This is a genomic window from Micromonospora sp. WMMC264 (assembly GCF_027497275.1).
Lineage (GTDB): Bacteria > Actinomycetota > Actinomycetes > Mycobacteriales > Micromonosporaceae > Micromonospora > Micromonospora chalcea.
This window is the reverse complement of the sequence record NZ_CP114907.1, coordinates 4041806-4099476: the sequence shown is the minus strand read 5'-3', so window position 1 is coordinate 4099476 and position 57671 is coordinate 4041806. Positions and strand designations below refer to the sequence as shown.

The 57671-nt window shown below is 73.4% G+C and carries 48 protein-coding genes and 5 tRNA genes (2 of these 53 running past the window's edge); 31 read left to right on the top strand and 22 right to left on the bottom strand.

Annotation, left to right across the window (positions count from 1 at the left end):
- The 4 genes from O7542_RS17665 to O7542_RS17650 all read right to left on the bottom strand — a co-directional run.
- Window positions 1–1388: the 5' portion of an SMC family ATPase gene (locus O7542_RS17665; RefSeq protein WP_166455437.1), read on the bottom strand. 1087 nt of this gene lie to the left of the window's left edge; 1388 of the gene's 2475 nt are visible here — the first part of the coding sequence; its start codon is at window positions 1386–1388; the stop codon falls past the left edge of the window.
- On the bottom strand, window positions 1388–2536 hold the full coding sequence (locus O7542_RS17660) for an exonuclease SbcCD subunit D (RefSeq protein WP_166455436.1): 1149 nt from the start codon (window positions 2534–2536) through the stop codon (window positions 1388–1390). Before O7542_RS17660 ends, O7542_RS17665 begins: the two co-directional genes overlap by 1 nt.
- Window positions 2537–2547: 11 nt before the next feature.
- Complete coding sequence (locus tag O7542_RS17655; RefSeq protein ID WP_043325613.1) at window positions 2548–4296, bottom strand: ATP-binding protein; 1749 nt, start codon at window positions 4294–4296, stop codon at window positions 2548–2550.
- Window positions 4297–4726: 430 nt separating this feature from the next.
- Complete coding sequence (locus O7542_RS17650) at window positions 4727–5566, bottom strand: pyrimidine reductase family protein (protein WP_281604908.1); 840 nt, start codon at window positions 5564–5566, stop codon at window positions 4727–4729.
- 150 nt (window positions 5567–5716) lie between these two features.
- Between O7542_RS17650 and O7542_RS17645 the strand changes: the two genes are divergently transcribed.
- From O7542_RS17645 to O7542_RS17620, 6 genes are all read left to right on the top strand, one after another.
- A complete protein-coding gene (locus O7542_RS17645; RefSeq protein WP_043325609.1) occupies window positions 5717–6262 on the top strand; it encodes a plasmid pRiA4b ORF-3 family protein in 546 nt (181 codons plus the stop codon).
- A 233-nt stretch (window positions 6263–6495) separates the two neighbouring features.
- A complete protein-coding gene (locus O7542_RS17640; RefSeq protein WP_043325608.1) occupies window positions 6496–7815 on the top strand; it encodes an extracellular solute-binding protein in 1320 nt (439 codons plus the stop codon).
- A 119-nt stretch (window positions 7816–7934) separates the two neighbouring features.
- The gene (locus tag O7542_RS17635; protein ID WP_043325606.1) at window positions 7935–8915 is read left to right on the top strand and encodes a sugar ABC transporter permease; all 981 of its coding nucleotides are present in this window, start codon (window positions 7935–7937) and stop codon (window positions 8913–8915) included.
- Between the two features lie 105 nt (window positions 8916–9020).
- Window positions 9021–9821 carry a carbohydrate ABC transporter permease gene (locus tag O7542_RS17630; protein ID WP_205795793.1) on the top strand — a complete coding sequence of 267 codons (801 nt, stop codon included), beginning with the start codon at window positions 9021–9023 and terminating at the stop codon, window positions 9819–9821.
- Window positions 9818–11251: a GH1 family beta-glucosidase gene (locus O7542_RS17625; RefSeq protein ID WP_064447182.1), complete on the top strand. Its 1434-nt coding sequence runs from the start codon at window positions 9818–9820 to the stop codon at window positions 11249–11251. The genes O7542_RS17630 and O7542_RS17625 overlap by 4 nt, the downstream gene beginning before the upstream one ends.
- An 84-nt stretch (window positions 11252–11335) precedes the next feature.
- Entirely contained in the window at window positions 11336–12382 is a 1047-nt protein-coding gene (locus O7542_RS17620; protein ID WP_043325601.1) for a LacI family DNA-binding transcriptional regulator, read from the top strand.
- 20 nt (window positions 12383–12402) lie between these two features.
- Here the strand turns inward: O7542_RS17620 and O7542_RS17615 are convergent, their stop codons facing one another.
- Window positions 12403–13614: an acyl-CoA dehydrogenase family protein gene (locus O7542_RS17615; protein ID WP_166455433.1), complete on the bottom strand. Its 1212-nt coding sequence runs from the start codon at window positions 13612–13614 to the stop codon at window positions 12403–12405.
- A complete protein-coding gene (locus O7542_RS17610; protein WP_166455432.1) occupies window positions 13615–14685 on the bottom strand; it encodes a phosphotransferase family protein in 1071 nt (356 codons plus the stop codon).
- Between the two features lie 151 nt (window positions 14686–14836).
- Here O7542_RS17610 and O7542_RS17605 point away from each other — a divergent pair, with 151 nt between their 5' ends.
- Complete coding sequence (locus tag O7542_RS17605; RefSeq protein WP_043325595.1) at window positions 14837–15541, top strand: amino acid-binding protein; 705 nt, start codon at window positions 14837–14839, stop codon at window positions 15539–15541.
- Window positions 15542–15621: 80 nt separating this feature from the next.
- Window positions 15622–16797 carry a GNAT family N-acetyltransferase gene (locus tag O7542_RS17600; RefSeq protein ID WP_240925447.1) on the top strand — a complete coding sequence of 392 codons (1176 nt, stop codon included), beginning with the start codon at window positions 15622–15624 and terminating at the stop codon, window positions 16795–16797.
- A gap of 177 nt (window positions 16798–16974) precedes the next feature.
- Here O7542_RS17600 and O7542_RS17595 read toward each other — a convergent pair whose 3' ends face one another.
- Window positions 16975–18540, bottom strand: a complete 1566-nt coding sequence (locus O7542_RS17595) for an aldehyde dehydrogenase family protein (protein WP_043325594.1) — start codon at window positions 18538–18540, stop codon at window positions 16975–16977.
- Window positions 18541–18968: 428 nt separating this feature from the next.
- Here O7542_RS17595 and O7542_RS17590 point away from each other — a divergent pair, with 428 nt between their 5' ends.
- Window positions 18969–21848, top strand: coding sequence for a glycoside hydrolase family 9 protein (locus O7542_RS17590; protein ID WP_281604907.1), 2880 nt, complete (start codon window positions 18969–18971; stop codon window positions 21846–21848).
- 209 nt (window positions 21849–22057) lie between these two features.
- A complete protein-coding gene (locus O7542_RS17585) occupies window positions 22058–24511 on the top strand; it encodes a non-reducing end alpha-L-arabinofuranosidase family hydrolase (protein WP_281604906.1) in 2454 nt (817 codons plus the stop codon).
- A gap of 68 nt (window positions 24512–24579) precedes the next feature.
- Here O7542_RS17585 and O7542_RS17580 read toward each other — a convergent pair whose 3' ends face one another.
- The 3 genes from O7542_RS17580 to bioB are packed head-to-tail and all read right to left on the bottom strand — an operon-like array spanning window position 24580 to window position 26308.
- The gene (locus O7542_RS17580; RefSeq protein WP_043325589.1) at window positions 24580–25086 is read right to left on the bottom strand and encodes a GNAT family protein; all 507 of its coding nucleotides are present in this window, start codon (window positions 25084–25086) and stop codon (window positions 24580–24582) included.
- Window positions 25087–25089: 3 nt separating this feature from the next.
- Entirely contained in the window at window positions 25090–25305 is a 216-nt protein-coding gene (locus tag O7542_RS17575) for a hypothetical protein (protein ID WP_113973396.1), read from the bottom strand.
- A 7-nt stretch (window positions 25306–25312) separates the two neighbouring features.
- Window positions 25313–26308, bottom strand: a complete 996-nt coding sequence (gene bioB, locus O7542_RS17570; protein WP_281604905.1) for a biotin synthase BioB — start codon at window positions 26306–26308, stop codon at window positions 25313–25315.
- A 156-nt stretch (window positions 26309–26464) separates the two neighbouring features.
- On the opposite strand from bioB, the gene O7542_RS17565 reads away from it, so the two are divergent.
- The gene (locus tag O7542_RS17565) at window positions 26465–27601 is read left to right on the top strand and encodes an 8-amino-7-oxononanoate synthase (RefSeq protein ID WP_281604904.1); all 1137 of its coding nucleotides are present in this window, start codon (window positions 26465–26467) and stop codon (window positions 27599–27601) included.
- Window positions 27598–28326, top strand: a complete 729-nt coding sequence (gene bioD / locus O7542_RS17560) for a dethiobiotin synthase (RefSeq protein ID WP_069089410.1) — start codon at window positions 27598–27600, stop codon at window positions 28324–28326. Before O7542_RS17565 ends, bioD begins: the two co-directional genes overlap by 4 nt.
- 61 nt (window positions 28327–28387) lie before the next feature.
- Here the strand turns inward: bioD and O7542_RS17555 are convergent, their stop codons facing one another.
- A complete protein-coding gene (locus O7542_RS17555; RefSeq protein ID WP_187694071.1) occupies window positions 28388–29551 on the bottom strand; it encodes a cytochrome P450 in 1164 nt (387 codons plus the stop codon).
- Window positions 29552–29560: 9 nt separating this feature from the next.
- Window positions 29561–30229, bottom strand: a complete 669-nt coding sequence (locus tag O7542_RS17550) for a 50S ribosomal protein L11 methyltransferase (protein WP_043325583.1) — start codon at window positions 30227–30229, stop codon at window positions 29561–29563.
- A 189-nt stretch (window positions 30230–30418) separates the two neighbouring features.
- Between O7542_RS17550 and O7542_RS17545 the strand changes: the two genes are divergently transcribed.
- Window positions 30419–31246, top strand: coding sequence for a hypothetical protein (locus O7542_RS17545; RefSeq protein WP_064447271.1), 828 nt, complete (start codon window positions 30419–30421; stop codon window positions 31244–31246).
- A gap of 39 nt (window positions 31247–31285) precedes the next feature.
- On the opposite strand, the gene O7542_RS17540 is transcribed toward O7542_RS17545, so the two are convergent.
- On the bottom strand, window positions 31286–31888 hold the full coding sequence (locus tag O7542_RS17540; protein ID WP_069089527.1) for a TetR/AcrR family transcriptional regulator: 603 nt from the start codon (window positions 31886–31888) through the stop codon (window positions 31286–31288).
- 275 nt (window positions 31889–32163) lie between these two features.
- Between O7542_RS17540 and O7542_RS17535 the strand changes: the two genes are divergently transcribed.
- The 6 genes from O7542_RS17535 (at window position 32164) to O7542_RS17510 (ending at window position 35648) form a co-directional block, all read left to right on the top strand.
- Window positions 32164–32236: transfer RNA gene (locus O7542_RS17535), tRNA-Gly, on the top strand.
- Between the two features lie 34 nt (window positions 32237–32270).
- Window positions 32271–32341 (top strand) — tRNA-Cys (locus tag O7542_RS17530).
- A 12-nt stretch (window positions 32342–32353) separates the two neighbouring features.
- Window positions 32354–32428: transfer RNA gene (locus O7542_RS17525), tRNA-Val, on the top strand.
- 111 nt (window positions 32429–32539) lie between these two features.
- Complete coding sequence (locus tag O7542_RS17520) at window positions 32540–33358, top strand: isocitrate lyase/phosphoenolpyruvate mutase family protein (protein ID WP_064447195.1); 819 nt, start codon at window positions 32540–32542, stop codon at window positions 33356–33358.
- A 124-nt stretch (window positions 33359–33482) separates the two neighbouring features.
- Entirely contained in the window at window positions 33483–34868 is a 1386-nt protein-coding gene (locus O7542_RS17515) for a helix-turn-helix transcriptional regulator (RefSeq protein ID WP_205798030.1), read from the top strand.
- Window positions 34869–34964: 96 nt separating this feature from the next.
- On the top strand, window positions 34965–35648 hold the full coding sequence (locus O7542_RS17510) for a hypothetical protein (protein ID WP_166457079.1): 684 nt from the start codon (window positions 34965–34967) through the stop codon (window positions 35646–35648).
- Window positions 35649–35724: 76 nt separating this feature from the next.
- Here the strand turns inward: O7542_RS17510 and O7542_RS17505 are convergent, their stop codons facing one another.
- Window positions 35725–35970, bottom strand: a complete 246-nt coding sequence (locus O7542_RS17505; RefSeq protein ID WP_158559994.1) for a DUF6458 family protein — start codon at window positions 35968–35970, stop codon at window positions 35725–35727.
- 159 nt (window positions 35971–36129) lie between these two features.
- On the opposite strand from O7542_RS17505, the gene O7542_RS17500 reads away from it, so the two are divergent.
- From O7542_RS17500 to O7542_RS17490, 3 genes are all read left to right on the top strand, one after another.
- A tRNA-Gly gene (locus O7542_RS17500) sits at window positions 36130–36202 on the top strand.
- Window positions 36203–36213: 11 nt separating this feature from the next.
- Window positions 36214–36285 (top strand) — tRNA-Val (locus tag O7542_RS17495).
- Window positions 36286–36489: 204 nt separating this feature from the next.
- Window positions 36490–38088, top strand: coding sequence for a PKD domain-containing protein (locus O7542_RS17490; RefSeq protein WP_281604903.1), 1599 nt, complete (start codon window positions 36490–36492; stop codon window positions 38086–38088).
- 64 nt (window positions 38089–38152) lie between these two features.
- On the opposite strand, the gene O7542_RS17485 is transcribed toward O7542_RS17490, so the two are convergent.
- Window positions 38153–38728 (bottom strand): hypothetical protein, encoded by a 576-nt coding sequence (locus tag O7542_RS17485; RefSeq protein ID WP_281604902.1) that lies wholly within the window; start codon window positions 38726–38728, stop codon window positions 38153–38155.
- A 1029-nt stretch (window positions 38729–39757) separates the two neighbouring features.
- Here O7542_RS17485 and O7542_RS17480 point away from each other — a divergent pair.
- Entirely contained in the window at window positions 39758–40759 is a 1002-nt protein-coding gene (locus O7542_RS17480) for an NAD-dependent epimerase/dehydratase family protein (protein ID WP_064447201.1), read from the top strand.
- Window positions 40760–40810: 51 nt separating this feature from the next.
- Here the strand turns inward: O7542_RS17480 and O7542_RS17475 are convergent, their stop codons facing one another.
- Window positions 40811–41785, bottom strand: a complete 975-nt coding sequence (locus O7542_RS17475; RefSeq protein ID WP_030501785.1) for a nitroreductase — start codon at window positions 41783–41785, stop codon at window positions 40811–40813.
- A gap of 186 nt (window positions 41786–41971) precedes the next feature.
- Here O7542_RS17475 and O7542_RS17470 point away from each other — a divergent pair, with 186 nt between their 5' ends.
- Window positions 41972–42610, top strand: coding sequence for a response regulator transcription factor (locus tag O7542_RS17470; protein WP_013284884.1), 639 nt, complete (start codon window positions 41972–41974; stop codon window positions 42608–42610).
- A gap of 7 nt (window positions 42611–42617) precedes the next feature.
- Here O7542_RS17470 and O7542_RS17465 read toward each other — a convergent pair whose 3' ends face one another.
- Window positions 42618–44285: a GAF domain-containing sensor histidine kinase gene (locus O7542_RS17465; protein WP_176722880.1), complete on the bottom strand. Its 1668-nt coding sequence runs from the start codon at window positions 44283–44285 to the stop codon at window positions 42618–42620.
- 93 nt (window positions 44286–44378) lie between these two features.
- Entirely contained in the window at window positions 44379–45389 is a 1011-nt protein-coding gene (locus O7542_RS17460) for a hypothetical protein (RefSeq protein WP_064447203.1), read from the bottom strand.
- Window positions 45390–45507: 118 nt separating this feature from the next.
- Between O7542_RS17460 and O7542_RS17455 the strand changes: the two genes are divergently transcribed.
- Window positions 45508–47856 carry a heavy metal translocating P-type ATPase gene (locus tag O7542_RS17455; protein WP_348651581.1) on the top strand — a complete coding sequence of 783 codons (2349 nt, stop codon included), beginning with the start codon at window positions 45508–45510 and terminating at the stop codon, window positions 47854–47856.
- Between the two features lie 48 nt (window positions 47857–47904).
- Here O7542_RS17455 and O7542_RS17445 read toward each other — a convergent pair whose 3' ends face one another.
- From O7542_RS17445 to O7542_RS17430, 4 genes are all read right to left on the bottom strand, one after another.
- The gene (locus O7542_RS17445) at window positions 47905–48768 is read right to left on the bottom strand and encodes a universal stress protein (protein WP_274477701.1); all 864 of its coding nucleotides are present in this window, start codon (window positions 48766–48768) and stop codon (window positions 47905–47907) included.
- A complete protein-coding gene (locus O7542_RS17440; RefSeq protein WP_281604901.1) occupies window positions 48765–51167 on the bottom strand; it encodes a phosphoketolase family protein in 2403 nt (800 codons plus the stop codon). The genes O7542_RS17445 and O7542_RS17440 overlap by 4 nt, the downstream gene beginning before the upstream one ends.
- Before the next feature lie 128 nt (window positions 51168–51295).
- Window positions 51296–52126, bottom strand: a complete 831-nt coding sequence (locus O7542_RS17435; RefSeq protein WP_043325566.1) for a universal stress protein — start codon at window positions 52124–52126, stop codon at window positions 51296–51298.
- A gap of 83 nt (window positions 52127–52209) precedes the next feature.
- Window positions 52210–53010, bottom strand: coding sequence for a PP2C family serine/threonine-protein phosphatase (locus O7542_RS17430; RefSeq protein ID WP_281604900.1), 801 nt, complete (start codon window positions 53008–53010; stop codon window positions 52210–52212).
- 97 nt (window positions 53011–53107) lie between these two features.
- Between O7542_RS17430 and O7542_RS17425 the strand changes: the two genes are divergently transcribed.
- The 6 genes from O7542_RS17425 to O7542_RS17400 all read left to right on the top strand — a co-directional run.
- Entirely contained in the window at window positions 53108–53344 is a 237-nt protein-coding gene (locus O7542_RS17425) for an HTH domain-containing protein (protein ID WP_043325563.1), read from the top strand.
- Complete coding sequence (locus O7542_RS17420; RefSeq protein ID WP_064447209.1) at window positions 53344–53919, top strand: Clp protease N-terminal domain-containing protein; 576 nt, start codon at window positions 53344–53346, stop codon at window positions 53917–53919. The genes O7542_RS17425 and O7542_RS17420 overlap by 1 nt, the downstream gene beginning before the upstream one ends.
- Before the next feature lie 91 nt (window positions 53920–54010).
- Window positions 54011–55018: a diacylglycerol kinase family protein gene (locus O7542_RS17415; protein ID WP_043325560.1), complete on the top strand. Its 1008-nt coding sequence runs from the start codon at window positions 54011–54013 to the stop codon at window positions 55016–55018.
- Window positions 55011–56012, top strand: coding sequence for a YihY/virulence factor BrkB family protein (locus O7542_RS17410; protein ID WP_043325557.1), 1002 nt, complete (start codon window positions 55011–55013; stop codon window positions 56010–56012). Before O7542_RS17415 ends, O7542_RS17410 begins: the two co-directional genes overlap by 8 nt.
- Before the next feature lie 77 nt (window positions 56013–56089).
- The gene (locus tag O7542_RS17405; protein WP_281604899.1) at window positions 56090–57580 is read left to right on the top strand and encodes a phosphatase PAP2 family protein; all 1491 of its coding nucleotides are present in this window, start codon (window positions 56090–56092) and stop codon (window positions 57578–57580) included.
- 4 nt (window positions 57581–57584) lie between these two features.
- A protein-coding gene (locus O7542_RS17400; protein ID WP_281604898.1) for an endonuclease/exonuclease/phosphatase family protein crosses the window boundary here: on the top strand, window positions 57585–57671 show its 5' end (the start). Its footprint extends 711 nt past the window's final position; the window shows 87 of its 798 coding nt (coding positions 1–87); the start codon lies at window positions 57585–57587; the stop codon falls past the right edge of the window.

Below are 57671 nucleotides of genomic sequence, written 5' to 3'. Positions count from 1 at the left end.
CGCAGCAGCACCCGGTCCAGTTCGCGGGCCGCGGCGTCGCGTTCCTGCACCACCCGCTTCGCCGCCTCGCTCGCCGCCCGCGCTGCCTTGCCCGCCTCGATCGCCCGGCTCACCGCCGAACCCTTCGGCACCGCCGGCACGGTGGTGACCGTCTGCTCGCACACCGGGCAGGGCGCGCCGTCGACCAGGTGCGCCCGCAGCGCCGCCGCCTGGTCGGCGGCCTTCGCGTCCTCGTGCGCGCGGAACGCCGACTCCAGCTCCGTCTCGGCCCGCTGCGCGTCCGCCCGCGCCGCCGCCAGCGCCGCCACCGCCGCGTCGTGCTCGCCGCGCGCCGCGTCCACCGCCGCGCGCGCAGTCGCCGCCTCCGCGGTCAGCCGGTCCCGGTCCGCGTACGCCTTCAGGTGCAACCGCAACGCGCTCTCGTCACCGGCGGCGGTCAGCTCCCCGCGCAGCTTCTCCTCGCGCTCCTCGGCCAGCCCGACCGCGCCCGCCGCCTCGTCGGCGGCCACCCGGGCCGCCGCCACCGCCCGCGCCAGCTCGGCGGTGCCGTCCGGCGGCCGCACCCCGGCCAGCACACCCAGCTCCGCGTCGAGCGCGGCCAGCGCCGCGGCCCGCTCACCCGCCGTCGCCCGGGCCCGCTCCCATTCGGGTACGGCGGCAGCGACCGCTGCGGCCAGCTCCCGCATCGCGTCCACCCGCTCCCGGGCGGCGGCCAGACTCTCGTCGTCGACGTCGGTGAGCCCGCCGAGCAGCTTGTCGACGGTCTCCAGCTTCGCCTCGGCCTGCCCGGCCCGCTCGACCGCCTTCTTCTGCACGTTCTCGTAGACGCCCAGCCCGAGCAGGTTCACCAGGATCTGCTGCCGGGTGGCCGGCTTGGCGTGCAGGAAGTCGGCGAACTGCCCCTGCGGCAGCACCACGCAGGAGGTGAACTGCTCGTACGGCAGCCCGACCGCGTCCAGCACCGCCTGTTCCATCTCGGCCGGGGTGCCCGCCACCACCTCGCCCAGATCCTCCGGGCTGAGCCCGGTGTCGAGCTTGGTGACGTCGAAGCCCGGCGGCATGAGCTGCAGCCCGGCGTTGGCCGTCTTCACGGTGCCCCGGCCGTCCCGGCGCACCACCCGGGTCGCCACGTAGCGGTCCCCGGCGGACTCGAACACCAGCCGGACCCGCGCCTCGGTGGCCGACGGCGCCAGCGCGTTCGCCAGCCCCCGGGCGCCGCCCCAGCGCGGCACCGTGCCGTAGAGCGCGAAACAGATCGCGTCGAGCACCGTCGACTTGCCCGAACCGGTCGGCCCGACCAGCGCGAAGAAGTCCGCGTCGGTGAAGTCGACAGTGGTCTCGTCGCGGAACACCGTGAACCCGGCCATGTCCAGCCGCATCGGCCGCATCAGTGCTCCACCTCCTCGAGCAGCTCGTCGAAGAGTTCCCGGACACCCTCGTCGGCGTGCCCGCGGCTGTCCAGGTAGTCGCCGAACAACTCGCCCGGCGACCGCCCGGCCCGCTGGGCGGTCCGGGTCCCGCTGCCCGGCGCGGGCACCAGCTCCGGGTCGATCCGGATCTCCAGCGCCCGGGGCAGCAGCTCCTGCACCTCCTCGCGCAGCCCGGCCCGGGGCTGCTCCCGGACGTAGACGCGCAGCCAGCCCTCCGGCGCCTCGATCTCGGCGAGCTGCGCGAGCGTGCCGCGTACCGTGCGCAGCGGCACCGCGCCCGGCACCGGCACCTCCCGGATGCGGGCGGCCGTGGTGGCGGTGACCTCCACGATCGTCACCGAGCTGACGTTCTCCTGCTCGCCGAAGTCGACGGCGAGGGGGCTGCCGCTGTAGCGGATCGGGCACGGGCCGATGACCCGCTGCGAGCGGTGCAGGTGACCCAGCGCCACGTAGTGCGCGTTGCCGGGGAAGACGGTAGCCGGGACCGCGTATCCGAGCACCGTGTGCGCGTCCCGCTCGCCGCCGCCGGTGCTCGCCCCGACCACGGTCAGGTGCGCGGTCACCAGGTGCACCCGGTCCGGCTCGGCGAACCCCTCGGCGAGCCGGTCCAGCACCCGGCCCAGGTGGTCGGCGTACGTCTGGTTCGCCTCGGCCGGGGTGAGCGTGTACATCTCCACCGCGCGCACCGCGTACCGCTGGGACAGGAACGGCAGCGCGGCCAGCCGCCAGCGTTCCCCACCGGCGGTGACCCCGTCGACGACGTGCTCGTCCGGGTTCTCCCGGACGCTGCCGCGCAGCGTGATCCCGGCCGCCTCGGCCCACGGGCGCAGCGCGTCCAGCGCCGCGCCGTTGTCGTGGTTGCCGCCGATCGCCACCACGTCCGCGCCGGTACGCCGCAGCGCGGTGAGCGCCCGGGTCACCAGCCGCGTCGCCTCCGGGGTGGGCGCGGCGGTGTCGTACAGGTCACCGGCGACGATGACCAGGTCCGGCCGCTCACGCTGGGCGATCTCGATGACCTGGGCGAGGACCTGCTTGTGCTCCTCGGCCCGGGACTGCCCCTTGAGGACCTTGCCGACGTGCCAGTCGGAGGTGTGCAGGATCTTCATCTGGGTGCCGCCTAGAACGGGATGTCGTCGTCGGAGGAGCCGGAGCCGACCACCGCGAACGGATCGGCGGCCTGCGTGATCGACCGTAGCGTCTCCGAGGGCGCGCGGCCCGCCTCCGAGACCCGGGTGGCCCACGCCGGGAACGGGAACTCCAGGCAGAGCGGCACCGGGATGTCCGGCTGGTTGACGAACATCGTGCCCGGCTTGGCCAGCAGCGCCCGCTGCCGTTGGGCAGGCGGCAGGAAGCCGTACTCCGGGCGGGACGCCTCGGCCGGGTCGAGCCGGCCGACCACCCGGATCGCCGAGTTGGTGACGATCCGCCGTTCCACCTCGCTGGCGGTCTGCTGCGCGCCGACCAGGATCACGCCCAGCGAGCGGCCCCGCTCGGCGATGTCGAGCAGCACCTCCTTGATCGGCGACGAGCCCTCCCGCGGCGCGTACTTGTTCAGCTCGTCCAGCACGACGAACAGCAGCGGCTTGGCGGTGCCCGCCTTCTCCTTGCGCTCGAACTCGCTCTTGAGCGTCACACCGACCACGAACCGCTGCGCGCGATCGGGCAGGTTGTGCAGGTCGACCACTGTCACCTGCGCGCTCTCCGCCGTGTTGATCGAGTGCGGGCGGCGGGTCGCCAGGTCACCACGGATCAACCGGCCCAGGTCCTTCTTGCTGCCGATCAGCCGCCGGGCGAACGCGTTCACGGTGCCCAGCCCGACCGCGCTACCGGCCCACTCGCCGCGCGTCTCGTCGTCGTTGAGCTGCTCGACCACGTGGTCGACCAGATCCGCGTACGAGCCGAGCCGCACCCCGTCGATGCTCACCCCGCCGTCGGCCGGCTGGGCGTAACGGGCCAGGTGCGCGGCCACCGAGTGGACCACCATCGTGTACTGCTGGCGCTCGTCGTCCGCGTCGGCGAACACGTACGGCAGGAGCCGGTCGGCGCAGAACTCGGACAGCGTCCAGTAGAAGCTGTCCACCCCGGTGAGCCGGCTGCTCACATCCGGCGTGCCGGAGGAGTCGCCGACCCGCGGCGGGGCGTACACCCGCACGTCCGGGAACGCGCCGGCATCAAGGCCCAGCTTCGCGTACGCCGCCCGGGTCGGATCGTCGAGCCGGCTGTTCGGGTGGTCGAGGAAGAGCAGGTCCTCGCCCTTCACGTTGAAGATCAGCGCCTTCGCGTTGACCGCGTCGCCGCCCAGCACGCCGGAGCGGAACACCGAGTAGAGCAGGAACGTGGCGAAACTCGTCTTGGTCGCGACGCCGGAGATGCCGGAGATCGACACGTGCGCGCCCCGGGTGCCGTCGAGGAAGTCGGCGTTGAGGTAGACCGGCACCCCGTCGCGGCCCATCCCCATCGGGATCCGCCGCTCCATCCGGTCGAAGTGCAGCGCCCGCGCCCGCGCGTCACCCTCGGCCCGGTGCACCACGGCGCCCGGCGTCGGCGGCACGTAGAACTCCGGGTCGACCCGCGTGGTCGTCACCTCGGCCGCCTCCTGCACCTGCGCCGGCAGCGTGCCGTCGGCGATGGCGAAGACGTCGGAGTCGAACTGCGCCCCCTCGTGCCGGGCACGCACCTGGGTAACCACCCCGGCGATCGTCACCGGCTCCCGGTCGGGCAGGTCGCGGCGGGTCACCACCACGTCGTCCAGCTGCAGGTAGCTGCCCGGCGCGACAGCCGTCCAGAAGGTGAGCGGGGTGGCGTCGGCGGTGCCGAGCACCCGGCCGACACCCTCGCCGGGCCCGTCGAGCTGGTCGTCGGTCATCGGCGGTCTCCGGTCGGCTGGTCGTACCGTTGGCGGTGCACGTCGTGCATCCTGCCCGAGGGATGCGACAGGTTGCCACGCGACGCGGCGGACGCCACGCCGAGCGTGCGCCGAACGGTAGCCACCCGGATCCGCCCGGCCACGGTGCGTACGTTTCTGCCCGCTCCGGCGCTGTCTCCGGCCCCCGGCCCGGCCGGCTCGGTGGAACGCCATGGGTGTCTCCGCGAGCTTTTGACACCCATGACGTTCCACTCGCCCCGCGAACCCCGGGTTGCTTGGCGCGCGAGAGCCGCCCCCAATGTCGAGACCCACGTCCCGCTCTCCGGGACGCTCGGAGATCTTGGTACGAGAGCGCCCTCATAGGGGCCGGTTGGTACCAAGATCTCGGGAGCCGGGAGCCGGGAGCCGGGAGCCGGGAGCCGGGAGCTGGTCAGGCGGCGGGGGCGGATCCGGCGGGTGTGGGGTCAGCGGGGTCGCGGGCGTACCGCAACATGAGCACTCCGTCGGCGGCGGCCAGCACGTGGCGCAGCGGCAGGTGCCGGGGCGGGCTGGCGTCCCCGGCGGTGATCCGGCCCGGGCCGGCGCCGGCGAGCAGCGGCGCCACGGTCAGGCACAGCTCGTCGACCAGGTCGGCGGCGGTGAGCGCGCCGAACAGGTGCGGGCCGCCCTCGCAGAGCAACTGGTCCAGCCCTCGGCGGCGCAGCTCCGCCAGGCCCACGGCCAAGTCGACCCGGCCGCTGCCGTCGACCCGGCCGCTGCCGTCGACCCGGTCGGTGCTGGTGACCGGGGCGGGGCCGCAGCGGACCAGGTCGGCGACGTCGGTGAGGCCGGGCGGCGGTACGGCGTCGGCGTGGGTGAGCACGATCGGCCGGACCGGGGCGTCGGCGAATGCAGCCTGGGCCGGGTCGAGGTCGAGTGAGCCGGAGACGACCACGAGCGTCGGGAACTCGGCCAGCCCGCGTTCGCGGCGCCAGGCCCGGCGTTCCGGGCTCAGCCGGACCGCCCGGTAGCCCTCGTGCCGCAGCGTGCCGGCGGCCACCACGAGAGCGTCGCAGAGCATCCGCAGCAGCCCGAAGACCCGCTTGTCCGGCTCGCCGGAGAGCCCGGCGGAGTAGCCGTCCAGAGTGACCGCCCCGTCGGCGCTGGCGACGAAGTTGACCCGCAGGTGCGGGCGGGCCGCCCGGCCGTAGAGCGCGGTGAGTTCCGGATCGGTCAGCGCGCCGGTGACGGGTGCGGGCCAGATCCGTTCGATCGGGGTTCCGACGCTCATTCGCCGGCCGGACCGGTGACCGGAGGGGTGGGTTCGGGGGTACGGTGCTGGCAGTCGCACCACTTCCGGCCAGGACAGTCGTCGTGCCGCCGTTCCCGGCAGGCTCGGCAGATCATGCAGGCAGCCTATGCCGAGGAAGGATGGGACGTCGTGTCGCGTCAGATCTTCCAGCTCATGGTGTCGCTGGCCGGGGTCCGGCCGCGGGTGTGGCGGCGGGTGCTGGTGCCCGGCGGCTACACGCTGGACCGGCTGCACCGGGTGATCCAGCACGCGATGGGCTGGCGCGACTGCCACCTGCACTCGTTCGACGTGGACGGCCGGCAGTACGGCGAACCCGACCCGGACGGCGAGCTGGCGCTGCGCGACGAGCTGGACGTCCGGCTGGACACGGTAGTGGGCAAGGGCGACCGGTTCCGCTACACCTACGACTTCGGGGACTGGTGGGAGCACGACCTGGTGGTGGAGGACTGCTGCGCCGCCGACCCGGACGAGCGTTACCCGGTCTGCCTGGACGGGGAGCGGGCCTGCCCGCCGGAGGACGTGGGCGGCCCGGCCGGGTACGCGGTCCTGCTCGCGGCGCTCGCCGACCCGGCGCACCCGGAACACGTGACGATGCGCGAGTGGGCCGGCCCGGCGTTCGATCCGGCCGCGTTCGACGCCGGCCGCGCCACCGTCCTGCTGCGCCGCTGCTGCTGATCGCGCCGCCCGCGCGCCGCTGATCGCGGGCTCCGAGGAGGGGTCGCCAGCGGCGCGGTAACGAAATGGGAACGCTCCCAACGGTCTATTGACACCCCTGTCACCTCCCGGCAACCTCATGGGAGCGCTCCCGAGAGTGGTGCGGATCTCCCTCCTGCCCCGCTCCGGCCCGCGCGAAACGCACCCCCCACCACACAGCAGATATCGCCTCACCACCGAAAGAGGGGTCTCGGATGAGCGTCCCAATCCGTCGTCGGCGGTTCGCGGCCATCGCGCTCGCGTCCGTCGTCGTGCTCGGCACCACCGCCGCCTGCGGCGACGACTCGGACAGCGGCGACAGCGGCAGCGGCGACGGCCCGATCACGCTGGTCGTCGACGTCTTCGGCGACCAGGGCTTCGGCTACGAAGAGCTGTACAAGCAGTACGAAGCGGAGCACACGAACGTCAAGATCCAGGAGCGGGGCAAGGGTCTCGGCCTCGGTGACTACAACACCCGTCTGACCCAGCAGATCACCGCGGGCTCGGGCGCCGGTGACGTGGTGGCCCTGGAAGAGGGCACCATCGTCCAGTTCTACGCCCAGGCCGACAAGTTCGTGAACCTCGCCGACCACGGCGCGAACGACCTCAAGGGCAACTTCCTGCCGTGGAAGTGGGAGCAGGGCACCACCCCCGACGGCAAGGTGCTGGGCCTCGGCACCGACGTCGGCTCGATGGCGCTGTGCTACCGCAGCGACCTGTTCAAGGCCGCCGGGCTGCCCACCGACCGCGAGCAGGTCGGCGCGCTCTGGCCGACCTGGGACGAGTTCATCGCCACCGGCCAGAAGTTCGCCGCCGCCGACAAGAAGCACAAGTTCGTCGACTCGGCGACCAACTTCTACAACGTGGTGCTGATGCAGGTCGCGGGCCAGGGCAGCGGCTACACGTACTACGACAAGAGCAACAAGATGGTCATCGACCAGAACCCGGACGTGAAGACGGCGTACGACCTCACCACCAAGATGATCGCCGCCGGGCTGTCCAACAACCTCCAGTCGTTCTCCAACGAGTGGAACGCCGGCTTCAAGAACGGCACCTTCGCCACCATCGCCTGCCCCGCCTGGATGACCGGTGTCATCAAGGGCCAGGCCGGTGACGCGGCGGCCGGCAAGTGGGACATCGCCAAGGCGCCGGGCGCCGGTGGCAACTGGGGCGGTTCCTTCCTGGGCGTGCCGAAGTCGAGCAAGCACCAGAAGGAGGCCGCGGAGCTGGCCAAGTTCCTGACCAGCGCCAAGGGTCAGATCGGCGCGTACAAGGCGGTCGGCAACCTGCCGTCGAACCCGCAGGCGCTCACCGACCCGGCCGTCGCCGACTCGACCAACGACTACTTCAGCAAGGCCCCGGTCGGCAAGATCTTCGCCGCCGGCGCGACCGAGCTGAAGCCGGTCTACCTCGGCCCGAAGAACAACGCGGTCCGCACCGCCGTGGAGAACACGCTGCGCGCCGTGGAGCAGGGCAAGTCGGCCGGCGAGCAGTGGCAGGCGGCCCTGAAGAACGGTGCGGCCGCCGGTAAGTGACCGGTTGAGCCGCCCGCGGGTGGCGTCGGCAGCCCATGCTGCCGGCGCCACCCGCGGTGCCCGCAGAGTCCGGCGTCGCCCGTGTGGCGGGTGACGCCGGCCGAGGAGAAGGACTCCCCATGAGCCTCGACCTGCACGCCGCGGCGCCGCCCGAGCCCGGCGCGCCGCGCTCCGCACGTCACACACGCCGCCGCGCCGCCTCGATGACCCGGCTGGACCTGAAGTACTCGCCCTACCTGTACGTCCTGCCGTTCTTCGTGATCTTCGCCGTGTTCGGCGTGTACCCGATCGCGTACACGGTCTGGATCGCGCTGACCGACCGGTCGCCGCTGAACCCGACGATCTCCTTCGTCGGGATGGACAACTTCGTCGAACTGATCACCGAGGACCCGCAGTTCTGGAACGCGGTGGTCAACACGTTCGGCATGTTCGCGCTCTCCACAGTGCCCCAGTTGCTGCTGGCGCTGATGCTCGCCAACGCGCTGAACCGGAAGCTGCGCGCGCAGACGTTCTTCCGGATGGCCATCGCGATGCCGATCATCACCTCGACCGCCGTGGTCGCGCTGATCTTCTCGATGCTCTACGCCAAGGACTTCGGCCTGGTCAACTGGCTGCTCGACAGCATCGGCCTGGACCCGATCGACTGGCGGGCGAACCGCTTCGCCTCATGGTTCGCCATCTCCACCATGGTCGACTGGCGGTGGGTCGGCTACAACGCGCTGATCTACCTCGCCGCCATGCAGTCGATCAGCAAGGACATGTACGAGGCCGCGGCGTTGGACGGCGCCTCCCGGCGGCGGCAGTTCTGGTCGATCACGGTCCCGCAGCTGCGCCCCACGATCATCTTCACGCTGATCATCTCCACCATCGGCGGCCTTCAGCTGTTCACCGAGCCCCTGCTGTTCACCAGCGGCTCGGGCGGTCTCTCCGGTGGTTCGGAGGGGCAGTTCCAGACCATCACGATGTACCTGCTCGACGTGATGAACCAGCGCTTCCGGTGGGGGTACGCCGGAGCGGTCGCGCTCGTGCTCTTCGTGCTCATCGCGTTGATGTCGGCGATCAACTACCTGCTCGCCCGCCGCATCAGCTCCGACAAGTGAGGTGACGAGATGACGACCACCGCGGTCCGCCCGCCCACCCGGCACAGCGCGCCGGTGAAGACCACCCACCGGGCCGAGCGGCTCTGGAAGGCCAGCCCGCTCACCATGATCGGCCTGATCTTCGGCGTGCTGCTCTCCCTGTTCCCGTTCTACTGGATGATCGTGATCGCCAGCCGGACGAACGACGCGGCCAACTCCTGGCCGCCGCCGTTCCTGCCCGGCGGCAGGCTCGGCGAGAACATCGAGCGGGTGCTCGCCAACAGCGACGCCAACATCCTCAAGGGCCTGATGAACTCGTTCCTGGTCGCCGGGACGATCACCGTCGCGACGGTGTTCTTCGGCTCGCTGGCCGGCTTCGCGTTCGCCAAGCTGCGCTTCCGGGGCAAGAACGCGCTGCTGCTGATCATCCTCACCTCGATGATGGTGCCGATCCAGCTCGGCGTGCTGCCGCTGTACATCCTGATGGCCAAGCTCGACTGGCTGAACACCATGCCGTCGGTGACCGTTCCGTTCCTGATCGGCGGCTTCGGCATCTTCATGATGCGCCAGTACGCCGAGCAGGCGGTACCGAACGAGTTGATCGAGGCGGCCCGGGTGGACGGCTGTTCCACCTGGCGGGTGTACTGGCACGTGGTGGCGCCCGCGCTGCGTCCGGCCGCCGCGGTGCTGGGTCTGCTGACCTTCATGGAGCAGTGGAACCAGTTCTTCTGGCCGTTCGTGGTGCTGGCGGACCCGTCCAACCCGACCGTCCAGATCTCGCTGCGCAGCCTCAACACCGCCTACTTCGCCGACAACTCGCAGATCTTCGCCGGTACGTTGATCGCGACCCTGCCCCTGTTCGTCGTGTTCGTTCTGTTCGGCCGCCAGATCATCGGCGGCATCATGGAAGGCGCCGTCAAGTCGTGAGCAATCCAGCAAGCCCGCCCGCCGTCGGTCTCCTCGACGCCGGTCCGGCCCTGACCTTCCCGCCGGACTTCCTCTGGGGCGCGGCCACCGCCGCGTACCAGATCGAGGGCGCGGCGGCGGAGGGTGGCCGTGCGCCGTCGATCTGGGACACCTTCAGCCACACCGAGGGGCGGACGGTGGCCGGGCACACCGGCGACGTGGCGTGCGACCACTACCACCGGATGCCGGACGACGTGCGGTTGATGGCCGACCTGGGGCTGCGGTCGTACCGCTTCTCGGTGAGCTGGCCGCGGGTGCAGCCGGGCGGCACGGGCGGCGTCAACCAGGAGGGCATGGACTTCTACCGCCGCCTGATCGACGAGCTGCTCGGCCACGGCATCGAGCCCTGGCTGACGCTCTACCACTGGGACCTGCCGCAGCCGCTGGAGGACGCGGGCGGCTGGCCGGCACGGGACACCGCCGGCCGGTTCGCCGAGTACGCGCATCTGGTCGCCGACGCGCTCGGCGACCGCGTGAAGTACTTCACCACGCTGAACGAGCCGTGGTGCTCGGCGTTCCTCGGCTACGGCTCCGGCGTGCACGCGCCGGGCCGCCGCGACGGCGCGGACGCGCTGCGGGCCGGGCACCACCTGATGCTCGGTCACGGCCTGGCCGTGCAGGCGGTCCGCGCGGCCCGCCCGGACGCGCAGCTCGGGATCACCGTCAACCTGTACCCGGTCACCCCGGCGACCGACTCGGCGGCGGACGCCGACGCGGCCCGCCGGATCGACGCGCTGGCGAACCGGTTCTTCCTCGACCCGGTGCTGCGCGGGGCGTACCCGGCGGACCTGGTCGCCGACGTGCGCCAGATCACCGACATGGGGCACGTGCGCGACGGTGACCTGGCGACCATCGCCACGCCGCTGGACATGGTCGGGATCAACTACTACAGCCGGCACGTGGTCGCCGCGCCGGTCGAGGGCGCGGAGCCGGAGCCCTACTGGCGGGCGCCGTCCTGCTGGCCGGGCAGCGAGGACGTCCGGTTCGTCACCCGGGGTGTCCCGGTGACGGACATGGACTGGGAGATCGACGCCCCGGGCCTGGTGGAGACGCTGGAGCGGGTCCACCGGGAGTACACCGACCTGCCGCTCTACGTCACCGAGAACGGCTCGGCGTTCGTCGACGAGCTGGTCGACGGCCGGGTGGACGACCCGGACCGGCTGGCCTACTTCGCCGCGCACCTGCGGGCGGCGCACGCCGCGATCGAGGCCGGCGTGCCGCTCAAGGGCTACTTCGCCTGGTCGCTGATGGACAACTTCGAGTGGGCCTGGGGCTACACGAAGCGGTTCGGCATGGTCTATGTCGACTACGACAGCCAGGCCCGGATCGCGAAGTCCAGCGCCAGGTGGTACGCCGACGTGATCCGACGCAACGGACTGCCCGCACAATAAGCTGGGCCAGCCAGTAACGGGCGGCCCGGCGCCGACGCCTCAATCGGTGCCGGGCCCGCCCGACCGTCGGAGGAGCAACAGACGATGACAACGCAGCGCACCCGCTCGCTCGGGCGTCCGACCCTCGACGCGGTCGCGGCCCGCGCCGGCGTCGGGCGCGGCACTGTCTCCCGCGTGGTCAACGGCTCGCCGCAGGTCAGCCCGGAGGCCCGGGCCGCCGTCCAGCAGGCCATCGCCGAGCTGGGGTACGTGCCGAACCGCGCCGCCCGTGCGCTGGTCACCCAGCGGACCGACTCGGTGGCCCTGGTCGTCTCCGAGTCGGGGGAGCGGGTCTTCACCGAGCCGTTCTTCGCGGCCATCGTGCGGGGCGTCAGCTCCGGGCTGGTCGAGACGCCGATGCAGCTCTGGCTGGCCATGGTGCAGTCGCCGATCGAGCGGGAACGGGTCGAGCACCACCTGACCAACCAGCACGTCGACGGCGTGCTCCTGCTCTCGCTGCACGACGCCGACCCGCTGCCCACGCTGCTGGAGGAGCGCGGCCTGCCGACTGTACTCGGCGGCCGCCCGGCGCGGATGCTGCACCCGAACGCCCAGCCGGCGTGGTTCGTCGACATGGACAACGTCGGCGGCGCGCGGCAGGCGGTGGAGCACCTGTTCCGCCAGGGCCGCCGGCGGGTCGCCACCATCGCCGGCCCGCAGGACATGGGCGCCGGCCTGGCCCGGCTCTCCGGCTACCAGGAGGCCGTCCGGGCGTCCGGCGGCCGGATCGACCCGGGCCTGATCGCGTACGGGGACTTCAGCGAGGGCAGCGGCACCGCCGCGATGCGCCGGCTGCTGGACGTCTGCCCGGAACTGGACGCCGTGTTCGTCGCCTCCGACCTGATGGCGTTCGGCGCGTTGCGCGCGCTGCGCGAGGCGGGCCGCCGGGTGCCCGAGGACGTCGCGGTGATCGGCTTCGACGACGCCCCGATCGCGCGTCAGGCCGAGCCGCCGCTGACCACCGTGTTCCAGCCGGTCGAGGAGATGGGCCGGCAGATGGCCCGGCTGCTGGTCTCCCGCATCCGCGGCGAGGAGGTTCCCTCGCCGCACGTGCTGCTGGACACCGAGCTGATCCACCGCGCCTCCGCCTGACCACGCCCGGCGGGAGCCGGTCAGGAATAGCGGCGCAGCTCCCGGCGGGCCAGCGAGGCGCGGTGCACCTCGTCGGGGCCGTCGGCCAGGCGCAGCGTGCGGGCCGCCGCCCACAGCTCGGCCAGTGGGGTGTCCTGGCTGACCCCGGCTCCGCCGTGCGCCTGGATCGCCTTGTCGATCACCCACTCGGCCATCAGCGGCGTGGCGATCTTGATGGCCTGGATCTCGGTGTGCGCGCCCTTGTTGCCGACGGTGTCCATCAGCCACGCGGTCTTGAGCACCAGCAGGCGGGCCTGCTCGATCCGGACCCGCGACTCGGCGATCCACTCGCGTACCACGCCCTGTTCGGCGAGCGGGCGGCCGAACGCGACCCGGTCGAGCACGCGCCGGCAGAGCAGCTCCAGGGCCCGCTCGGCCATGCCGATCAGGCGCATGCAGTGGTGGATCCGGCCGGGGCCGAGCCGGGCCTGGGCGATGGCGAACCCGGTGCCCTCCTCGCCGACCAGGTTCTCGACCGGCACCCGTACGTCGGAGAAGTCGATCTCGGCGTGCCCGCCGTGCGGGGCGTCGCTGTAGCCGAAGACCCGCATCCCGCGGCGTACCGTCACGCCGGGGGTGTCCCGGGGCACCAGGATCATGCTCTGCTGGCGGTGCCGGTCGGCGTCCGGGTCGGTCTTGCCCATCACGATGAAGATCTCGCAGCGCGGGTCCATCGCCCCGGACGACCACCACTTGCGGCCGTTGATCACGTAGTGGTCGCCGTCGCGGATGATCCGGGTGCCGATGTTCGTCGCGTCGGAGGAGGCCACCTCCGGCTCGGTCATGCAGAACGCGGACCGGATCTCCCCGGCGAGCAGCGGCATGAGCCACTGCTTGCGCTGCTCCTCGGAGCCGAACTCGGCGAGCAGCTCCATGTTGCCGGTGTCCGGCGCGGCGCAGTTGAGCGCCTCCGGGGCCAGGTGCGGGCTGCGGCCGGTCAGCTCGGCCAGGGGCGCGTACTGCAGGTTGGTCAGGCCGGCGCCGTAGCGGGCGTCGGGCAGGAACAGGTTCCACAGCCCGCGCTCGCGCGCCTGCGCCTTCAGTTCCGCCATCACCGGCGGGCGGGCCCACGGGTCGCCGGCCGCGAGCACCTGCTCGTGGTGCACCGGCTCGGCCGGGTACACGCACTCGGTGAGGAACGCCTCCAGCCGCTGCCGCAGCTCGGCCGTCCGGTCGTCGTACGCGAACTCCATCTAGCTCTCCCTCACCGCGTGCAGCCCGTGTGCCACGAGCGGCGCCACCATGTCGCCGATCCGGTCGAAGCCCTCGCCCAGGGTCTGGCCGAGCGTGTGCCGGTAGTGGATGCCCTCGCAGATCACCGCGAGCTTGAAACAGCCGAGCGCCACGTGCCAGTGCAGCGGGCCGACGTCGACGTCGCTGCGCCCGGCGTACCGCTCGATCAGCTCGGCCCCGGTGGGGAACCCGGCGCGCGGCCCGATGCCGTCGGCCACCGGGTTGCCCTCGCCGTGGTCGCTGTCGCCGAGCACGTCCCAGTACGTCAGCAGCAGCCCGAGGTCGGCCAGCGGGTCGCCGAGCGTGGCCATCTCCCAGTCGAGCACCGCCCGCACCGCCGGCGGGTCGACGGTGGCGAGCAGGTTGTCCAGCCGGTAGTCGCCGTGCACGATCCGGCCCGCGTTCGCGCCCTCGGGCACGCTGGCGGCCAGCGCGTCGCGCAGCTCGTCGATGCCGGGCAGCGGCCGGCTGCGGGACCGGTCGAGCTGGCCGGCCCAGCGGCGTACCTGCCGGGCCAGGTAGCCCTCCGGACGGCCGAAGTCGGCCAGCCCGACCTCGGCCGGCTCGACCCGGTGCAGCGTGGCGAGCGTGTCCATCATCGCCATGGCGAGGTCGCGCCGCTGGGCGGCGGTGAGCGTGTCGGTCTGCTCGCGCCGCCGGTAGACCTCGCCGTCGACCTTCGCCATCAGGTAGAACGGCGCGCCGATGACGCTCTCGTCGGCGCAGAGCGCCAGCGCCTCCGGCACCGGTACGCCGGTCGGCGCGAGCGCCGAGATCACCCGGTGCTCCCGGGCCATGTCGTGCGCGGTGGCCAGCACGTGCCCCAGCGGTGGCCGGCGCAGCACCACCTCGCGGTCACCGGCGCGCAGCAGGTAGGTGAGGTTGGACTTGCCGCCGGCGATCAGCCGCGCCGACAGGGGGCCGGTCAGGTCCGGCCGGTGCGCGGCCAGGTAGGTGGCGAGCCGGTCGAGGTCGAGCCCGCGGGGTGCCGAGCCGGCCGAGAGCCGGGCAGCGGCGGCCGGATCGGTCATCCGATTAGTTGATGGCAGCTCAGCTTTGTTGTCAAGGTCGGGGTTTTCCCGGCGGGACATGCCGCTGCAACAGGGGCGAAATGGTCAACCGGCAGGCTGGGCCCCAGCCTGCCGGCCGCTCGGCCGGCCCGCCGAGCGGAGGGGATCAGACATGCTGCTGAGAGTTCGGGTGACCCTGCCGGACCGTCCGGGCACGCTCGGCCAGGTGGCCCGGACACTCGGCGTCTCCGGCGCCGACATCGTGCAGGTGGTGGTCCTGGAACGGCTCGGCGGCCGGGCGGTGGACGACTTCACTGTGGTGTGGCCGGGCGCGGCGCGGGTGGAGCGGATGCTCGCCGGGCTGGCCGCGATCCCCGGCGTGCGGGTGGACGGCGTGTGGCGGGCGATCGGCGCGCCCACCACCACCGGGCAGGACGCGGAACTGCTCGCCCAGGTGGCCGCCAACCCGGCCGACGGGGTGGCCACGCTCGTCGACGCGGCACCCGGGCTGCTCGCCGCCGACTGGGCGGTGGCCGCCGTCGTACCCCTGGACTGGGCCTCGCGCAGCGGCGAGGCGGGCGTCGCCGCGATCGGGCACGCGAGCTGGCGGGCCCCGGCGCCGCCCCGGCTGCCGGAGGTGACCCCGCTGCGGGCGCGGGCCATGACCAGCCCGGAGGGGCACCACTACGCGGTCGCGCCGTTCGGCCGGGCCGGCCTGGTGCTGGTGGTCGCCCGCGACCACAGCGAGCCACTGGCCGCGGCCGGGTTCCACTCCACCGAGGTGGACCGGCTCGCCCAGATCGTCCGCGCCGGCGCGGTGATCCTTGGCGACCGGTTGGACCTGGTCGGCACGCCACCCGTGATCACCGTCACCTGACCGGACGGGCCGCGTCACCCCGGGGCAACGGGCCCGCAACAGGGGCACGGCATGGTCGGTGCCGAGGAAGGGAGACAACCATGGCGCTGTGGCGGATCCGAGCCACCGTGGACGACCGGCCGGGTTACCTGTCGGTGCTCACGGCGAGCCTCGCGTTGCGCGGGGTCAACATCCTCAGCGTGCAGGTGCACACCACCGAGGCCGGCGCGGTCGACGACTTCCTGGTCGACGCGCCCGAGCAGGTCACCGAGGCGGAGCTGCGGGCCGCCGTGGAGCGTGGCCGGGGCCGGGACTGCTGGGTCGCGCGCAGCGAGGCGCGCGGGCTGGCCGACGAGCCGACCCGGGTGCTCGGGCTCGCCGGACGGCTGGCCCGTGACCCGGAGGCGACCGGCGCGGCGCTGCGCACGCTGCTCGGCGCCGACACCGTGACCTGGCGTCCGACTCCGGCCACCGCACCGGGCGGGGTGGGCGGCACGACCATGGCGCTCGCGGACCCGTCGGGCGGGGCGTACGAGCTGTGCCGCCGGGAGCCGAGCTTCACCCCGGCCGAGTACGCCCGGGCGCAGGCAGTGGTCGAGCTGGCGGCCATGCTGGCCCGCCGGGACACCGAACGGGTCACGCTGGTGCTGCCCGACGGCGGGGAGGTGTCGGTGCGCGCGGCGACGGCCGAGGACGTGCCCGGCGTACGCGAGCTGCACGCGGCCTGCTCGCCGCGCAGCCGGCAGCGGCGTTACCTGAGCGGGGCGGCCGACCCGGCGCCGGCGCGGCTGCGCCGGCTGCTGGAGCCGGTCCGGGGCGTGACCCTGCTCGCGACGGCGGGCTCCGGCGGGGCGGCGGAGCCGGTCGTGGCGATGGCGAACCTGCTCGGGGAGGGCGACGAGGCCGAGGCGGCGCTGCTGGTGCGCGACGACTGGCAGCGCCGGGGCCTGGGCTCGGCGCTGCTGCGCCGCCTGCTCGGCCACGCCGACCGGGCCGGTTACGCCGCGGTGCTGCTGCACGTGCAGGCCGAGAACACCCCGATGCTGCGGACGCTGCGCCGCCTGGACCGGCCGGTGGCGTTGGAACGCGACGGCGCGGTGCTGACCGCGACGCTTCCGCTGGTTCCCGCGCCGCCGACGGGCGAGCCGGCCTCCGGCGGCGACGCGGTGACCGGCGCACCAGCGGTGACCGGCGCACCAGCGGTGACCGGCGCACCGGCGGTGGCCGGTAGCGGCGCGCGTGCCGGCGCGGTCGTGCCGGCGCAGCGGCCGGGATGAGCTGACGGCCGTCCGGCCGGACCCCGGAGGTGAGCCGCAACGGCGCGGCACGCCCGAGGGGTCCGGCCGGAGGGCCGCAACCGGCGCGTTCGCGCGCCACCCGGACCGACCTCCGATGCGGGGGACGGTGACACGGCGGGGCCCCCGATGCGGGGGCCCCGTCCGTGTTCGCGGGGATCAGGTGGCGGGGTAGCTGCTGTAGTCGGGGAAGTTGCCGTAGAGCCGGCCGTCTCCGCCCACCGTCACCGCCTGCACCAGCAGGTCGCCGCCGACGAACGCGCCCTTCCAGGAGGCGCCCCGGCCGCCGAAGGGCTCGTCCCGGTCGCCCCGGGAACGGGGCTTGTTGATGCCCACCTTGAACGCCTGCAGGTCCACCGCCAGCTTGCCGGCCAGCTCCTCGTCGTCGCAGGCCAGCGACGCCACGAGCGCGCCGTTGGAGGCGTTCATCGCGGCCAGCAGCTCGTCGGTGGTGTCCACCACCACGATGGTGTCCACCGGGCCGAACGGCTCGGCGTGCATCAGCCGGGACCGGCCGGGCGGGGCCAGCAGCACGGCGGGCGCGACGTACGCGGACGTGTCCTGCCCGTCGAGGAACGGTGCGCCGTCGAGCTTGCCCCGGTGCAGCGGTACGGCGCCGCCGCGTACCGCCTCCTCGACCTTGCGGCGCAGCTCCTCGGCCTTGGCGGCGCTGATCAGCGGACCGAAGTCCAGCTCCGGCAGCGGGTCGCCGGCCCGCCACGTCTCGTCGACCGCGAGCGGGTGGCCGAAGCGGATCGAGCGGACCACGGGCAGGTACATGTCGAGGAACTCGTCGACGAGGTCGCGCTGGACCACGAACCGGGGGTACGCGGTGCAGCGCTGCTTGCCGTACTCGAAGCCCTTGCGCAGGTGCGCGGCGAGCGAGTCCCACTGGGAGAAGTTCCAGATGCCCCAGGCGTTGAGGCCCTCCTGCTCGATGAAGTGCCGCTTGTCGCAGTCGAGCAGCGCGGCGGCGACCTTGCCGCCGTTGGAGCGCCCGCCGACGAAGGCCACCGCGCCGATCTCCGGCGCGCGGACGAGCACCTCGGACAGTTCCTCGCCGCTGCCGGACAGCAGGGTGGCGGGCAGTCCGGCGCGGCGCATCAGCGCGTGGGCGACGGTGAGGCAGACCGCGCCGCCCTGGGACGGCGTCTTGGCGATCACCGCGTTGCCGGCCAGCAACTGCACCAGCTCGGCGTGCACCAGCACGCTCATCGGGTAGTTCCAGGAGGCGATGTTGCTGACCGGGCCGGGCAGCGGCTCCCGGCCGTCGGCGAGCATCCGCTCGATCTCGTCCACGTACCAGCGCACGCCGTCCAGCGCCCGGTCCACGTCGGCGCAGGCCAGCCGCCACGGCTTGCCGATCTCCCAGACCAGCAGCAGGGCGAGCAGGTCGCGGTGCCCGGTGAGCGCGTCCAGCGCGTCGGTGACGCGGGCGACGCGCTCGGCCAGCGGGGTCTGCGCCCACTCCCGGTGCGCCGCCGCGGCGTGGGCGACCGCGCCGCGCGCGGCCTCGGCGTCGAGCCGGGCCAGGTGGATGAGGACGGTGTTGTCGACAGGGGTACGGACCGGCGCCGGTGTGCCGAGCGCGCGCCACTGCCCCTGGACGAGATTGTGGAGCGTGGGCACGCCGTCGGAGGTGGTGTCGAAGGCCTCGGGGGTGGCGGCCACCGCCCGGGCGAGCGTGTCGGACCAGGAGGTGCCCTCGGCGAGTCGTAGAGCCATCGCGATCTCCTCAGGGTTGTCCGGGGAGCGGCGGCGTCGATGGCACCGCAGGTGAGGCGTACTGTCGCGCGGTGCCGAGCGGGCGGGCAACCGTACGCTCGTATGCCAGGACGGCGGCGGCCCGGACGGGGTCGTCCGCGGCGCGTTCGTCGTCACCGCGATGCCGCTGAGCTGGGAACGAGTCGGCTCGATATCGAACTGCATCGATGGTGTGATCCAGCTCCCGTTTGTTACCCGTCGGTACGGCGAGCGGGCCCCGCCGACGGTGGCCTTCCCAACATGTTGCCCGCGCATTACATTGTCGCTTATCCATGGGAGCGCTCCCGAGGCTCCTGCGGTCACCCCACCACCACTGCCTCGCGGCAGCCGGAGCCCCGAGCGCCGTCCCCGCTCCGGCTGCCGCGCGGCGCCAGCCACAGGAGCTCGCCATGCCCCGTCCGATACCGCCGCCCGGAGGCCGGTCGCGGCTGCGCCGGTTGCTCGCCGCCGGCGCCGCGCTGGCCGTCGGCCTGGCCACGGCCGTCGCCGCCGCGCCGCCCGCGTCGGCCGTCGAGGTGCCCGCCGCGCAGGCCGCGGCCACGTTCAACTACGCCGAGGCGTTGCAGAAGTCGCTGTTCTTCTACGAGGCGCAGCAGTCCGGCCCCAAGCCCTCGTGGAACCGCGTCTCCTGGCGCGGCGACTCGGCGCTCACCGACGGCGCCGACGTAGGCGTCGACCTCACCGGCGGCTGGTACGACGCCGGTGACCACGTGAAGTTCGGCTTCCCGATGGCGTTCAGCGCCACCATGCTGGCCTGGGGCGCGGTCGAGTACCGCGACGGCTACGTCGCCTCCGGGCAGCTCACCCACCTGCTGAACAACCTGCGCTTCGTCAACGACTACTTCGTCAAGGCGCACCCCGCGCCGAACGTCCTCTACGGACAGGTCGGCAAGGGCGACGACGACCACAAGTGGTGGGGCCCGGCCGAGGTGATGCCGATGGCGCGGCCCGCGTACAAGATCGACGCGAGCTGCGGCGGCGCGGACCTGGCGGGGGAGACGGCGGCCGCTATGGCCGCCTCGTCCATGGTGTTCCGCCCCACCGACGCGACCTACGCGGACAAGCTGCTCGGCCACGCCAAGCAGCTCTACACGTTCGCCGACACGGTGCGGAAGAGCTACCACGAGTGCATCACCGACGCGACGAGCTTCTACAAGTCGTGGAGCGGCTACCAGGACGAGCTGGTCTGGGGCGCGATCTGGCTGTACCGGGCCACCGGCGACGCCACCTACCTGGCCAAGGCCGAGAGCGAGTACGACAAGCTCGGCACCGAGCCGCAGTCCACCACCCGCTCCTACAAGTGGACCATCGCCTGGGACAACAAGCAGTTCGGCGCGTACGTGCTGCTGGCCAACCTGACCGGCAAGCAGAAGTACGCCGACGACGCCAACCGGTGGCTGGACTACTGGACGGTGGGCGTCAACGGGCAGCGGGTGCCGTACTCGCCCGGCGGGATGGCGGTGCTCGACTCCTGGGGCGCGCTGCGGTACGCCTCGAACACCGCGTTCGCCGCGCTGGTCTACAGCGACAAGACCACCGACACCACGCGCAAGGCGCGCTACCACGACTTCGCCGTCCGGCAGATCAACTACGCGCTCGGCGACAACCCGCGCAACTCCAGCTACCAGATCGGCTTCGGCACGAACTCGCCGCGCAACCCGCACCACCGCACCGCGCACGGCTCCTGGTGGGACAGCCAGACCGTGCCCACCGAGACCCGGCACGTGCTCTACGGCGCGCTGGTCGGCGGCCCGTCATCGGCAAACGACGCGTACACCGACAGCCGGTCCGACTACGTGATGAACGAGGTGGCCACCGACTACAACGCCGGCTTCACCTCCGCGCTGGCCCGGCTCGCCAACGAGTACGGCGGCAGCCCGCGCGCCGGGTTCCCGTCCGCCGAGACGCCCGACATGGACGAGATGACCGTGGAGACCACAGTCATGCAGGCCGAGCCGCGCGCCACCGGACTGAAGGCGATCATCTACAACAAGTCGGCGTTCCCGGCCCGGGCGCTGACCACCGGTAAGTTCCGGTACTTCTTCCGGCCCGACGGCACCGGACCGGTCACCGTCACCCCCGGCTACACCCAGGGCTGCCCGTCGCCGTCGACGGCGAAGCAGTTCTCCGGCGACATCTGGTACGTCGAAGTCGACTGCACCGGCTACACCATCGCGCCCGCCGGGCAGTCCCAGCACCGGATGGAGGTGCAGTTCAAGATCGGCGTGCCGGAGGGCGGCACCTGGGACCCGACCAACGACCCGTCGTACCAGGCCACCGCCGGGCCCAACCGCAAGGTGCCGCTCTACTCCGGCGGCGTACGGGTCTGGGGCGAGGAGCCCGGGCCGGTCACCCCGGACACCACCGCGCCCACAGTGCCCGGCACCCCGGTCGCGTCCGCCGTCACGTCGAGCGGGCTCACGCTGACCTGGGCCGCGTCCACCGACACCGGTGGCAGCGGGCTGGCCGGGTACGAGGTGACCCGTACCTCGGCCGGCGCCGACCCGGTCGTCACCGCCTCGACCGGCACCACCCTCACCGTGACCGGGTTGGCACCCGAGCGGACGTACCAGTTCACCGTGCGGGCGCTCGACGGCGCCGGCAACCGATCCGCGTCGTCGGCTGCGGTCAGCGTCACCACGCCGGCCGGCCCGGCGCCCGACACCACCCCGCCGACCGCGCCGGGCACTCCCACCGCCTCCGCGATCGGCCCGACCGGACTGACGCTGACCTGGGGTCCGTCCACCGACGCGGTGGGCGTCACCGGGTACCGCGTCTACCGGGGCGGGAACGTCCTGGTCGGCACCGCCACCGGCACCACGCTGGCGGTGACCGGGCTGACCGCCTCCACCACGTACACCTTCACGGTGGTGGCGGTGGACGCGGCCGGGAACGTCTCACCCGCCTCGCCCGGCGTCACGGTGACCACCACCGCGCCGCCGGCCGGAGGCACCTGCGCGGTGACCTGGACGGCGAACTCCTGGGACACCGGGTTCACCGCGAACATCACCGTCGCCAACACCGGCACCACGGCGATCAACGGCTGGACGCTGGCGTTCACGTTCGGCAACGCCGGGCAGAAGGTCGGGCAGGCCTGGTCGGCGAACGTGACCCAGACGGGCACGGCGGTGACCGCGACGAACCTGTCGTACAACGGGACGCTGGCGCCCGGGGCGTCGACGAGCTTCGGTTTCAACGGCACCCACACCGGCTCGAACCCGAGGCCGGCGACCTTCACGCTCAACGGGACCGCCTGCGCGGTCGCCTGACCGTCGACGTGGCGTGGCCGGTACCGCACCCCGTGTGACCGGCCACGCCGCACCCGGCCCCGCGCGGCCAAAAACGTTCCGAAACTTTTCCGAAACACCATTGTCCCCACCGATGCGTGGTGGAAGCATCGACAAAGCTAGATACCCCAACCGAAACGTCCAGTCGTCCCGCCCCGACGGCCTGGGTGTTGGCCAGTAAGGAGGCCAAGATGGCAATGAGCCCATCCGCTCATCGCGGCGGGAGTCGGCGACGGCGATCACCAGCCGTCCGAGCGCTGCTCGCCGGCGCGGTCAGCGCCGTGACGGTGGCCGCCGTCGCGGTGATGATGCCGGCGGCGAACGCCGCCGCGAGCACGCTGGGCGCGGCCGCCGCGCAGTCGGGCCGCTACTTCGGCACCGCCATCGCGGCGGGCCGGCTCGGCGACTCGACGTACAGCACGATCGCGGCGCGTGAGTTCAACATGATCACCGCCGAGAACGAGATGAAGCCGGACGCGACGCAGCCCCAGCGCGGCCAGTTCAACTTCAACTCGGGCGACCAGATCTACAACTGGGCGACCCAGCGGGGCCTGAAGGTCCGTGGCCACACGCTGGCGTGGCACGCGCAGCAGCCGGGCTGGATGCAGAGTCTGAACGGCAGCAATCTGCGTCAGGCGATGATCGACCACATCAACGGTGTGATGGCCCACTACCGGGGCAAGCTGGCCGCGTGGGACGTGGTGAACGAGGCGTTCAACGAGGACGGCAGCCGTCGGCAGTCGAACCTGCAGGGCACCGGTAACGACTGGATCGAGGTGGCGTTCCGCACCGCGCGGGCGGCCGACCCGTCGACGAAGCTGTGCTACAACGACTACAACATCGAGAACTGGTCGTACGGCAAGACGCAGGGTGTGTACAACATGATCCGGGACTTCAAGTCCCGTGGTGTCCCGATCGACTGCGTGGGTCTGCAGACCCACTTCACCGGCGGCAGCTCGCTGCCGGGCAACTTCCAGACCACGCTGCAGAACTTCGCCGCGCTGGGTGTGGACGTGGCGCTGACCGAGGTCGACGTCACGAACTCCTCGACCAGCCAGTACGCGGGTCTGACGCAGGCGTGCATCAACGTGCCGCGCTGCATCGGCATCACGGTGTGGGGCGTGCGTGACAGCGACTCGTGGCGCTCGAACGAGAGCCCGCTGCTGTTCGACGGCGGAGGCAACAAGAAGGCCGCGTACAACTCGGTCCTCAACGCGCTCAACGCGGCCGCCCCGACCTCCGGGCCGACCACGACCCCGACCACGACCCCGACCACGGCACCGCCGCCGAGCGGCGGCGCCGGCCGGATCGTCGGCGTGCAGTCGGGCCGGTGCATCGACGTGCCGAACGCCACCCAGACGAACGGCACCCGGGTCCAGCTCTACGACTGCAACGGTCAGTCGAACCAGCAGTGGACGTACACCTCCAGCAAGCAGCTGATGGTCTACGGCACCAAGTGCCTCGACGCGAACGGCGCGGCCACCGCCAACGGCACCGGAATCATCATCTGGGACTGCAACGGCCAGTCCAACCAGCAGTGGAACATCAACTCCAACGGCACCATCAGCGGCGTGCAGTCCGGTCGCTGCCTGGACGTCTGGGGCACCGGCAACGGCCAGCAGGTCCAGTTGTACGACTGCCACGGACAGACCAACCAGCAGTGGCGGACCGACTTCGGTGGCGGCACCTCGCCGTCCCCGACCACGCCGCCGCCGACCACGACGCCCCCGCCGGGCGGCTGCTCGCTCCCGTCGACCTACCGGTGGTCGTCGACCGGCGCGCTGGCGAACCCGCAGAACGGCTGGGTCTCGCTCAAGGACTTCACGAACGTCGTCCACAACGGCAAGCACCTGGTCTACGGGTCGTACGTCAACAGCAGCGGCCAGTACAGCTCGATGAACTTCACCCCGTTCACCAACTGGTCCGACATGGCCTCGGCCGGCCAGAACGGAATGAGCCAGGGCACCGTGGCGCCCACCCTGCTGTACTTCGCGCCGAAGAACATCTGGGTGCTGGCGTACCAGTGGGGACCGACCTCGTTCAGCTACAAGACGTCGAGCGACCCGACCAACGCCAACGGCTGGTCCTCGGCGCAGACGCTGTCCACCGCCACCCTGCCGGACGCCCCGTACGGCGTCATCGACCAGACCCTGATCGGTGACGACCAGAACATGTACCTGTTCTTCGCCGGGGACAACGGCAAGATCTACCGGTCGAGCATGCCGCTCGGGAACTTCCCGGGCAGCTTCGGCTCGAGCTACACGACGATCATGTCGGACTCGACGAACAACCTGTTCGAGGGCGTCGAGGTCTACAAGGTGGCGGGCCAGAACCAGTACCTGATGATCGTCGAGGCGATCGGAAGCCAGGGACGCTACTTCCGGTCGTTCACGTCCAACAGCCTGAGCGGCTCGTGGACCCCGCAGGCCGCCACCGAGAGCAACCCGTTCGCCGGCAAGGCCAACAGCGGCGCGACCTGGACCAACGACATCAGCCACGGTGACCTGGTCCGCAACAACCCCGACCAGACCAAGACCATCGACCCCTGCAACCTGCAGTTCCTGTACCAGGGCAAGAACCCCAGTGCGGGCGGCGACTACAACCTGCTGCCGTGGCGGCCGGGTGTGCTGACCCTCCAGCGCTGACACCGTCACACAGTTACCGGAGAGCGTGCCCGGCACCCGCGTGGTGCCGGGCACGCCCGTCCGTCAGCTCAGCCGGCCAGGTCCTCGGCCAGCAGATCCATCAGCAGCGCGTCGTGCCAGCGCCCGTCCGCCCCGCGCTCGTAGCGGCGCATGATGCCCACCGGACGGAACCCCACCTTCGCGTACGCGCGGATCGCCGCCGTGTTCGCCGCCGCCGGGTCGATCGTGAACCGGTGGTGGCCGTACTCGTCGATCAGGTGCCGGACCAGCGTGCGGATCGCGTCACCGCCCAGCCCGGAGCCGCGTACCGCCGGGTCGAGGAAGACATCCAGGCTGGCGTGGCGATAGTCCGGGTCGGTCTCGGCGTACCACTGGATCGCCCCGACCAGCCGGCCGTCGTGCTCGACCGCGTAGATCGTCACCGCGTCGTCGGCCAGGTCGGCCCGGACCGACTCGGCCAGATCGTCCCCGCCGCGCCACCAGCGGCGCACCTCAGGGGTGGCCCGGATCGCGGCCAGCGCGGGCACGTCGGCGTCGGTCACCGGCCGCAGCGTCACCGCCCGCCCCCGCAGCACGCCTCAGCCCCGCCGCTCGCCGTGCTCGACGCAGACCGCCGACCAGCCGGCCGGTACGACCTGCACCTTCATCCGCCGCCGGCAGGACGCGCACCAGCGCGGCGGCTCCCACGCCCGGGCCGCCTCGCACGCCGGATGCGGCCCGGCCGCCACCGACTCGCCGCACCTGTCGCACCACAGCGCCACGGGCACGGCCGGGGCGGGGGAAAGATCGGTCACCGCTGCCTCACAGGGTCGCCGAGAGCGCCTTCACCGGCATCTTCAGGTCTTCCAGCAGCTTCAGGTCGGCGTTGGCCGGGCGACCCAGCGTGGTCAGGTAGTTGCCGACGATCACCGCGTTGATGCCGCCCAGCAGACCGTCGCGGGTGCCCAGGTCACCGAGGGTCAGCTCGCGGCCGCCCGCGTACCGCAGGATGGTGCGCGGCATGGCCAGCCGGAACGCGGCGATGGCGCGCAGCGCGTCCTTGCCCTCCACCACCGGACGGTCACCGAGCGGCGTGCCCGGCCGCGGGTTGAGGAAGTTCAGCGGCACCTCGTGCGGGTCCAGCTCGGCGAGCTGCGCGGCGAACTCGGCCCGCTGCTCGACCGTCTCGCCGAGGCCGAGGATGCCGCCGCAGCAGACCTCCATGCCCGACTCGCGGACCATCCGCAGCGTCTCCCAGCGCTCCTCCCACGAGTGCGTGGTGACCACGTTCGGGAAGTAGGAGCGGCAGGTCTCCAGGTTGTGGTTGTAGCGGTGCACGCCCATCTCGACCAGCTCGTCGACCTGCTCCTGGGTGAGCATGCCGAGCGACGCGGCGACCTGGATGTCGACTTCGGCGCGGATGGCCGCGACGCCCTCACGCATCTGCTTCATCAGCCGGGCGTCCGGACCGCGCACGGCGGCCACGATGCAGAACTCGGTCGCCCCGGTCGCGGCGGTCTGCTTCGCGGCCTCGACCAGCGCCGGGATGTCCAGCCAGACCGACCGGACCGGCGAGGTGAACAGGCCGGACTGCGAGCAGAAGTGGCAGTCCTCCGGGCAGCCGCCGGTCTTCAGCGAGACGATGCCCTCGACCTCGACCTCCGGACCGCACCAGCGCATCCGGACCTCGTGCGCGAGCTGGAGGGCGGCGGGCAGGTGTTCGTCGGGAAGGTTCAGCACCGCGAGGACACCGGCCTCGTCGAGGCCGACACCGTTGCCCAGCACCCGCTCCCGGGCCTGGTCGAGGATCTCTGGCATGGCTCGTAACCTAACAGGCCACCGAGGGGCCGGGAAACCGCCGCCAGCAGCCCCGGCGAGCCGGGACCGCGCCACGCCGGAGCCCTCGGGACGGGTGGTAACTTCGCCCCGCGGAAGCGCCCGGCGGGGCGGTGGTCGGCGGGAGGGGACGGCACGGTGGCGGACTGGCTGGCGGCCCTGGACCGCCGCGCCGAGCTGCGGGCCCGGGCGGGACTCACCCGCACGCTGCGTCCCCGGGCCGCCGACGACGCGGTGGTCGACCTGGCCGGCAACGACTACCTCGGCCTGGCCACCCACCCGGAGGTCACCGCCGCCGCCGCGGAGGCCCTGTCCGCGTACGGGCTGGGCGCCACCGGGTCACGCCTGGTGCGCGGCTCCACCGACGCCCACCACGCGCTGGAGGACGACCTGGCCGACTGGCTCGGCGTCGACCGGGCGCTGGTGTTCTCCTCCGGCTACCTGGCCAACCTCGCCGCCGTCCGGGGACTGACGCAGCCGCGTACGCTGCTCGTCTCCGACGCCCACAACCACGCCTCGCTGATCGACGGCTGCCGGATCTCCGGCGCCGAGACGCTGGTGACGCCGCACGCGGACGTCGCAGCGGTGGCCGCGGCGCTGGCCGCCGCGCCGGGCCGCCCGGCCGTGGTGGTGACCGAGTCGGTCTTCTCCGTCGACGGCGACCTGGCCCCGCTCGCGGAGCTGCACGAGGTGGCCCGCCGCCACGGCGCGCTGCTGCTCGTCGACGACGCGCACGCGCTCGGCGTCACCGGCCCGGCCGGGGCCGGCGGGGTGGCCGCCGCCGGGCTGGCCGGCGCGCCCGACGTGGTGGTCACCGCGACGCTGTCCAAGGCGCTCGGCGGGGCCGGCGGCATGGTCGCCGGGCCGGCCGAGTTCGTCCGCCACCTGGTGGAGACCGGCCGCACGTTCATCTTCGACACCGCGCCGCCGCCCGCCGTGGTGGCCGGGGTACGTGCCGCGGTGCGCCTGGCCCGCGACGGCGACGCGCTGCGCGCCGAGCTGGCCGACCGGGTCGCGACGGCGGTGCGCCGGCTCGGCGAGGCCGGGCTGTCCGTGTCCGCCCCGGACGGCGCGGTGATCTCGGTGACCGCGCCCGGACCGGAGGCGGCGACCGCCTGGGCCGCCGCCTGCCGGGAGCGCGGTGTGGCGGTCGGCTGCTTCCGTCCGCCGTCCACACCGGACAGCCGCTCCCGGCTGCGCCTCACGGTCAGCGCCGGGGTGGACCGGGCCGACTTCGACCGGGCCCTGGACGTGATCGTGGAGTGTGCGCCATGAGCCTCGGCGACGCCTGGACCGGGCCGGTGCTGGTGACCGGCACCGACACCGAGATCGGCAAGACGGTGGTGACCGCCGCCGTCGCCGCCGCCGCGCAGGCCGCCGGGCTGCGGGTCGCCGTGGTCAAGCCCGGCCAGACCGGTACGGCCACCGGCGAGCCCGGCGACGTCGACTCGGTGACCCGGCTGGCCGCCCCGCTCACCGGCCGGACGCTCGCCAGCTATCCCGACCCACTCGCGCCGCTGGCCGCGGCCCGGGTGGCGGACCTGCCGCCGCTGGAGCTGTACAACGCCGTCGACGCGATCCGCGAGGAGGCGGACAAGCACGACCTGGTGCTGATCGAGGGCGCGGGCGGGCTGCTCGTACCGATGGGGTTGCGCCCGTCCGGCGAGCCGTGGACGGTGGCCGACCTCGCGGTGTCGCTCGGCGCGCCCGCGGTGGTGGTGGCGCGGGCCGGACTCGGCACGCTCAACCACACCGCGCTGACGCTGGAGGCGCTGGAGCGGCGGGCCGTACCGGCCGGCGTGGTGATCGGCGCCTGGCCGGCCGAACCGGAGCTGGTGCACTGGCTCAACCTGTCCGAGCTGGTGCCGAACCTGCTCGGCGCGGTACCGGCCGGCGCGGGCGGGATGGACCCCGGCGTGTTCCGCAGGTCCGCTCCCGGGTGGCTCACCCCCGCCCTGTACGGCGTGCTCGACGACTGGCGCGCCTGGGCCGAGGAGTAAGGAAGGGCCCCTTATTAACGCCTCCGATAGAGGAAGGGCCCCCTGTTAACACCCGCAGGATTCAGGCGCGGCGGACCACGAACGCGTCGGGCATCCGGAACGTGAGGTTGTCCGGGCACCAGGGTGGACGGACCACAGTCACGTCGTCCAGCAGCGCGGTGGCCTCGGCGACCACCACCGCCGCCTCCATCCGGGCCAGCTGCGCGCCGACGCAGCGGTGCGGCCCGGCGCCGAACGCCAGGTGCCGCCGCGAGCCGGGCTGCCCCGGGCGGAACTCACCCGGCGCGCCGACCACCGACGGGTCGCGCCCGGCGCGGGCCAGCCAGGCCACCACGCTGGTGCCCGCCGCCACCGGCAGCTCGCCGAGCGTGGTGTCGACCGCCGCCACCCGCCGCCACGTGACGATCGGCGGCTCCAGCCGCAGCCCCTCCTCGACCACGTCGTCCACGGCGACCGTGCCCGCGCGCAGGCCGGCCCGTACCGCCGGTTCGCCGGACAGCCGGTGCAGCAGCAGGGTCAGGAACTGCGAGGTGGTCTCCTGGCCGGCGACCAGCAGGAAGAACAGCGCGCCGACGACCACGTCGGGGGAGTGCCCGGCGTCGCGCAGCCGCGCGGCGAGCCCGCCCCCGGTCGCGGCGAACTCGCGCAGCACGGTGTGGAACCGGCCCACCTCGGCGGCCAGCGCGAGCTGCCGGGCGGAGTCCAGCGGCGCCCAGAACAGCTCCAGCGCCGCCCGGGCGAAGTCCTTCACCGCGCCGACCGGCGCGTCCGGCAGCTCGACCAGCCGGGCCAGCACCAGCAGCGGCAGGTCGGCGGCGAGCCCGGCGTACAGGTCGACCGGGCGGCCCGCGTCCAGCGTCGCCGCCAGCCCGGCCACCCGCTCCCGGACCAGCCCGGTCAGCCACTGGCGCTGGGCGGCCACCCGGTGCGGGTGCAGCGCGTCGGCGACGATGCCGCGGATCTCCGGATGGCTGGCGCCGCCGTTGTTCGCCAGCGTCGGCGGCAGCCGGAACCGGTGCCCGGCGAGCACCCGCAGCGCGGCCACCGGGATCGGCGTGACCGCGTCGAGCGCGTTGTCCGGCCGGAACGTCACCGGGTCGGTGAGCACCCGGCGGACGAGCGCGTGCCGGGTCACCACCAGGTGTGGCACGCCGACGTGGTCGACAACGGTGGCCGTGTCCGGCCACTGCCCGTCGACGGACGCCCCCCAGCCCCGGAACAGCACGCGGTAACGCTAGCGGCGGGCGCCGGGCGGGTTCGGGTCCAGCTCCCACACGGTGGTGTGCTTCACCCGTACGCTCTCCAGCGCCTCGGACACCGGCACGTCGTACGCGGCCAGCTCGTGGAAACGCTCGCGGGGCAGGAACGCCCGGCCCGGGTCGCCCACCAGCACCCGGGCGCCGGAACGGGCGGCCCGGAGCAGGAAGCGCAGCATCCGGCGGGCCATCGCCTCGCTGTAGAAGACGTCCCCGGCCAGCACCACCTCGGCGTCGCCCGCGTCGGCGTCGAGGATGTCGCCGAGTTCGGCGTCGACGCGTACCCCGTTGGCCTCGGCATTGAGCGCGACGGCCGCGACGGCCCGCTCGTCCACCTCGACCGCCCGGACGGCGGCCGCGCCGGCGCGGGCGGCGGCGATGGCGACCAGGCCGGAGCCGGAGGCCAGGTCGAGCACCCGGCGGCCGGCGACCACCTCGGGGTGGTCGGTGACGTAGCGGGCCAGGCCCTGCCCGCCGGCCCAGGCGAACGCCCAGAACGGCGGCGGCTGGGCGCTGCGAAACTCGCCCTCGGTCAGCTCCCACAGGCCGATCGGCTCGTCGGCCTGGTGCAGGCGCACCTCGGGTACGAACGCCACGGGGGCGAGGCGGGCGTGCAGCCGGACGAACGCGGCGGACAGCTCGGACACCGGAGAATTGTGTCCCACCCGCCGGCCGGGCCCGATCCCGGGCGTGTCGCGGCGGGACCGTGACCGGTTCACCACGCTCGGTGAAATGGCCCCCGTGTTGTGGCGTTGGATGCGAACACGCCCGTCTACCGGCGTGCCCGGCGCGCTCCTAGCGTTGCCTGTGGACACGACCGAGGGTGAGGAGGCGTGGTGAGCGGGTGGCGGCACGCGCTACGGATCGGACTGGTGCTGACCTTCGTGGCCGGGACCGGGTACGGGGGAGCCCTGCCCGCGCGGGCGGCGGCGGCCTTCTCCACCGAGTTGAGCGGTCTGCCGGACGAGTTCACCGCCGGGAACCGGGTGGAGACGCTGTCCGCCGTGGTGTCCCGCTCCGACGGGGGCGGCTGTGTCAAGGTGCGCTGGTCGATGTTGGTGCGGGTGCAGGGCCTGCGGCTGGACCAGCTCAAGGTGGACCGGGTGGAGGACAGCGGGTCGTTCCCGCTGGAGATCCGCACCGAGGGAGACACCGCCCGGCTCACCGACCGGCAACTCGACCCGGGTGTGCTCTGCCCGGGCCGGACCGTGACCGCCCGCTACCGGGTGGCGTTCGCCGAGGACGTCGCGCGCGGCCGGGTGAGTTTCGCCGCCGAGGCGTACGACCCGCAGTTGCGGCTGCTGGCCCGGCGGACCGCCTCGCGTGAGGTGGTGGGGGAGGAGGCTTCGCCGACGCCGGCGCCCACCAGCGCGGAGCCCTCGGAGACGCCGAGCGAGGAGCCACCCACCGACGACCCGGTGACCGACGAGCCGACCGACGCGGCAGTGGTGGAGCCGCCGCCGCCCGGTGGTGTGGCCGGACGCCCGGTCGCGGACAGCGGCGGCTTCGGCCTCGTGCAGGCGGCGTTCCTGCTCGGCGGGCTGCTGCTGTTCCTCGGCGCCGGGCTGCTGCTGCGGATGCGCCGCCTGCTGCGCCCGGCCGCCGTCACCGAACCGGAAACCCTGCCACCGCCCTTCGAGCGCCCCCGCCCGACCTGGCCCTGACCGGCGGACCCGCCCGCGCGGGCCGGGGGCGGGGCCCGGTCAGTCGAGCTGACTGGGTTCGAGGCCCAGTTCGCGGGCGGCGACGAGGCGGATCCACTCGGCGATCTGGCGGCGCGTGATCACCCGCTCGTGCACCGCGAGCTGGACCGCGAGGCCGTCCATCACCGCGCTGATCCGCCAGGCCGCGCCGGCCGGGTCGGGGCAGTCGAACGTGCCCTCGGCGACCCCGTCCGTGATCAGCGCGGCCAGGTCCTGCCGCCACCGCAGGTCCAGCCGCCGGGAGAGCTTCTCCAGTTCCGGGGTACGCAGCGACTCCGCCCAGCCGTCGATGCGCATCGACCAGGAGGTGGCCCGGCCGGTCGGCGCGTACAGGCGCAGCATGCGGCGCAGCTTCGCCAGCGGCGGCGCGGAGGAGCGGAGCACCGCGTCGAGCTTGGCCAGGTCCTGCTCGACGGCGTACGCGAACGCCTGCGCGAGCAGTCGGTCCTTGGTGGCGAAGTGGTAGAACACGAGGGCCTGGCTCACCCCGGCGGCCTCCGCCACGTCGGCGGTGCGGGTGTTGGCGAGCCCTCGTTCCGCGATCACCTCACAGGCCGTACGCAGCAGCGCGTCCAGGCGGATCTCGGCGGCTCGTCTCGTCACGGCGTTACGGTAACCCATCCGCATGACCACGGGGAGTTACCGAAGCGGCTGGTCGGCGGGCGGGCAGTCGGATGCCGGACACTCGACGCGCCGGTCTGCTTCCGCAGGTGGGAGCGCTCGCCGGTGCTCCCGGACGGAAGCCACCCAGGCTCCTAGGAAGCCGAGGGGGAGCGGGGTCCGCCACCACCGGACGCGCCGGAAACGGAACCCGATTTGGCAACCGTTCCCGGGCTCGGCTAAAGTTCTCATCCGTCACCGGATAACACCGGGGGCGTGCGGACGTAGCGCAGCTGGTAGCGCATCACCTTGCCAAGGTGAGGGTCGCGGGTTCGAATCCCGTCGTCCGCTCGGAGATGCCGCCACGCAGTTCGGGGGCAACCTCGGTGGAGTGGCCGAGAGGCGAGGCAACGGCCTGCAAAGCCGTGTACACGGGTTCAAATCCCGTCTCCACCTCGCAGTAGACGAGGGCGATTGGCGCAGTGGGAGCGCGCTTCCTTGACACGGAAGAGGTCACTGGTTCAAACCCAGTATCGCCCACCAGCGGAAAGGCCGTGTCGATCATTCGACACGGCCTTTCTCGTCGCCATCGATCAGTCCAGTGCCGCGCCGCTGGCCATTGCCGCACCCGCGTGCCCCACCCAGACTGGCCCGGTGGACGATCAACAGACCCGAGCCCAGCGTTTCCGCGCCCTGCACCGGCCCGGTGACCCACTGATCCTGGCCAACGCCTGGGACGCGGTCAGCGCCCGGCTCGTCGCCGCGGCCGGCGCCCACGCGATCGCGACCACCAGCGCCGGCGTCGCCTGGAGTCGCGGCGCCCCCGACGGCGACCTGCTCGCCCGCGACACCGCCGTCGACGTCATCCGCCGCGTCGCCGACGCGGTCCGCCTTCCGGTCACCGCCGACATCGAATCCGGGTACGGCGACAACCCCGACCAGGTCGCCGAGACCGTCGCCGCCGTCCTCGCCGCCGGAGCCGTCGGCGTCAACGTCGAGGACGCCCGGCACGACGGCGGCGGTCCGCTGCGCCCGATCCACGAGCAGGTCGCCCGGCTCGCCGCGGTCCGGGCCGCCGCCGACCGCGCCGGCATCCCGCTGTACGTCAACGCCCGCGTCGACACGTACCTGCGGGGCGCCGGGGGCGTACCGGAAACGGTCGAGCGCGCCGAGGCGTACCTGGCCGCCGGCGCGGACGGGATCTTCGTACCCGGAACCGTGGAGCCGGAGACGGTGGCCGCGCTGACGGCGGCGATCCCGGCCCCGCTGAACGTGCTGGCCGGGCCGGGCGCGCCGCCGGTGGCCGAGCTGGCGCGGCTCGGGGTGGCCCGGGTGAGCCTCGGCCCGGCGCTGGCCGAGACGGCGTACGCGGTGGTCCGGCGCGCGGCGGCGGAGGTGTTCGGCGCCGGGACGTACGAGGCGCTCGCCGGCGGGCTCGACTTCGGCGAGCTGAACGAGCTGATGCGCGACTGACCGGCCACGGGATCGACCTCGGGCGGGGGACCGGGTTGAATGTGCTGGTGGCCGTTGTCCCGCGTCCGAGCCGGCGGACGGCGACCGGCTGTCCCCGGCGCCCGTCCCGACGGGATCACCACGGATGACGGCGGGCGTCCGCCCGGTGCCCGCGCTGCGGAGCCTGCCCGTCCTCATCGCCGCCACGGCGACCCTCGGCGTCGCGGCGCTCGCCGTCCTGGGCGCGGCCGGGCACGGCGGTTTCGCGAGCGACCCGGTCGGCGCCGTGGCCCTCGCGACGGCAGCCGTGGTCACCGCGCTCGCCGCGCTCCGGCTCAGCCGGTCGGGTCACCGGGCCGCCGGCCGGCTGGCGGCGGGGCTCGCCGCGTCGCTGCTGGCGTACCTGGCGCTCGCCGTCGTCGCGGTGGCCGCCGTCGCGGCCGGGCATCCGTGGGCCGGGCCGGCCGTCGCGGCGTGGAACTCGGCGTGGATCCCGCCGCTGGCACTCCTTCAGCTGACCGCCTCGGCCGCCGTCCGCACCGGCGACGCCGTCCCGTGGACGCACCGGCTCGTGGGCCTCACCCTGGGCGTGGCCACGCTCGTCAACGCGCTGCTGACCACGGCGACCCAGCCGTTCGCGGGGGTTCCGACGATCGCCGCGGAGTCCTGGCGTACCGCGCTCGCGCCGGTCGGCGCCGCCGTCACCCTGCTGGCAGCGGTGGCGCTGTTCCTGCTCCCGGTGACGCTCTGGCGGGCCGCTCTCGGATCGCACCACGCCGTCCGGGCGCGACTCGGCGTGGCCGCGGCGGCCACCACCGCCGCGCCGCTGACAGTCGTCTTCTGCCTGCTGCTCGCCGTCGCCCGCACGCCCGGCGACGTCGAACCGTCGCTGGGCTCGGTCGCCTTCCTGGTGGCACTGGCCGGGGCCGCCGTGTTCGCCGCCGCGTGCGCGGTCACCGCCGCCCGCGGCGCCACCGAGCCGCGCCGGGTCGGCGCCGTGGTGCGCGGCGCGGGCCTGGCCGCCGCGGCCCTGCTGGTGGTCGGCGTCGGCACGCTCGTGGCCGCTCCCGGGACGTCCCTCGGCCCGACCTCGGTCGCCCTGGTCGTGTCGGCGCTGACCGTCGCCGTCGTCGGCGGGGCGTGGGCCGGCACCGGCCGGCTGGCGGCGCTGCTCACCGCCGCGCCGACAGCGCCGGTGACGCCGCGAGGCGGCGCAGAGGGTACGACGGGAGGCGGTGCGGCGGAGACGACGAACGTCATCGAGCCGGCGGCCCCGGCCACGGCGGTTGTGGATGCCGCGGGCCCGGTGTCGGTCGGCGGGCTGACGGCGCGTGAACGCGAGGTGCTCGCCGCGCTCGCCGACGGCGCCAGCAACGCGGGGATCGCCGCGCAGCTGGTGGTCTCCGAGCGGACCGTCGACGCCCATCTGCGCGCGATCTTCGTCAAGCTCGACCTGACGCCCGGCGGCGCCACGAACCGTCGGGTGCGGGCCGCGCGGATCTGGCTGGAGCACGCCCGACAGTCGCATTGAGCAGGGATTTTCCGAAGATAGGTGCTGAGGCCGATGCCCGCGCGGGCGGTACCTCGGCACGGTGGGGCGACACCTGAATCGACGGAGGCTCTCACCGTGCCCGTACCGAAGTTGCGCCGTGCCGCGCTCGTCGCCCTTTTCGTCCTGCTCCTGGCGTCCCTGGCCGGACGGACCGTCTTCATGCTGTGGGAGCCGCCGTTCGACGGCGCGATCCACTACGACGACGTCCGCGAGCTGGGGTCCGCGTACTGGCCGATGAACCTCTACCTGGGCGGGCCCGCGTACGCGGTGTCCTGGATCGCCGCGGCGGTGTTCATCGTCGGGCTGGCCCGGGGCCGCGCGGGCGTGCTGAACCTGGTGGGTGCCTTCCTGGCCGGCCTCGGCGGCGTGGTGTTCGCGCTGGCGATCACCGCGGAGGTGCTGCCGTTCGCCTACGCCGCCGATCCGGCGGTCGTGCCGGAGGCGCAGGGACGGGCGCTGTTCGACGTGTTCAACGACCAACTGGACGGGCTGCTCCCGGCCGTCCTCGGCAGCCAGGTGGCGATCGTCCTCGGCATGGTCCTGGCGCTCGTCGGGATCCTGATCGGCCGGACCATGCCGCGTCCGCTGGTCGTCGCCGCGCTCGTCTACGTGGTGGCGTTCGTGCTGGTGCCGCAGGACGCCGCTCGTGCGGTGGTCGTCGCGAGCTACCTGGCGCAGGTGGCGCTGGTGGCCGCGATCGGCTGGTACGGGCTGCGCGCCGCCACCGACGGTGCCGCCCCCGACGGCGAGCGGGCATAGCAGACCGGACCGGCCGGATGTTCGATCCGGCCGGTCCGGTCCCGGGACCGATCAGCTCCGTCGGCCCCGCTCACGATCACATGGGCGGCGCGACGTCCCGGCGCTCCTCGACCCGGCGGTACTCCACCGGCTCGTCGGCGGTCGTGGCGACCACCTGACGGCGCCGACCCCAGACCAGCGTGGTCATGATCAGGCCGAGGACGCCGGCCGCCATGAGGATCCAGCCGACGACGTCGAGGTCGACCCCGCCGACGCTGGCGTTGAGCGCGAACGTGAGGATCGCGCCGACCGCGATCAGGAAAATGCTCGTACCGATACCCACGACAGCCTCCTTCGGGGGGATGGTTGTGCTGTCACCGGCCTCAGTACCCCGGCGGTGAGCGGCGCAACCACACGGCCACCCGGCGCGGCGGGGGTCTGCCGCACGGCGATCTTGGCATCGGGTAGAGTTCACCCCGTCGCCGGCGCGAACCGGCGGCACGCGGACGTAGCGCAGCTGGTAGCGCATCACCTTGCCAAGGTGAGGGTCGCGGGTTCGAATCCCGTCGTCCGCTCGCGATTGCCCGGGCGATTGGCGCAGTGGGAGCGCGCTTCCTTGACACGGAAGAGGTCACTGGTTCAAACCCAGTATCGCCCACCGAGAGTCACCACGCCGCCGGTCGACAGGCGGTCGTCTCCCACCGGACAGCCGGCACCGGCTACATCGGTCTCCCAGGTCCACCGTGCGGATTATTCTGCCGCCGCCACCGCGCGTGTCACTGTGAGGCCCGATGCGCAGGGAGGCGGTCACATGGCAACGATCGAGCGGGGACGGTGGCGGCGGACGGCCGCACGATTAGGGGTGGCGACCGTGGTCGCGGCGGCCGGGGTGACGGTATCGGCCGCGCCCGCGCAGGCCACCGCGACGCGGACGGTGGCGTTCTACAGCATGGACGAGCCGGCGTCGTCGTCGACGGTGCTGACCGACTACAGCGGCAACGGCCGCCACGGCACGATCGGCGGTGAGGTGGTCACCGGCGCGCTCTACGCCGGGGCGACCGGCCACCGCTTCGCCACGCACCTACCCACCGACAAGGAGTACGTCCCGGGCCACGTCGACCTGGTGCCGCACACCACCGACTTCAACCCGGACGCCGGGGACTTCTCGGTGACCATCCGTTACCGGACCACGTACTCCTTCGGCAACATCCTCCAGAAGGGACAGGGCAACACGGCCGGCGGCTACTGGAAGTTCGAGGCCCCGAACGGCAAGCCGAAGTGCCTGTTCCGGGGCGCGGACGGCGCCTCCCGTACCGGCTATACCGACGTGCCGATCTCCGACGGCCAGTGGCACACGATCACCTGCAACCGCACCTCCGCGTACGTGGAGATGTACGTCGACGGCGTGCGGACCAGCCGCCTCAACGGGCCGACCGGCACCATCGCGAACACCTGGCCGCTGTCCGTCGGCGGCAAGAGCCAGTGCGACGGTACGAAGGTCACCTGCGACTACTTCGCCGGCGACATCGACTACGTGAAGATCCTGAAGGGATCGGGCGGCCCCGCGAACCAGGCACCGGTGGCCGCGTTGACGCCCACCTGCTCCGGGCTGGTGTGCACGTTCACCGGCGCGGGTTCCACCGACGCCGACGGCGCGATCCAGGACCACAGCTGGAACTTCGGCGACGGCGACACCACCGGCACCGCCTCCGTACCGACCACGTCCCACACGTACGCGGCGGCCGGCACCTACCCGGTCACGCTCACCGTGACCGACGACCGGGGCGCCACCGGCACCGCGACCGTCGAGGTTACCGTCGCGCCCGTACCGGAGCGGATCTCGTACGTCGGCCAGGCCACCGCGAACGCCAACTGGACCAGCCACACCGTGACCGTCCCGGCGGGCGTGCAGGCCGGTGACATGTTGCTGCTTCTGCTCAGCCAGAACACGCACACCGGCACCGGCGAGCCGGCCGGCGTGACCGGCTGGAGCAGGCTCGACCGCCTCGACGGCGGCTTCGCCACCACCACCGCCTGGTGGAAGACCGCCGGGGCCGGTGACGCGGGCACTGCTGTCCGGGTGACGCTGGACAGTCAGGCGAAGGGCAACCTGGTGCTGGCCGCGTACCGGGGTGTCGCGCCCGGGGCGCCGGTCTTCACCCGGGCCACCGATCCGGCGAGCACCGCCACCCGCATCACCCCGTACGCGCCGGTGACCGCGGCGCAGAGCTGGGCCGTGTCGTACTGGCTGCACGGCGACAGCACCTCCACCGCGCTCACCCCGCCGGCCGGCGTGGCGGTGCGCAGCAACACCTCGCAGACCGGCGGCGGCCGGGTGGCCGGCCTGCTCGCCGACTCGGCGAGCAGCGTGCCGACCGGCAGCTACGGCGGGCTCACCGCCACCGGCGCCGCGGCCAGCACGACCACCACCACGTGGACGTTCGTCCTGCCCCCGGCCTGACCCGTCGGGTACGCGAAAAGGCCGGCACCCCGTTGGTGCGGGGTGCCGGCCTTCACGTTTTTTCTTACTTGTTCCAGTGCTGGGCGACGAGGTCGGCGGCCTGCTGTTCCCACTGGGCGTAGTGGTCGGGGTAGGCGGAGACCTGGACGGTCTGGGCGGCCTTGGTCAGGGGCATGTCCTGCCAGCCGTCGACCTGCTTGAGGCCCTTGAGGAACGCGGTGGTGGAGTATTCGGGGTCGGTGATCTGCTCGACCGTGCCCCACCCGCTGGAGGGGCGCTGCTGGAACAGGCCCTGCGAGTCGTGGTCGTTACGGTCACCGAGGTGGCCGAGGTTCTCCAGCTTCGACTCCTGCAACGCGGTAGCGATCGACACGACCGCGGCACGCTCGTCCATGCCGGCCTTCTTCGTCGCGGCGATGATGGCCTTCACGTTCTTGGTCTGCTCGTCGTCGAGGTCGATGCGGGACTGGTCGCCCTGCACGCCGTGCGGGATCAGCTTGTCACCCTGCACGGTGGCGGTGACCGGCTTGACCGCGTGGGTGGTGTCAACGGCGTGGGCGGCGACCGGGCCGGCGAACACGCCACCGGTGAAAGCCAGACCAGCAATACCCAGAACGCTCTTACGCAGAATCGTGTTCATGATGGGGGCTCCATTCGGGGGTCGACGCACCCGTGGGGGACGGGATACGTGGGCACCGTCAGGCGCTCAAAAGTCTCAGGGGTCTCGGGCTGCTCGCGGAGGGCGGGGGGCCTTCACGCGGCGCCGGAAGGATGTCCAACGACCGTCGACCCGGCATCATTCCCGGGCACCTCACACCACCCGGGCGCGGGTTCACGTCGTCGGAACCAGGCTCAACGACCCGCAGGCCGTGTTCCCTCAGCCGACCGCTCGGGGGCGGTCCTGCTCGGTCGTTCACCCGGTTACAACGCCCCGCACCCGCCCACGATTCCGCCACCAGAGTGCCGCCCACCACCCCCGAACCCGACACCCCGCCCACCACCGACCAGACACACCCACCCCACCCGGCACCTCGCTCTGCACAGGTGATCAAGGAGTTTGCGGCCCTTTCCGGCACCCACGAGCACACAAACTCCTTGATCAACGCGATCTTGGAGTTGTGGCGCCTCACGAACGATGTCAAGCCGGGCATCCTGGGCACCACAACTCCAAGATCGAACAAGCCCTCCCCAGGCACCCCGCCATCGGTTGACCATGAGGTTAGCGGCGACAAACCGGACACCAAGTGCCGTCAACTTCATGATCGACGCCCTTGGGGCGGCTCGCGCGGGGCGGGGTGGGGCCGGATCGGACCGAAGGGCGGCGTAGTACCGCGTCGATCTTGCAGGTGCAGCCCTTCGGGTGTCCCCGTTTGCGCGTTATGCGGGGTACCGAAGTGCAAGATCGCGGAGGACTGGGGCGAGGGCTGTTTGAGAGGGCTCGGAAACCGCCGTGGTCTTGGGCGGGTGCGCCGATCTTGGAGTTGTGGTGCCTTGCGAAGGGTGTCAACCGGGCATACTTGGGCACCATTACTCCAAGATCGGCGGACAAAGACATGCGCCGCCGCCCCGTCCGGGCCGAGCTGCCCTCGGACCGGGTTCTGCCGCTGGCAGATCCGCTCACCGTGAACAAGGGGCGCCATGGCCGGCGGGCGGCGGCAGGCTGGGACGCATGCGACTGCTGATGCTGGGTGGTACGGGCTTTGTCGGTGGTGCCGTGGTGGCCGAGGCGGTACGCCGCGACTGGCAGGTGACAGTGTTCAACCGGGGCGTACACGGGCAGGCGCCGCCCGGCGTACACCGGTTGCGGGGTGACCGGACGGCGCCGGACGGGCTGGCCGCGCTGGCCGGCGGCGAGTGGGATCTGGTGGTGGACACCTGGGACGGCGCGCCCCGGGCGGTCCGGGACGCGGCGTCGGCGCTCGTCGGCGCGGTGCCGCACTACGTCTACGTGTCCAGCGGCTCGGTGTACGCGCCACCCGTCGAGCTCGGCACCGGCGAGGAGGCGCCGACGGTGGCGGCGGACCCGGACGCCGACGACGGCGACTACCCGGAGAACAAGGCGGGCGGGGAACTCGCCGCCACGCGGGTGTTCGGTGACCGGGCGCTGCTCGTGCGCGCCGGGCTGATCCTGGGGCCGGGGGAGGACATCGGGCGGCTGCCGTGGTGGCTGAACCGGATCGCCCGGGGCGGGGACGTGCTGGCGCCCGGGCCGCGTGACCTGCCGATCCAGTACGTGGACGTCCGTGACCTGGCGACCTGGCTGCTGGACCGGGGGGCCGAGGGCGTCGGCGGGGCGTACAACGTGATCGGTCGCACCGGGCACGCGACGATGGGTGAGCTGCTCGACGCGGCGGTGGCGGCGACCGGGTCGGGCGCGACGCTGCGGTGGACGCCGCCGGAGCCGATCCTGGCGGCCGGGGTGGTGCCGTGGAACGACCTGCCGGTCTGGGTGCCGCGGGGGCACGAGTACCGGTGGTTGCAGGAGCGGAACGTCGAGCGGGCGTACGCGGCGGGGCTGGTGTGCCGGCCGGTGACCGAGACGGTCGCCGACACCTGGCGGTGGCTGCGCGAGGTGGGGCAGGTGCCGGCCCGGGCGGGGCGGCCCACGCGCGCGCCGGTCGGCCTGGCGCCGGAGCGGGAGGCCACCCTGCTGGCCTCGCTCCCGGCCTGAACCGGCACAGAAGGGGCCGTGCGGCCGGCCTGACCCGCGGAGGGGTTCGGGTCAGGCCGGCACGACCGGCAGGTCGAGCACTTCCTCGACCGGGCGACGCGGGGTGGCGCGGCCCGGCTGGCCGTACCCGATCCGCATCACCATCTGCGGGGTGCCGAACCGGCCCAGCGACATCCGCAGCGCCTCCCGGGCGGCCGGCACCTCGATCGGCTGGGACAGCATCGACGCGCTGAGCCCGGCGTCGGTGGCGGTGAGCAGCACCCGCTGCAACGCCTGCCCGGCGAGGATCTGGTCGGCGGAGGTGTTGCCGGCCGAGCCGAGCACCGCGACGAGCGGCTCCGGCTCGAAGTCGCGGCCGGGGGCGCGGTTGCGGCCGCCGAAGCCGCGCTGGGGAAGCAGGTCCTGCGGCTCGCTCTGCGGTCCGCCGGCGCCGGAGGGCACGCCGTCCGGGGCCGGCTCGGAGCGGATCCACTCGGCCCGCTCGGCCACGTACGCGGGGTCGCGTTCCAGCACCCGGTGGGCGCTGCGGGCGACCTCGGCGACCGCGTTCACCGCGCTGGTGCCGATCACCAGCTCCAGCCAGCACTGCTCGGCGCGGGCCGCCTCGCCGAGCCGCCAGCGGGCCTCGGCCGGCACCGGGTCCGGCCAGAACGGCGCGCGGTTGCTGAACCGGCGGCTGATCGCCCCGTACAGGCTCTGCTCGGTCGGGGTGGGGCGGCGCGGCACGTCCGGCACGAGCCGGGCCACGACGTCCGGGTCGGAGGGGTACGGGCGCAGCCGCACCGTGGCCGGGGTGCCCGCCACGGCGAGCGCGAGCCGCAGGTTGAACAGCGCCGCGCCGGCCGCCATGCGCGCGCCCCAGCCGGTCGGGTCGGTGGCGGGCAGGCCGCGCAGCGGGTCGACGGACACCTCGATGCCGCCGTCGACCACCCGGAACCGCCACGGCTGGGTGTTGTGCAGCGACGGCGCCCGGACCGCGTCGGCGACCGCGGCCCGCAGGTCCGCGGTGGTGTATTCGGTCGTCATGGTGGTGCTCCCTCTCGTGCGGCGCCGGCTCCCCCGTCCGGTACACCACTACGGTGCGTCAGCGGGCGGCGCGGTGAGCAGGGCCGGAGGTCCCCACCTGGGCCCGGCCGTCGGTCCCGGCCGGCGCGTGCAGGACGGGACTTTCGACCCGTGCTACTGACGCGGGAAAGCGGGTAGAAAGGACTGATGATCCGGGTGTTCCTGCTCGACGACCACGAGGTCGTCCGTCGTGGCCTTGCCGACCTGCTGCAGAGCAGCGGCGACATCGAGGTGGTCGGCGAGTCCGGCCTGGCCCAGGAGGCGGCGCGCCGCATCCCCGCGCTGCGCCCCGACGTGGCGATCCTCGACGCCCGGCTGCCCGACGGCAACGGCATCGACGTGTGCCGGGACGTCCGCGCCGTGGACTCCTCGATCAAGGGGTTGATCCTCACCTCGTACGAGGACGACGAGGCGCTGTTCGCGGCGATCATGGCGGGCGCCGCCGGGTACGTGCTCAAGCAGATCCGCGGCACCGACCTGGTGGACGCGGTCCGCCGGGTGGCGGCCGGGCAGTCCCTGCTCGACCCGGCGATCACCACCCGCGTGCTGGAGCGCATCCGCAGCGGCGTGGAGCAGCCCCGGGAGCTGAAGTCGCTCACCGAGCAGGAGCGGCGGATCCTGGAGTACGTGGCGGAGGGGCTCACCAACCGGGAGATCGCCGGGAAGATGTTCCTGGCCGAGAAGACGGTGAAGAACTACGTCTCCAGCGTGCTGGCGAAGCTCGGTCTGGAGCGGCGCACCCAGGCGGCGGTGCTGGCGACGCGGCTGCTCGGCAAGAACACCTGACGCCGCCTCAGCCGAGCGGGACGCTCCAGCGCACCTCGGTGCCGCGCGGCTCGGCCCGGCGCAGCGAGAACTCGCCGCCCAGCCGCTCGGCCCGCTCCCGCAGGTTGACCAGCCCGCTGCGGGCCGCCTCCGGGTCGCAGCCGATCCCGTCGTCGGTGACGGTGATCTCGACCCGGCCGGAGTCGACGCGTACGCGCACCGACACCCGGTCGGCCTGCGCGTGGCGTACCGCGTTGGACAGCGCCTCGCGCAGCACGGCGGTGAGTTCTCCGCGCAGCTCGTCCGGCACGGCGCTGTCGATCGGGCCGACCAGCTCCAGGTCGGGCCGGTAGCCGAGCGACTCGGCGGCCACTTCGATGGCCTCGCGGATCTCGGTGCGCAGCGCCGCGCTCATCGGGGTGCGCAGCTCGAAGATGGTGCGGCGGATGTCGCGGATGGTGGCGTCCAGGTCGTCGACCGCCTGGTTGATCCGCTTGGCGGCCTCGGGGCGGGCGTTCATCGCGCCGCTCTGCAGTTGCAGGCCGGTGGCGAACAGCCGCTGGATCACCACGTCGTGCAGGTCGCGGGCGATGCGTTCGCGGTCCTCCAGGACCACCAGCAGTTCCCGCTCCTCCTGCCCGCGGGCCCGTTCCATGGCCAGCGCGGCCTGCCCGGCGAAGCTGGCCAGCAGCGCGAGGTCGTCGTCGGCGGCGGGGCCGTGGTCGGGCCGGTAGCCGATCACCAGGACGCCGTGCAGCGTGTCGGCGGCGGCGAGGGGGGAGACCACGGCCGGGCCGGCGACCACGGGCCGGGGCCAGGGCGCCGCGGCGGCCAGGTTCTCCACCTGGTCGTGCCGGCCCGACGTGGCGGACGCGGCGAAGCTGGTCTCGGCGGCCGGCAGCACCGCGCCGACCAGTTCCCGGGTGACCGGGTCGGCGCCGTCGACCACCTCGACGGTGAACTGCGCCTCGTCCTCGTCGTAGAGCAGCACCAGGGCCAGCTCGGCCTCGGCGACCTCGCGGGCGCGGCGGGCCACCAGCGTCAGCGCGTCGGTGCGGCGTACCTCGCCGAGCAGCACCGAGGTGATCTCGGCGGCGGCGGCGAGCCAGCGTTCGCGCCGGTGCGCCAGCGCGTAGAGGCGGGCGTTCTCGATCGCCACGCCGGCCGCGGCGGCCAGCGCCACCACGATCTCCTCGTCGTCCTCGGTGAACTCGGCGGCGCCCTGCTTCTCGGCCAGGTAGAGGTTGCCCCAGACGTGGTCGCGGATGCGCACCGGCACGCCGAGGAAGCTGTGCATCGGCGGGTGGTGCGGCGGGAAGCCGTACGAGTTGGGGTGCTTGGTGATGTCCGGCATGCGTACCGGCTTCGGCTCGTCGATGAGCAGGCCCAGCACGCCGCGGCCGTGCGGCAGCTCGCCGATCTTCGCGTGCAGCTCGGGGCTGATGCCGTGGACGATGAAGTCGTGCAGCATCCGGTCGGGGCCGATCACGCCCAGCGCGCCGTAGCGGGCGCCGGCCAGCTCGCACGCCGACTGCACGATCCGCTGCAGCGTGCTGCGCAGGTCGAGGTCGGAACCGATGCCGACGACGGCGTCCAGCAGCGCCCGGAGCCGCTCGCGGCTGGTCACCACCTCGCCGACGCGGTCGAGCATCTCCTGGAGCAGTTCGTCCAGGCGGACGCGGGACAGCGGGGTCAGCCCGAGCGACGGCGCGACGTGCTCGTGCTGGGGCTGGGGTGCGGCGGCCACCGGGCGATGGTATCGCCCGGCGGCCGCCCTGATCGAGACCGGTCAGGTGAGCCGGTCGCGGACCGCCGAGGTGTCGACGGTCTGCGCGACGTCCAGCCGGGGGGTGTGCGGCGGGCCGGCGTGGTTCGGGTCGGCCACACCCAGCCGCATGCTGATGTACGGGAACCCCAGGCCGGCGAGCATCTGCCGTAGCACCTCACGGGTGCCCTCGACCTCCACCACGCCGGACAGCGGCACCAGCGACACCCCGTGCCGGGTGGCGGTGAGCCAGGCGGCGGAAAGCGCCTCACCGGCGCGCAGCCAGCTCATCAGCTCGTCGTCGGCGCCCCAGAGGATCCCGTACACGGCGGTCTTGTCGTGGCCGGGGCCGATCGGCAGCGATCCGGCGCGGCCGAAATCGCGGGCCGGAACGGTCGTCTGGGGGGCCTGCTCGGGCAGCACCTCCGGCGGCAGCCCGGTGCCGGTGCCGGCCCGGCTGGTCCAGTACGCCAGTTCCTCGCGCAGTTCCGGGCTGTCCGCCTCGACGGCGGCGGCCTGCTGGGCGGCGCTGGCGAGCTGGATCTTCTGGGTGTCGTCGAGCAGTTGCAGGTTCACGCCTTCGCGGGTGGCGGCCCGGTCGATGTCATCGAGCGCGGCGGTCGGGATCGGCTCGTCGCTGACCGGACGCCGGTCGGTGTGCCGGACCTGCATGCACTGCACGACGCGCATGGCGTCGGGGTCGGCTCCGGTGTGCTTCAGACTGGTGATCCTGGCCAGCAGGTCGGGTTCGGCCGGGTCGGGCAGCCGCTCCACCACCGGGGTCCAGCCCTCGGCGGCCAGCGCCACCCGGGCGTGGTGCAGCGCGGCGCCGCAGCTCACCACCAGCAGGTGACCCTCCGGGTCCATGGCGCTGAGGTGCCGTTCGCGTACCACCCGCAGCTCCAGCGCGTCGGGCAGGACCGTCCAGTGCCACGGCTGCGTGTTGTGCACCGAGGGAGCGTGGCCGGCCATTCCGGCGGCCTCCGCGAGCGCGGTGGTCAACGGGCGATCGCCGGCCGGCGTCTCGTGGCTCATCGTCACGACCTTTCCTGTTTTCCCCATCGTGCCCCACGCCCGGGTGGGGACGCCGTTCCATCCCCCGGATTACCCGTGTCGGCCCGCCCGCCCCACGTCCGACTGAGACGATCCACACGTGGGAAGCGAACCACGCGAGTGCGTACCCGAGCAGCCGGCCCGTGCCCGGCGGTGGGCGTGGGCCGAGTGGGCGCCGCTGGTGCTGCTCACCGCGGCCGTGCTGGCCGGGGCGGCGCTGTGGTTCGCGGGCGCGCACGACGCCGCCCGGCTGGTCTGGGCGGCGGTCACGGTGGTCGCGCTCGTCCCGGCCGCCTGGACCACGCTGCGCCAGCTCTGGCTGCGGCAGTTCGGCGTGGACGTCATCGCGGTGCTGGCGCTGCTCGGCGCGCTGCTGGTGCGGGAGTTCCTGGCCGGCGCCGTGATCGCGGTGATGGTCGCGACCGGGCGGGCGCTGGAGGAGTACGCCCAGCGCCGCGCCACCCGTGACCTGCGGGCGCTGCTGGAACGCGCGCCGCGGCAGGCGCGGCGGCGGACCCCGGACGGCGGGATCGAGGTGGTGCCGCTGGACCGCGTCGAGGTGGGGGACCGCCTCGTGGTCGGGCCGGGCGACGTGGTGCCTGTCGACGGCGTGGTCGAGGAGGCGGCCACGCTCGACGAGTCGGTGGTCACCGGCGAGTCGCAGCTGGTCACCCGCGCGGCGGGCGACGAGGTCGCCAGCGGGGTGGTCAACGCGGGCGCCGGGTTCGGGCTGCGGGCCCGCCGCAACGCGGCGGAGAGCACCTACGCCGGCATCGTCCGCCTGGCCGGCGAGGCCACCGCCCGCAAGGCGCCGATGGTACGGCTCGCCGACCGGTACGCCGCCGCGTTCGTGCCGTTCACGCTGGTGCTGGCGGGGCTGGCATGGCTGCTGTCCGGCGAGTTCACCAGGGCGGTGGCGGTGCTCGTGGTGGCCACCCCGTGCCCGCTGCTGCTGGCGACCCCGATCGCCGTGGTGTCCGGCCTGTCCCGGGTGGCCCGGCGCGGCGTGCTGGTGCGTGACGGTGGCTCGCTGGAGCAGCTCGGCCGCGCTCGTACGCTGCTGCTGGACAAGACCGGGACGCTCACCGCCGGGCGGCCCCGCGCGGCCGAGGTGGTGGTGGCGCCGGGCGGCGACCGGGACGAGGTGCTGCGCCTGGCCGCCTCGGTCGAGCAGCTCTCCCCGCACGTGCTGGCCGCCGCGCTGGTCCGGCAGGCCCGCGAGCGCGGGCTGCCGCTGGCTGAGCCGACCGATGTCACCGAGGAGCCGGGGCACGGCGTGAGCGGGCGCGTCGACGGGCGGACGGTGCACGTCGGGCAGTTCGCGGGCGAGCCGCCGGAGTGGGCGGGCCGGCTCGGTGAGCGCGCCGAACGGGCCGGGCGCTCCGCGGTCTGGGTCAGCGACGACCACGGCCCGCTGGGCGCGATCCTGCTGGAGGACCCGGTGCGCCCGGACGCCCGGCGGACCGTGCGGCGGCTGCGCGAGGCGGGCCTGACCCGGCTGGTCATGGTGACCGGCGACCGTCCGGGCACGGCCCGCCAGGTGGCGCAGATCGTGGGGGTGGACGACGTGATCGCGCGCTGCTCGCCGCAGGAGAAGGCCGAGCGGGTACGCGAGGAGTCGGCGCACGCGGTGACAGTGATGGTCGGCGACGGCGTGAACGACGCGCCCGCGCTGGCCGAGGCGCACGTCGGGGTGGCGATGGGCGCGACCGGGGCGACCGCCTCGGCCGACGTGGCCGACGCGGTGCTCACCGTGGACCGCCTGGACCGGCTCGCGGACGCCGTCGAGATCGCCCGGTACGCCCGCCGCATCGCGGTGCAGAGCGCCACCGTCGGGATGGGCCTGGCGGTGCTGGCGATGCTGGTGGCGGCCGCTGGCCGGCTGCCCCCGGTGGCCGGCGCGTTCCTGCAGGAGGGCATCGACGTCCTGGTGATCCTCAATGCGCTGCGCGCGCTCGGCGGTGGCCTGCGGCGGCGGGACCTGCCCCCGCACACGGCGGAGCTGATCGACAGGTACGCGGGCGAGCACGGTGGCATCCGGGACGTGCTGGCCCGGCTGCGGGACACCGCCGACATGGTGGCGACCCGACCGGACGACCCGGCGTGCCTGCCGGCGCTGCGCGAGGTGCACCGGCGTCTGGTCGACGAGGTGCTGCCGCACGAGGCGGCCGAGGACCGGCAGCTGTACCCGGCGCTGGCCGGGCCGCTCGGCAGCGACGAGGCGACCTCCACGATGAGCCGGGCGCACGTGGAGATCGTGCGGCTGGTGGAGCGGATCGGCGGGCATCTCACGGCGCAGCCGGACGGGCGGCTGCGCCGTGACGAGGTGCCGGATCTGCTCGCCGCGCTCTACGGCCTGGACGCGGTGTTGCGCCTGCACCTGGCGCAGGAGGAGGAGGACTACTTCTCGCTCAACCCGGAGGAGGGCTCCACCGCGTCCGGCTGCTGACCACCGTCCTCGCGGCAGGTGCTCCACGAGCCAAGCGCGCCCGTCTGGTCAGCGCTCGCGTACCACGGCGACCGGGCAGTGCGAGTGCTGGATGAGCTGCTGGCTGACCGAGCCGAGCAGCATGCCGCGCAACCCGCCCCGGCCCCGGCTGCCGACCACCACGAGCTGTGCCGACCGGCTCGCCTCCACCAGCAGCGCCGACGGGCTGCCGGGAACGGCCTCGACCTCCACCGGCACGTCGGGGAAGCTCTCCCGCCAGGTGGCCAGCTCCGCCTCGGCGGCGGCCCGCTCGGCGGCGGCGGTCTCCTCCGGGTCGAAGCCCGGCGGCACCCACCTGTCGCCGGGCGGCTCCCAGGCCCGCAGCACCCGCAGCGGCACGTCCCGCTGGGCGGCCCGCTCGACGGCGAAGCCGAGCGCCCGCAGCGCCGTCTCCGAGCCGTCCGAGCCGACCACCACCGGCCCGGACGTGGCGGCCTGACCGTCGCGGACCACCACCACCGGGCAGTGGGCGTGCGCTGTCACCGAGACCGCGGTGGAGCCGGCGAGCAGCCCGCCGAAGCCGCCGTGGCCGCGGCTGCCGAGCACCAGCATCCCGGCCTCGGCGGACCGTTCCTGCAGCACCAGCGCGGGCGGGCCGTCGAACACCTCGCCGTGCACGGTGAGGCCGGGCCGGTCGGCGGCGGCGTCCGCCGCCGCCTTGCGGACCAGTTCCTCGACCTGCCGGCGGGCGGCCTCGTCCGGCCACACCCCCGGGGCCACCCCGGGACCGATCCAGCCGGTCACCGTCAACCACTCGAAGACGTACGCCAGCCGCACCGGCCGGCCCGAGCGGCCCGCCTCGTCCAGCGCCCAGTTCAGGGCGACAGCCGCGTCAGGGGAGCCGTCGTAGCCGACGAGGATCTCCTCGTTCATTCGCCACTCCTTACCGCCGGATCGTTCTCGCGGACCCAGCGCCACTCGGCGACGTGGGGGTCGTCCTCGCCGTAGCGCCGGGTGTAGTCGCGGCAGGACTGGCGGGCGTCCACCATGTCCTGACGCAGGTGCGCGGCCCGCGACCGCAGCCCCGGTACCCGGTCGATCACGTCGATGACCAGGTGGAAGCGGTCCAGGTCGTTGAGCATCACCATGTCGAACGGCGTCGTGGTGGTGCCCTCCTCCTTGTAGCCGCGTACGTGCAGGTTCTCGTGGTTGGTCCGGCGGTAGGTGAGCCGGTGGATCAGCCACGGGTAGCCGTGGTAGGCGAAGATGACCGGCCTGTCGCGGGTGAAGATGGTGTCGAACTCGTTGTCCGGCAGACCGTGCGGGTGCTCCGACGGCGGTTGCAGGCGCATCAGGTCGACCACGTTGACCACCCGCACCTTCAGGTCCGGCAGGTGCCGGCGCAGCAGGTCGACAGCGGCGAGCGTCTCCAGCGTCGGCACGTCGCCGGCGCAGGCGAGCACCACGTCCGGCTCGACGCCGTCGTCGGTGCTGGCCCAGTCCCAGATGCCCAGGCCGCGGCGGCAGTGCTGGATCGCCTCGTCCATGGTCAGCCAGTTCGGCGCGGGCTGCTTGCCGGCCACCACCACGTTGATGTACTGCCGGCTGCGCAGACAGTGGTCCATAGTGGACAGGAGCGTGTTGCCGTCCGGCGGCAGGTAGACGCGGACCACCTCGGCCTTCTTGTTCATCACGTGGTCGATGAAGCCCGGGTCCTGGTGCGAGAAGCCGTTGTGGTCCTGCCGCCACACGTGGCTGGACAGCAGGTAGTTCAGCGAGGCCACCGGCTCCCGCCACGGGATGTCCCGGGTCACCTTCAGCCACTTGGCGTGCTGGTTGACCATCGAGTCGACGATGTGGATGAACGCCTCGTAGCTGGTGAAGATGCCGTGCCGGCCGGTCAGCAGGTAGCCCTCCAGCCAGCCCTGGCACAGGTGCTCGGAGAGCACCTCCATCACCCGGCCGTCGGGGGAGAGATGGTCGTCACCGGGCACCTCCGCGCCGATGAACGCGCGGCCGGTCACCTCGAACGCCGCGCCGAGCCGGTTCGAGGCGACCTCGTCCGGGCCGAACAGGCGGAACGTCTCCGGGTTACACGCGATCACGTCGCGGACCCAGGGGCCGAGCACACCGGTCGCGCCGGCCATCGGCTCGCCCGGCGTCGGCACGTCGACCGCGTAGTCGCGGAAGTCGGGCAGCTCCAGGTCGCGCAGCAGCCGGCCGCCGTTGGCCACCGGGTTCGCGCTCATCCGGCGGTCACCGGTCGGCGGCAGGTCGGCCACCTCGGCGACCGGGCCGCCGGTGGCGTCGAACAGCTCCTCCGGACGGTAGCTGCGCAGCCAGCGCTCCAGCTCGGCCAGGTGCTCCGGGTTGTCCCGGACGCCGGAGATCGGCACCTGGTGGGCGCGGAACGTGCCCTCGACCTGCTTGCCGTCGACCCGGGACGGCCCGGTCCAGCCCTTCGGCGTACGCAGGACGATCATCGGCCAGCGCGGGCGTTCCACGCGTCCGCCGGCGCGGGCGCGGCGCTGGATCTCGCCGATCTCGTCGACCGCCCGGTCCAGCGTGGCGGCGAGCGACTGGTGCACTGTCGCCGGGTCGTCGCCCTCCACCACGTACGGCTGGTAGCCGAAGCCGCGCATCATGTCGCGCAGATCCGCACGGGGGATCCGGTCCAGCACGGTCGGGTTGGCGATCTTGTAGCCGTTGAGGTGCAGGATCGGCAGCACCGCGCCGTCGCGGGCCGGGTTGAGGAACACGTTCGACAGCCAGCTCCCGGCCAGCGGGCCGGTCTCCGCCTCGCCGTCGCCGATCACGCAGGCCACCAGCAGGTCCGGGTTGTCGAACGCGGCGCCGTACGCGTGGCTCAGCGCGTACCCCAGCTCGCCGCCCTCGTGGATCGAACCCGGCACCTCCGGCGCCACGTGGCTCGGGATCCCGCCCGGGAAGGAGAACTGGCGGAACAGCCGCTGCATGCCGGTCTCGTCGCGGGGGATGTGGTGGTACAGCTCGCTGTAGGTGCCCTCCAGCCAGGTGTTCGCGACCAGCGCCGGGCCGCCGTGGCCGGGACCGGTGACGAAGATGGCGGACAGGTCCCGGTCGACGATGACCCGGTTGAGGTGCGTGTAGAGCAGGTTGAGCCCGGGGCTGGTGCCCCAGTGGCCCAGCAGGCGCGGCTTGACGTGCTCGGGTCTGAGCGGTTCGCGCAGCAGCGGATTGTCGAGCAGGTAGATCTGGCCGACGGTCAGGTAGTTCGCCGCCCGCCAGTAGGCGTCCAGCCGGCGCAACTCGTCCTCGGTCAGGGGGCTGTGCAGGTTCACCGCGGTGTCCATGCTGCCTTAGCCTCTCGTGGCTCGGGATCTGCTGCCACTCGGGGACCACGTCTTCTTCCCCGGCGGGTTCAGCTTCGCCCCGGTCCGGGGCCGCCGGTCAGGGCCGTAGGTCCCGCCTCGGGTGGGCGTCACGATCCGTCCCCGGCGCCCGTGTCGAGTCCCCGTACGACGATCAGCGGGGCCGGCGAATGGTAGAGCAGGGACTGGCTGACCGCGCCCAGAGTCGACCGTACCGGCCCGTCGCCCCGGGCGGCGACGACTGCGAGCTGCGCCGCGCGGGACCGGTCGAGCAGGACGGATGTCGGCTCACCGTGGACGGTGAGGCAGTCGGTGGTGACCCGGGGGTGCCGGACGGCGTGCCGGTTCACCGCCTCCTCCAGCAGCCCGTCGTCGCCGTCGCCGCACCCGGGCTCGATCACCCGGACGGCGAGCAGGCGGGCGCCGCGGCTCTCCGCGCAGTCGAAGGCGTACCCGAGTGCGGCGCGGGAGCTGGCCGACCCGTCGAAGCCGACGACCAACGGTCCGGGCGGGGCCGGCTCGGCGCGGCCGACCAGCACCGGGCAGCCCGCCCGGGCGGCCACCTCCACGGCCGGCGTGTCGGTGGGTACCGAGTGCGGGCGGGTCGACATGCCGCCGTCACCGAGCGCGATCAGGAACGCGGTGTCGGCGGCCCGCAGCAGCGCCTCGACCGGTGAGCCCTCGACGATCTCGCCGCTGACCGGCACCTCCGGCGCGCACTCGGCGGCTGCCTGCCCGGCGGCCTCCAGCAGGTTCTCCGCGTCCGTGCGGCTGCCGCCCGCCGGGGCGGGCCCGGGCGTCGCGGCCCAGTTGAACGCGTGCAGCAGATGCAGCGGCCGGTGGTGGGCGGCGGCCTCGGCGGCAGCGGTGCGGACCACCGCCAGATCCTCCGCCGACCGGCCCACGCCGACCACCACCGAACCGTGGCTGGGTGCGGCCACCCCGGCTCACCTCCCGACCCCGCTTTTCACTCACCGTAGTCGCGGGACCGGGTGCGCCGGACCGGGTCGGCGGAAACCGGCGGTCAGCGCGGGGCGGGCAGGGCGGGATGGACGCGCAGCACGACGGCTGTGGCGTTGTCCTCGCCGCCCTCGTCGAGGCTGGCGGCGAGCAGGGCCTCGGCGGTGCGCGCCGGGTCGCGCCGGGCGGCGAGCAGGTCGCGCAGCCGGTGGTAGCCGAGCTGGTCGCTGACCCCGTCGGTGCACAGCAGCCAGGTGTCGCCCCGGCGCAGCGGCACGGCGAGCAGGTCCGGCTCGGGCCGGTCGGGGTGGCCGACGTAGCGCAGCAACTGGTAGCGGGCCCGGGCCGCCTCCGGCGAGTCCGGCGGCCACCAGCCGTGCAGCAGACCCAGCCAGGCCATGGTGTGGTCGACCGTCACCAGCTCCAGCAGCCCGTCGCGCAGCCGGTACGCCCGCGAGTCGCCGAGCTGGACCAGCCAGCCCTGGTCGCCGTCGGGCTGGACGACGAGCGCGGTGAGCGTGCATCCGGTCAGGCCGGGCTGCGCCGCTCCGGCCTGGCGTACCCGCCGTTGGGTTTCGGCGACGGCGGCGCGCAGCCCGGTGGGGCCGACGGCGGGCCAGTCGGCGCGGACCCGCGCCACGAACGTCTCGGCCGCGGTCGTGCCGGCGATCCGGCTGCCCTCGCCGTCGCCCATGCCGTCGCAGACCACCGCCAGCGGCAGCTCCGGGTCGACGTGCAGCACGTCGTAGTTCTCCGGGTAGCGGTGCCCGACCACGCTGCCCCCGGCGATCTCCAGGGTGAGGCGGCCGGCGGTGAGCCGGCGCGCGGGCTCGACCGGCCGGTCCAGCGGACGGCGGCGGAACACCAGCGGACCGTAGCACCGCCGCGGGCCGCGGGTGGCAGGCCACGACGGGTGTCAACCAGGGTTGACACCCGTCGTGCTGTCAACCTACATTGACACCATGAGTCAGGCGACGGAACTCGCGGCGGCGGCCGGCAGCACCGACCCCAAGGTCGGCCTGCGTGCCGTGCTCGCCCTGCGCCGGCTGCTGGAGCGGCTGGAGGTGATCCAGGTGGACAACGCCCGGCGACAGGGCTGGTCCTGGCAGGAGATCGCCGACGCCCTCGAGGTCAGCCGGCAGGCGGTCCACAAGAAGCACGCCGGGCGACCGGCGGTACGCGACAGCTGGGAGGCGTGATGTTCGAACGATTCACCGACCGGGCCCGTGCCGTGGTGCACCACGCGCTCGACGAGGCCCGCACCGAGGGACGGCGGCCGGTCGGCACCGAGCACCTGCTGCTGGGCGTGCTCGCCGACCGCGACAACCTGGCGGTACGGCTGCTCGCGGCCGGTGGCGTCGAGGCCGACGCCCTGCGCGCCGCGGTGGCCCGCCACACCGCGCAGGGCGTGGACGGGCTCGGCGCGGCGGACGCCGCGGCACTGCGCGAGATCGGCATCGACCTCGCCGCGATAGTGGCCCGGATCGAGGAGTCCTTCGGCCCGGACGCGCTGCGTGAGGCGACCCCGCGCCCGCGCCGGTGGTGGCGTCGCGGGACGCACCACGGCACGTTCTCGCCCCGCGCCAAGAAGGTGCTGGAGCTGTCGCTGCGCGAGGCGCTGCGGCTGCGCCACCGGCACATCGGCACCGAACACATCCTGCTCGGCCTGCTGCGCGAGGGCGACGGCCTGGCCGCCGCGGTGCTCACCGAGGCCGGGGTGGACATCGACGACCTGCGACGCCGCATCGACACGGCGCTGCGCGAGGCCGCCTGACACGTACCCGGTTTTCAAACCTGTTTGCGGTCATCGCAACGTCCCGCTGCGCCGGGTCGCCGTCACGCCCCGTGTCCTGCACACTGACGCCGTGGACGGTGCAGACGACAAGCGCCCGGTGAACGCGGAGAACCGCACCCCGCGCTCGGCAGTGGTGGTCAACCCGGTGAAGGTGGCCGACCTGGACGAGTTCCGCCGGACCGTGGAGGGCGCGCTCGCCGCCGCCGGCTGGCCGGCCCCGACCTGGTACGAGACGACAGTCGAGGACCCGGGCCGCGGGCAGACGGAACAGGCGGTGAAGGCGGGCGCGGAGGTCGTCTTCGCCTGCGGCGGCGACGGCACGGTGATGGCGTGCGTGACCGCGCTGGCCGGCACCGACGTGGCGCTGGCGGTGCTGCCCCAGGGCACCGGAAACCTCCTCGCCGCCAACCTCGGCCTCTCGAACGACCTGGCCGCCGGGCTCCAGGTCGCCGTCGAACGCGGGATGCGCCGCCTCGACGTCGGCGTGGTCGGCGACCAGTGCTTCGCGGTGATGGCCGGGATGGGCTTCGACGCCCAGATGCTCGACTCCACCTCCGAGACCACCAAGAAGCGGATCGGCTGGCCGGCGTACCTGATGGGCGCCGCCCGCCACCTGCGCGACCGGCCGATGCGGGTCTCGGTGCGCATCGACGGCCGCCCGCCGCTGCGCCGCCGGGCCCGGTCGGTCCTGGTCGCCAACGTCGGGCGCCTGCAGGGCGGGGTACGCCTGCTCACCGACGCCGAGCCGGACGACGGCTGGCTCGACGTGGCGGTGCTGACACCGCGCGCGCTGCGTCACTGGCTCGCCATGGGCTGGGCGGTGCTGCGCCGCCGCGACAGCGTGCCCCGGATGGAGGTGTTCCGGGCCCGCTCGGTCGAGATCACCAGCACCCGGGCGCAGCCCCGGCAGCTCGACGGCGACCTGATCGAGCCGGGCCGCTCGCTGAAGGCCACCATCCGCCCCGAGTCGCTCTGGCTCTGCGTACCGCGCCCCGAGGAGCACCCCGACCTGGCGGTGGACGCCGACGCGGTCGGCGAGCGCGGCGAGCACCTGGTCGAGGAGGCCCGCCGTGAGTAGCACCAAGCTGGTCCCCGAGACCCGGTTGATGACCGAGAACGAGCTGTCCGCCGACGACGCCTGGCACACGCTGCGCCGGCACGGCGGCTGGTGCCTGCTGCGGGACGCGTTCGTCCGGTTCCGCTACGGCGACGGATTCAGCCACTCCCGGGCGCTGGGGTTGCAGCTCTGCCTGGCGGTGGTGCCGTTCCTGATCGCGCTCACCGGCCTGATCACCGACCTGGGGGTGGACGAGGGCGGCAAGGTCGTCGCGGACACCGTACTGGCCATCACGCCCGGCCAGAGCGAGGCGATGGTGCAGGACCTGCTGACCGACAGTGAGCGCAGCGAGGACGCCGGCGAGCTGGCGCTGACCCTCGGCCTGCTCACCGGGCTGGTCGCGCTGACCACCACGATGGCGCAGATCGAGCGGGGCGCGAACCGGATCTACGGCGTCGAGCGGGACCGCCCGGCGCTGGCCAAGTACCTGCGCGCCACGGTCCTCGCGGTGGTCGCCGGCGTACCCGCGCTGGCCGGCTTCCTCATCCTGGTCGGCGGCCGGGCGATGGGCGAGTCGGTACGGCGGCACTACGAGTGGGGCGACGCGGCGATGGCCGGATGGGACGTGATCCGCTGGCCGCTGAGCCTCGGCCTGACGGTGATCGCCGTGGCGGTGCTGTTCCGGCACGCGCCGCGCCGCCGGCAGCCCGGCCTGTCCTGGCTCGTCTTCGGCGCGGCCATCGCCATCGCGATCTGGTGGCTGGCCAGCCTGCTGCTGGCCGCCTACGTGAAGTACAGCGGCGGATTCGGCCAGACCTACGGCGCGTTGACCGGCATGATGGCGCTGTTGCTCTGGGCCAACCTCACCGGCATGGCGCTCTTCGGCGGGCTGGCCTTCGCCGCCCAGCTGGAGGCGATGCGCATCGGCGTGGAGGAGCCGGCCCAGCCGGATCTGTGGCAGCCGGAGGCGCACCGCGAGGACCTGTTCGACACCGGTGAGATGACCTCGCTCTGACGCCGCGCCGGTCCGGCGTGTACGGGACACGCCGATCGGGTACAGCGCGCCTCGCAGAGGAACGAGGGAGGTGCGGTGTGACCGCGGTCAAGGAAGCCGGGCGCCGGCCGCTGGGCCATTTCGCCGAGCGGAGTCTGGCGGGCCTGCTCGCCGTGGCCGGCGCGGGAGTCGGGTTCGGGCTGCTCCTGATGCTCGTCCGGTTCCGCTGGAGCCCGCTGCGCGACGCCGATTATGCGGCGGCCGAGTGGTTCAACGGCCTGGTGGCGCCGCACGGCCCGCTGGTCACGGTGCTCCAGGCGATCACCGACCTGGGCGGCCGGCCGGTGCTGATCTGGCTGGTCACCATCGCGGTGGTGGGTCTGCTGATCCGCCGCCAGTCCCGGCTGGCGGTCTACCTGATCGTCACCGGCGTGGGCGGGCTGATCCTCGACCCGTCGCTCAAGGCGCTCGTCGGCCGGCTGCGCCCGGTGGTGGACGTGCCGATCGCCGACGCTCCCGGCAACAGCTTTCCCAGCGGGCACGCGCTCGGCTCGTTCGTCGCGTACGGGGCGCTGCTGCTGGTGTTCCTGCCGGCCATGTCGCCGCGCTGGCGCAAGCCCGCCATCGCCGTCGCCGCCGTGCTTGTCTTCCTGGTCGGGCTGACCCGGATCGCGCTGGGCGTGCACTTCGTGTCCGACGTGATCGGCGGCTGGCTGCTCGGCGCGGCCTGGCTGGGCGTCACCGCGTACGCCTTCCGGTTGTGGCGGCGCGAGCGCGGCCGGCCGGTGCCGCCGCTGCGCGAGGGCCTGGAGCCGGAGGCGGGCGAGGAGCTGGCGCTCGCGCCGGACGAGGAGAAGGTGCTGGAGCACCCCCGCTCCGCGGTGGCCGAGCTGCTGGTCGGCTGGGTGCTCGTCTTCGGCGCGCTCTACGCGTTCGGCATGTTCGTCAGCTACCACGCCAAGGGCACGTTCTTCGACACGCTCGACACGAAGGTGCCGCGCTGGTTCGCCGAGCGGCACACCGACGCGCTCACCGACCTGAGCTGGTGGTGGAGCAAGTTCGGCGACACCCACGCCATCCTGCTGGTGTCGCTGGTGTTCTGCCCGATCGTGCTGGCCGTGTGGCGGCGCTGGCGGCCGGTGCTGTACGTGGTGCTGGCGATGTTCGGCGAGCTGAGCCTGTTCCTGGCCAGCGCCCGGGTGGTGGACCGGCCCCGGCCGCCGGTGGAGAACCTGGACGGGCAGATGCCCACCTCGTCCTTCCCGTCCGGGCACATCGCGGCCACCATCTGCCTCTGGGCGGCCATGGCGGTCATCGTGTTCCCGCGTACCGACAGGTGGTGGCGGTGGCTGTTCGTGGGCATGGCCGTGCTGATGCCGGTCGGCGTGGCCACCTCCCGGATGTACCGGGGCATGCACCACCCGACCGACTTCATGGGCGCGATCCTGCTCGGCGCGCTCTGGCTGTCGCTGCTGTACTGGGTGATCAAGCCGAACGCCGACGTGTACGAGGGCAACCAGCCGGCGATCGAGTCCGAACAGGTGGACGAGCTGGACGACGAGCTGGCCAAGGCCGCGCGGCCGGACTGAGCCGATGCTGCGGGTGATGACCTGGAACATCCGGACCGGCGGGCGGGACGCGGGCGGTGCCGACCGCCGGGACCGGATCGTCTCGGTCGTC

Bases quoted from the DNA above. Each gene is read 5' to 3' on its own strand.
- O7542_RS17440 (WP_281604901.1), bottom strand. From the start codon at position 51,167: ATGGACACCGCGGTGAACCTGCACAGCCCCCTGACCGAGGACGAGTTG.
- O7542_RS17420 (WP_064447209.1), top strand. From the start codon at position 53,344: ATGTTCGAACGATTCACCGACCGGGCCCGTGCCGTGGTGCACCACGCG.
- O7542_RS17590 (WP_281604907.1), top strand. From the start codon at position 18,969: ATGCCCCGTCCGATACCGCCGCCCGGAGGCCGGTCGCGGCTGCGCCGG.
- O7542_RS17480 (WP_064447201.1), top strand. From the start codon at position 39,758: ATGCGACTGCTGATGCTGGGTGGTACGGGCTTTGTCGGTGGTGCCGTG.
- O7542_RS17610 (WP_166455432.1), bottom strand. From the start codon at position 14,685: ATGACCGATCCGGCCGCCGCTGCCCGGCTCTCGGCCGGCTCGGCACCC.
- O7542_RS17655 (WP_043325613.1), bottom strand. From the start codon at position 4,296: ATGACCGACGACCAGCTCGACGGGCCCGGCGAGGGTGTCGGCCGGGTG.
- O7542_RS17660 (WP_166455436.1), bottom strand. From the start codon at position 2,536: ATGAAGATCCTGCACACCTCCGACTGGCACGTCGGCAAGGTCCTCAAG.
- O7542_RS17475 (WP_030501785.1), bottom strand. From the start codon at position 41,785: ATGACGACCGAATACACCACCGCGGACCTGCGGGCCGCGGTCGCCGAC.
- O7542_RS17630 (WP_205795793.1), top strand. From the start codon at position 9,021: ATGATCGGCCTGATCTTCGGCGTGCTGCTCTCCCTGTTCCCGTTCTAC.
- O7542_RS17585 (WP_281604906.1), top strand. From the start codon at position 22,058: ATGGCAATGAGCCCATCCGCTCATCGCGGCGGGAGTCGGCGACGGCGA.
- O7542_RS17515 (WP_205798030.1), top strand. From the start codon at position 33,483: ATGACGGCGGGCGTCCGCCCGGTGCCCGCGCTGCGGAGCCTGCCCGTC.
- O7542_RS17485 (WP_281604902.1), bottom strand. From the start codon at position 38,728: ATGAACACGATTCTGCGTAAGAGCGTTCTGGGTATTGCTGGTCTGGCT.
- O7542_RS17460 (WP_064447203.1), bottom strand. From the start codon at position 45,389: ATGAGCCACGAGACGCCGGCCGGCGATCGCCCGTTGACCACCGCGCTC.
- O7542_RS17425 (WP_043325563.1), top strand. From the start codon at position 53,108: ATGAGTCAGGCGACGGAACTCGCGGCGGCGGCCGGCAGCACCGACCCC.
- O7542_RS17620 (WP_043325601.1), top strand. From the start codon at position 11,336: ATGACAACGCAGCGCACCCGCTCGCTCGGGCGTCCGACCCTCGACGCG.
- O7542_RS17605 (WP_043325595.1), top strand. From the start codon at position 14,837: ATGCTGCTGAGAGTTCGGGTGACCCTGCCGGACCGTCCGGGCACGCTC.
- bioD (WP_069089410.1), top strand. From the start codon at position 27,598: ATGAGCCTCGGCGACGCCTGGACCGGGCCGGTGCTGGTGACCGGCACC.
- bioB (WP_281604905.1), bottom strand. From the start codon at position 26,308: ATGCCAGAGATCCTCGACCAGGCCCGGGAGCGGGTGCTGGGCAACGGT.
- O7542_RS17650 (WP_281604908.1), bottom strand. From the start codon at position 5,566: ATGAGCGTCGGAACCCCGATCGAACGGATCTGGCCCGCACCCGTCACC.
- O7542_RS17635 (WP_043325606.1), top strand. From the start codon at position 7,935: ATGAGCCTCGACCTGCACGCCGCGGCGCCGCCCGAGCCCGGCGCGCCG.
- O7542_RS17445 (WP_274477701.1), bottom strand. From the start codon at position 48,768: ATGAACGAGGAGATCCTCGTCGGCTACGACGGCTCCCCTGACGCGGCT.
- O7542_RS17595 (WP_043325594.1), bottom strand. From the start codon at position 18,540: ATGGCTCTACGACTCGCCGAGGGCACCTCCTGGTCCGACACGCTCGCC.
- O7542_RS17640 (WP_043325608.1), top strand. From the start codon at position 6,496: ATGAGCGTCCCAATCCGTCGTCGGCGGTTCGCGGCCATCGCGCTCGCG.
- O7542_RS17600 (WP_240925447.1), top strand. From the start codon at position 15,622: ATGGCGCTGTGGCGGATCCGAGCCACCGTGGACGACCGGCCGGGTTAC.
- O7542_RS17470 (WP_013284884.1), top strand. From the start codon at position 41,972: ATGATCCGGGTGTTCCTGCTCGACGACCACGAGGTCGTCCGTCGTGGC.
- O7542_RS17615 (WP_166455433.1), bottom strand. From the start codon at position 13,614: ATGGAGTTCGCGTACGACGACCGGACGGCCGAGCTGCGGCAGCGGCTG.